Source organism: Caulobacter sp. 10L414 (genome assembly GCF_056395525.1).
Genome location: NZ_JBFTJR010000012.1, coordinates 1 through 54,722, shown reverse-complemented (window position 1 = coordinate 54,722; position 54,722 = coordinate 1). Strand labels below are relative to the sequence as shown.

The window sequence follows — 54,722 nt, the reverse complement described above, 5'->3', positions numbered from 1 at the left end:
GGCGGAAGTCGGCCTGCTGGCGGTCCATGTAGTTGCCGACCGCGCCGCCGGCCAGGGCGCCGATGCCGGCGCCGATCAGGGCGTTCTTGCGGCCCTGCTCGCCCTTGTTGGTGTTGGTCAGGTAGCCCAGCAGGGCGCCGCCGGCCGCGCCGGCCAGGGCGCCGGTGCCGGTGTTGTTGCGCACGGGCATGCCCGTGTAGGGGTCGGTGGTGGTGCAGGCCGTCATCGCGCCAGCGCCGATCAGGAGCGCGCCGAGAGCGGCGGCGCGGAACGCGGTCTTCTTGGTCATCATCACCGGGGTCCTGTCGTTGTTCGTGCCGAGAGTAGGCTAAGCCGGGCAAACGCGCCCGTTTATAGTCAAGTTCCGACAAACCAGATGAGCGGGGAATGAACGGCCTTCGTTCCGCCGCCTGTTGGGTGTAGTAAGGCCCGTCTTACTAATCCGCGAAGGCCAACCGTGTCCGCATCCGCCATCGAGCCCATCTCCTTCACCCTCTACAGCAAGGACTTCGCGCGCTTCGCCCAGGAGCTGGGCGCGTCGTTCGAACGCTATGGCTTCGCTGTGCTGTCGGAGTACGACCTGCCGCAGGACCGCATCGACGCGGCGATCTCTGACACCAAGGCCTTCTTCGCCCTGCCGGTCGAGACCAAGAAGCAGTACGCCGGGGTCAAGGGCGGCGCGCGCGGCTACATCCCGTTCGGGGTCGAGACCGCCAAGGGCGCCACCCACTACGACCTGAAGGAATTCTGGCACATGGGCCGCGACCTGCCGCCCGGCCACCGCTTCCGCGCCACCATGGCCGACAACGTCTGGCCGGCCGAGATCCCGGCCTTCAAGCATGACGTCAGCTGGCTGTACAACGCGCTCGACAGCATGGGCGGCAAGGTGCTGGAGGCGATCGCCACCTACCTGAAGCTCGACCGCGAGTTCTTCAAGCCGACCGTCGAGAACGGCAACTCGGTGCTGCGCCTGCTCCACTATCCGCCGATCCCGCAGGACGCCACCGGCGTGCGCGCCGGCGCCCACGGCGACATCAACACCATTACGCTGCTGCTCGGCGCCGAGGAGGGCGGTCTCGAACTGCTCGACCGCAACGGCGAGTGGCTGCCGATCAACCCGCCGCCGGGCTGCATCGTCATCAACATCGGCGACATGCTCGAGCGCCTGACCAACCACGTCCTGCCCTCGACCATCCACCGCGTGCAGAACCCGCCGCCCGAGCGCCGCCACCTGCCGCGCTACTCGACGCCGTTCTTCCTGCACTTCGCGTCGGACTACGAGATCAAGACCCTGGACAACTGCGTCACGCCGGAAAACCCGGACCGCTATCCGGAGTCGATCACCGCCGACGAGTTCCTCCAGCAGCGCCTGCGCGAGATCAAGCTGGCCTGATCGGGCCGGCCCTGGATCCAGAATGACGAAGGCCCCGTCCTCGCGGACGGGGCCTTTTTCATGCGCCGCGCCTCGCGGCTGGCTGCTTGGCGGCCCGCTACTTGGCGATCCGCAGGGCCGAGATCTCCTGGGCGATCGACTTGAACGCGGTCTTCAGTTCGCCGCCGGTGGCCGGGAAATAGGCCTGGGTGGTCTTGGTGGCGCAGGCCGTCAGCATCGACTTGGCCGTGGAGTCGACGTCAAAGCCGACCGTGAAGATGATCACGTTCTTGGCCTTGATCTTGGTGCACAGCTCCTTGGCCTGGGCGGTGGCGTCGCCGTTGGTGGCGTTGCAGTTGATGTGGTCGGAGGCCGAGCCGGAGCCTGAGCCGGCGTTGGCGGCGATCACGCCCTTGCAGTAGGGGGTGTTGAAGGCGCCGTCGGTCATCATCACGACGATCTTCATGGTCTCGGCCGTGCCGTAGGCGGCCGGCTTCTGGCTGGTGTTCGGCCACAGATAGCTGAAGTTGGGCGACACCATGTACCAGCCCCAGGCCAGACCGATCTGGCCCGCCGTCGAGCCGCCGTCCTCCAGCGCCGAGATCTGGTTCTTCAGCACCGTGCGGTCGGCGCTCAGGGGCGTGATCTTGGGCTCGGGGCAGGGGTTGGACGAGGCCGGATAGTTGCGGCCGACCAGGGCGGTGGTCGGGGCGTCGTCGGTATAGGCGTAGGTTCCGGTGCGCTCGGTGGCGCAGGTGCTCAGCGCCAGGGTCTTGGCGCTGCCGCTGGCGTTGGTGAAGTTGAGGTTGGCGCAGCTGATGTCGCTGCGCGAGGTGCTCTGGCACGAGCCGTTGCCGTTCGCGCCGGCCGTGGTGGCGGCGTAGGTCGTGCTGGCCGTGGGCGACAGGTTGCTGGTCATGGCCAGGCCCGAGACCGCCGTGATGGTCGGGGTGGCGCTGTTGAGCGCGGTCAGGCCGGTGATGCCGGTCAGCTTCAGCTGGTCGCCCGACTGGAAGACGTGCGAGGCCTTGGTCGTGAAGACGAAGGTGCAGCCCGAGTTCAAGCACTTGTAGACCGAGCCGCCGGTGCCGGCGGTGACCGACGTGCCCGACTGGTTGGCGCCGGTGAACTTGGTGGTCGAGGCCACCGAAGTCACCTTCAGCACCTTGCCGTTCATGCTGCTCTGGTTGGAGCCGAACACCATGGCGTAGTCGTTGACGGCCAGGCCGTGGGCGGCCGAGGTGGTGACCGTCGGCGAGGTGGTGTTGCCGGTGAAGCTCGACACGGTCTTGCTGACGCCGGTGTTCCACGCCGCGGTGGCCAGCGGCGAGTTCGGGATCGCGCCGCGAACGGCGTCGGCGTAGGTGTCGACATTGACGCCCATCGAGTAGGGCACGATGGCGACCTTGGAGTAGTAGGGCGTCTGGACGTCCTGCACGACGATGTCCACCAGATCGGTCGCGGCGGTCTTCAGGTCGGTGATGCGGGTGCCGGCCATCGAGCCGGTGATGTCGAGCACCAGGGCGATTTCCAGGTTGTTGGCGGCGCGCACCACCACCGACTGGGCGCCGACGGTCAGCTTGTTCCTGCCGATCAGCCCCAGGATGATCGGGTCGATGGTGACGCTGGCGGTGCCGGTGACCTGCTTGCCGTTGGTCGAGCCGACGAAGTTGGAGCTGGTCGCGGTCTTGCCGAGCTCGGCGACCAGCGCCGCCTGGCCCAGTGCGGTCAGGGTCGCGGTGTCGGTGGCGGTCGAGCGGGCCGCGATCAGGGTGGCCGCGTCCAGGGAGTCCTGCAGGCGCCGGCGCTCGACGCTCATGCGGCTGAGATCGAAGACGCCGAACACCAGCAGGCACAGGGGGATCAGGCTGAGCGCCACCCAGACGGCGAGGGCGCCGCGGCGGTCGGATCGAAAGCCGCGCAGGCGCGCTGTGGCGCGGGCGAACGCCTCGCCCATGCGGGCGATGGTGCGGCTGCGGACGATCATTGGCGACGACCCCTGGTTCTTTCGCCGGTCAGCATGGCAGGCGACGGTGAACAGGCGGCAAACGGCGCGAAAATTCGCGTTTCTGGGCGCCGGCGCCGGATGGCGGCCGCGGAGGGCTCAGGCGGCGCTGGCCGAACGCCGACCCGCCAAAGGCCGGTTGGCGCCTCGCCTGGAGCGGTCTAGGCAAGGCGCCGACAGGCTGAAGGCGAGGCGGGCATGGACGGTTTCAATCGGCGTACGGTGCTGGGCGGCGCGACCGCGGGCCTGGCGCTCTCGTTGGCCCCGACGGCCTTCGCCGCGACCGGGCGGGCCAAGGTGCTGATGCTGTCGGACCTGCATTCGGCCTATGGCATCACCCCGGCCCTGCTTGCGGCCATGCGCCGCATCGTCCGCCGGGACGCCTCGCCCAGCCTGATCCTGCTGAACGGCGACCTGTTCGAGGCGGGCAACGTGGTGGCCAAGCGCACCGACGGCGCGCTGGACTGGGCCTTCCTGGAAGCCGTCGCCAAGCTGGCGCCGACGGTGATCAACATCGGCAACCATGACGCCGACCTGGTGGAGGACATCGCCGCCGCCGCCGATCGCGCCCGGGCGCTGGGCATCACCGTGATCAGCAACATCGTCGACAAGCGCACCGGCCGGCCGGTGGCCTCCTCGCGGGCCACGCTTGACCTGGGCTTCCCGGTCCACCTGATCGGCTGGGCGACGAACTCGATCGACACCTATCCCAAGGCGATCCGTCCGGACCTCGCCATCCCGGCCCCGACGCCTTGGGCCCAGGCCAACCTGCCGGCCGCGCCGCCGCAGGATGGCATGCTGGTGGTGATGAGCCACGCGGGCCTGCCCGCCGACCGGCCGCTGCTGGCGGGCCTGCCCGAGCGCACCCTGTTCCTGGGCGGCCACAACCACGTGACGGTCGAGCACCGCCAGGGGACCAGCCGCTACGTCCACACCGGCGCCTGGGGCCAGCCGCTGACGGTCGCCACGATCGACCGCGCCCGCAAGGCCGACCCGATCCGCATCTCGCGCGTGGTGGTGGATCCGCGTGGTCCGGCCGATCCGGCCCTGGCGCGCAAGGTCGGCGACACCCTCGCCGCGACCCTGACGCCCGAGGAGCGGGCGGTGGTCGCCAAGGTCCCCAAGGCCTTGTCGCTGGGCGACACCGGCCGTCATGTCGCCGGACTGATGGCCAAGGCGGCCGGCGCCGACATCGGCTTCATGGGCCACACCACCCTGGGCATGGGCCTGCCGGCCGGCGACCTTTCCCGCTACGCCTACGACGCGGTGGTGCGCTTCGACGGCAGGATCGTGAAGGCGCAGGTGGACGCCGCCACTCTTGCCGACATCCTGACCCGCACCGACCAGGACCGAGGCTTCCCGTTCGACAAGCTCACGGGCGACTTCGCCTACGCCAGCGGTCCCACGCGACCCGACAAGACCCACCTGACCCTCGTCACCACCGACTGGTGCGCGGGCCGCCAGCACGAGTATTTCGGCCGCGAGGATCTGGTGTTCAGCGAGACCGGCCTGAAGGTGAAGCCGTCGATCCTGGCCGGATTGGCGGCGCGCTGAGCGCGTCTGGACGGAAGTGGTGTCGCTGATACTGTCTCGCCATGGACGCGCAGATCACCGAGAGCCAACTCCTCGCCCGGTATGGGCGGGGAGAGAGAGTGTTCTCGAACCTCGACATCGTCGCCGACGGGTCCGACGCCCTCGAAGGCGCCGTCTTGGACGGTGTCGAGATGCGGGGCTGTTGCCTCGCCGTTTCGCTGCGCGGGACGTCGCTCCGCAGTTCCTGGATGCGCTGCAATCTCAAGACCTGCGACTTCACCGGCGCAGACCTGACGGGGGCCGATTTCCGCGATGCGGCCCTATGCGCAACCACCTTTCAGGGGGCGAAGATGGAAGGCGCACGGTTCGCCGGCGCCTTCTTCCACAGCTACAGTCTCGCTGACGGCGAGACGCCCGACTGGTAGGCGCTACTCCACCGTCACCGATTTCGCCAGGTTGCGCGGCTGGTCGACGTCCGCGCCCTTGATCACCGCCACGTGGTAGGCCAGCAGCTGGATCGGGGCCGACATCACCAGGGTCGAGACCAGCGGATCGCTGGCCGGGGCGGTGACCACCACCTTGGCGCCTTCGGGGGCGTGCTTCACGCCTTCGGTGTCGGTGATGAAGATCACCTGGCCGCCGCGCGCCATGACCTCGCTCATGTTCGAGGCCGACTTTTCGAACCAGCTGTCGTGGGGCGCCAGGATGACGATCGGGGTCTTGTCGTCGACCAGGGCGATCGGGCCGTGCTTCAGCTCGCCGGCGGCGTAGCCCTCGGCGTGGATGTAGCTGATCTCCTTGAGCTTCAGCGCGCCTTCCAGGGCCAGGGCCGACATGGGGCCGCGGCCCAGATAGAGCACGTCGCGGGCCTTGGCCACGTCGGCGGCGATCTCCTTGATCGCGCCTTCCAGGCCGATGGCCTCGGCGATCAGGCGCGGGGCCTCCAGCAACACCTTCACCAGGCGTTGCTCCTCGGCCGCGTCGATGGTCCCGCGGGCCTTGGCGGCGGCCACGGCGATGGCGGTCAGCACGCTGACCTGGGCGGTGAAGGCCTTGGTCGAGGCCACGCCGATCTCGGGCCCGCAGTGGATCGGCCAGACCACGTCGACCTCGCGGGCCATGGTCGACTCGGTGGCGTTGACCACGACGGCGCTCTTCATGCCCTTGGCCTTGCAGTAGCGCAGGGCGGCCAGCGTGTCGGCGGTCTCGCCCGACTGCGACATGGCCACGACCAGGGCGCCCGGCCGCAGGGCCGGCTGGCGATAGCGGAACTCCGAGGCGATCTCGACGTCGACCGGCAGGTCGGCCAGCTGCTCGATCAGGTACTTGCCGATGACACCGGCGATGTAGGAGGTGCCGCAGGCGACGATCTGGATGCGCTCAAGCTTGGCCCAATCGACGTCGCCGGGGATGGCGGTGCGGCTGGTCAGGGCGTCCACATAGGCCGCGATGGTGCGCTGGCACCCCTCGGGCTGGTCGTGGATCTCCTTTTCCATGAAATGGCGGTACTCGCCCTTCTCCATCATCACGGCGCTGGTCGGGACCACGCGCACGGGGCGGGTCACCGTCGCGCCCGAGGCGTCGAAGATCTTCGCGCCGTCGTGGTCGAGGGCAACGTAGTCGCCCTCGTCGAGATAGATCACCCGGTTGGTGAAGGGGCCGACCGCCAGGGCGTCCGAGCCCAGGAACATCTCGCCCTGGCCCTCGCCGACCACCAGCGGGCTGCCGCGGCGGGCGCCCAGCACAAGGTTCTCGAAGCCGTCGATCAGCACGGCCAGCGCATAGGCGCCGGTCAGCCGGTCGAGCGTGGCCTTGAAGGCGTCGATGGGGGCCAGGCCCGTGGCGAGCTCGGCGTCGATCAGGTGGGCGATGACCTCGGTGTCGGTGTCGCTCTCGAAGGTGCGGCCGGCGGCCGACAGCTCGGCCTTCAGTTCGGCGAAGTTCTCGATGATGCCGTTGTGCACCAGGGTCACCCGGCCGGCGCTGTGCGGGTGGGCGTTGGCGACATTGGGCGCGCCGTGCGTGGCCCAGCGGGTGTGGCCGATGCCGGTGGTTGCGGTCAGCGGATCGGCGGCCAGAACCTCTTCCAGCGCCTTGATCTTGCCCTTGGCCCGGCGGCGCTGGACGCCGCCGCCGACCACGCCCGCCACGCCGGCGGAGTCGTAGCCGCGATACTCGAGCCGCTTGAGGCTCTCGACCAGACGCTCGGCGACGGGGGCCTTACCGACGATGCCGATGATGCCGCACATGGGACATGATCCTTTGTAGAACGCGCCTGGAGGACTATTGCTACCAGCACGGGATATTTCGAGCGCGGCCTTTAGCACTCGTGCAGGGGCCGGCGACGTAAATCTGCATTTCGGATCGTTTCGCGGTCCGTACGAGACTTCGAAGACGCTCTATATGGGCGTTGCTCCGATTCACACAGCGACCCGACAGCGACGAAGACCATCACCATGAGCAAGCGCGCCTATTTCGGCACCGACGGCATCCGCGGCCAGGCCAATAAGCACCCGATGACCGCCGAAGTCGCCCTGCGCGTCGGCCTGGCGGCCGGCAAGCTGTTCCGCTCGCAGGACGACCGCCGCCACCTGGTGGTGATCGGCAAGGACACCCGCCTGTCGGGCTACATGATCGAGCCGGCCCTGGTGGCGGGCCTGACCAGCGTCGGCATGGACGTACGGCTGTTCGGCCCGCTGCCGACCCCGGCCGTGGCGATGATGACCCGCTCGATGCGCGCCGACCTCGGCATCATGATCAGCGCCAGCCACAACAACTTCGCCGACAACGGCATCAAGCTGTTCGGCCCCGACGGCTACAAGCTGTCGGACGAGCAGGAGCTGAAGATCGAGGCCCTGATGGACGAGGGCCTGYAGGAAGGCCTGGCGGCCCCGCGCGACCTGGGCCGCGTCAAGCGCATCGACGACGCCCAGGCCCGCTATGTCGAGATCGTCAAGGCGACCTTCCCGCGCCATCTCAGCCTTTCGGGCCTGCGCATCGTCATCGATTGCGCCAATGGCGCGGCCTACAAGGTGGCGCCCACCGCGCTCTACGAACTGGGCGCCGAGGTCATCAGCCTGGGCGTCACGCCCGACGGCACCAACATCAACGAGGAGTGCGGCTCGACCCATCCCGACGCGATGGCCAAGCTGGTGCGCGAGTATCGCGCCGACATCGGCATTGCCCTGGACGGCGACGCCGACCGCCTGGTGATCTGCGACGAGAAGGGCCTCGTGGTCGACGGCGACCAGATCATGGCCATCATCGCGGCCGCCTTCGCCAAGGCCGGCGCGCTGAAGGGCGGCGGCGTCGTGGCCACGGTGATGTCGAACCTTGGCCTCGAGCGCCAGCTGGGCGGGCTGGGCCTGACCCTGGAGCGCACCTCGGTCGGTGACCGCTACGTGATGCAGCGCATGCGCGAGGGCGGCTTCAACGTCGGCGGCGAGCAGTCGGGCCACCTGATCCTGTCGGACTTCTCGACCACCGGCGACGGCTTGATCGCCGCGCTGCAGGTGCTGGCGGTGATGGTCGAGAGCGGCAAGCCGATGAGCGCCCTGGCCCGCCAGTTCGAGCCGGTGCCGCAGCTTCTGGAAAACGTCCGCTTCGCCGGCGGCAAGCCGCTGGAGGCCAAGGCCGTCAAGGAAGCCATCGCCGACGGCGAGGCGCAGCTGAACGGGGCCGGCCGCATCGTCGTCCGCGCCTCGGGCACCGAGCCGCTGATCCGGATCATGGCCGAGGGCGACGATCCGGCCCTGGTGCGCAAGGTGGTCGGCGATATCGCCGCGGCGGTGAAGGCCGTCTGAGGGCGGAAGGTCGAATTTTCCGTGCAGCCACACTAATTTGGGCGAAAAAGCGGCCGAAACCCGTCTAAAAGGCGACGGCTCAGGTTGTGTTTCGTCAGTTTCGTGACATCGTCGTTCCCGTGGTTAACGGCGCGAGCCCCCACAGCGCCGAGCCACGGAGGAAGCCCAAGGTGTTCCACACGCATGGTTCGCGGCCCCCTGCCGCGCCCGGCCTTCTGCACAACCGCGAGTTCCGCCGGGCGGTGCTGTTCGGCGGCGCGTTCAGCGGCCTGTTCTGGCTGGCCACGGCCTATGTGGCCGGCCGGTTGCTGCTCAATCTCTGAGACGGCCAGAGGGCGCCCGCCGGTTCAGGCCGAGGCGCGCTCCACGACATCATAGGCTTCGAGCACGTCGACCGGCGGATCCTCGCCGGGCGGGCGGCGCAAGGCCTCCAGCAATAGATCCAGCGCGCGCCCGGTCATGCGGTCGATCGGCTGGCGCACCGTGGTCAGCGGCGGCCAGACCCTTGTCGCCAGCAGGGTGTCGTCGAAGCCGGCCACGGCCAGGTCGCGGGGCAGGACCAGGCCCTGGCGGTGAGCCACCCACAACGCGCCGGCGGCCATGTCGTCATTGGCCGCGACGATGGCGTCGGGCGGCGTCGGCAGCGCCAGCAGCCGCTCGCTCGCCGCCAGGCCGGACTCGAAGGTGAAGCGGCCCTCGACCACCAGTTCGTCCGGCAGGGAAAGTCCGTACGCCGCCAGCGCCTGGCGGCAGCCCTCCAGGCGCTCGACGCTGTCGGAATGGTCCTGCGGTCCGGCGATGACGGCGATGCGCCGCCGGCCCTTGGCGGCCAGCCGCTCGGTGATCGCGCACGAGGCGGCCCGGTTGTCGATGCGCACGGTGATCATGTCGGGCAAGGGCGCGGCGGTGGCGATCGAGGCGGTCGCCAGGCCCAGGGCCGCGAAGCCGGCCGAACCGCTCAGCACCGTGTCGAACGGCGGCAGCAGCAGGAGGGCGTCGGCGCCCGACCGCTGCAGCGAGCGCGCCGTCTCCAGGGCTTCGTGGGGCGAGGCGGCCTTGCGGGTGATCAGCTGCAGGCCGCGCTCGGCGCTGGCCACGGCGGCGGCGGCCAGCACGGCGTGGATGAACATGCTGTCGACCCCGGCATAGAGCAGGCCCACCCTCGCCGGCGCCGCGCCGACCAGCCGCCGCGCGGCCGAGCTGGGCACGTAGCCCAGGGCGGCGATGGCGGCCATCACCCGATCCCGGGTTTCGGTCGAGAACTTGCCCGTGCCGTTGAAGACGTTCGACACGGTCATGGCCGAGACGCCGGCCCTTTCCGCCACGTCCCTGATCGTCACCCTGGCCCGCTCGCGGGGGCGCCTCGCGCGCTGCATGGTCGTCGGATCCCGGAGGGTTGAAGGGCCCGTGAAGGGCGCTCCGAAAGAGGGTTGTGGTTTAACGATAAACCTCGCAACCCTTCGGCGCGACTCTCAAATCCAGTGAAGCTTGGCCCATGACCTCTTCCGCCGCCGCGACCTCGACGGACGCCACCGCGCCCGCCAAAGGCCACTACGTCATCCTCGACGGCCTGCGGGGCGTTGCGGCCCTGATGGTGGTCGTCTTCCACCTGTTCGAGGCCTATTCCGGCGGCAGTCCGCACAAGCAGATCATCAACCACGGCTACCTGGCGGTGGACTTCTTCTTCCTGCTGTCGGGCTTCGTGGTCGCCTACGCCTATGACGACCGCTGGGGCGGCATGACCCAGTGGCAGTTCTACAAGCGGCGCCTCGTGCGCCTGCAGCCGATGATCATCGTCGGCGGCCTGATCGGCGCGGCCCTGCTGGGCCTGCAGCACTGGTCGCTGTTCCCCAAGCTCGAGGCCGTCACGGTCTGGCAGGTGATCGGGGTGATGCTGCTGGGCGCCCTGATGATCCCGATGACCCCGTCGGCCGAGATCCGCGGCTGGGGCGAGATCTATCCGCTGAACGGCCCGCAATGGTCGCTGTTCTACGAGTACGTCGCCAACATCCTCTACGCTGTGGGCCTGCGGAAGCTGCCTATCCGCTGGCTGGGCGCGCTGGTGGCGGTTTCGGCCCTGGCCCTGGTCGGCCTCCTGGTGCTGGGTCCGCGCGGCGATGTGATCGGCGGCTGGGCGCTGAACGCCAGCGGCGTCCACATCGGCCTGACCCGCGTGATGTTCCCGTTCTTCGCCGGCGTGCTGCTGATGCGCCTGGGCAAGCGGATCAAGGTCCGCCACGGCTTTGCGGTGTGCAGCGTGCTGCTGATCGCGGCCCTGTCGCTGCCGCGCTTCGGCGGCCCTGAGCGGCTGTGGGTCAACGGCCTGTACGAGGCCGCCTGCGTGATCCTGCTGTTCCCGCTGATCGTGGCGATCGGCGCCGGCGAAAAGGACGTCGACGGCCCCAGCCTGCGGATCGCCCGCTTCTTCGGCGACCTGTCCTACCCGCTCTACATCACCCACTATCCGCTGATCTACATCTACACCGGCTGGGTCGTGGACAAGAAGATCCCCGCCGCCCAGGGCGCGCTGGTCGGGGCGGGGGTGTTCGTGGCGGCGGTGGCGATCGCCTGGGCCTGCCTCAAGCTCTATGACGAGCCGGCGCGCCGCTGGCTGGCCGGCAAGCTGCTGCGGCGGGCCTGACCCGGGGGCGGCCTGGTCTAGAGGCTGGCGTAGGCCGCCTTGATCAGGCCGACCGCGCGCGGGTCGCCGATCAGTTCGTTGCCCTGGCGGTTCATCACGTACGAGCCCGAGACGCCGGTCTTCGGATCGGCGAAGGCGCACGATCCGCCCCAGCCCGAGTGACCGAAGGCGTCGGCCGTGGGGCCGTAGAAGAAGTTGGGCGTGTTGCGCATGAAGCCCGCGCCCCAGCTGATCTTGTAGGGCAGGACGAGATCCTGGCCGGCGATGCGCTCGGCCCGGGCCAGCTCCATGGTCTGGGGCGAGAGGATCTTCACGCCGTCCAGCGTGCCGCCGCTGGCCAGGGCGCCCATCAGGCGGGCCAGCGAATGGGCGGTGGCGTGGCCGTTGGCCGAGGGGATCTCGGCCCGCCGCCATTCACCGGTGCCGCGGCCGCCGGGCGCGGCCCACTTGGTCATGAAGGCAGCCTTCACCGCGTCGTTGATCTCGCCGAACTTCGGGAAGGCGGTCGGGCGCATCAGGTCGGCGCAGCGCGCATGCTCGCTGTCGGGCAGGCCGATCCAGATGTCCAGGCCCAGCGGCTGGGCCAGGTCCTCGCGCAGGGCCGTCCCCATGCTGCGGCCGTCGACGCGGCGGAAGATCTCGCCGGCCGTGAAGCCGAAGGTCACCGGGTGGTAGCCGCTGGCCGAACCGATCGGCCACAGCGGGGCCATGGCGGCGAGTTTCGCGGTCGTCGCCTCCCAGTCGAACCAGATGGCCGGGTCGACCTCGTCGAGGAAGCCCGACAGGCCGTCCTGGTGCGACATCACCTGGCCGACGGTGACGTCCTGCTTGCCGGCCTGCGCGAACTCCGGCCAGACCGAAGCCACGGTCTGGTCGTAGGTCAGCTTGCCCTGGTCGACGAGGCGCGCGACCAGCAGGGCGGCGATCGCCTTGGTGGTCGAGAACAGCGGGGTCAGGGTGTCGGGGCCGAAGGCGACCTGATGCTTGCGGTCCGCATGGCCGGCCATCAGGTCGACGACCACCTCGCCGTCCACGGCCAGGGTGAAGCGCGCGCCAAGCTCGCCGCCGCCCGGCGAAGCCGGATCGAAATTGGCCTCGAAGGCTTCGTAGACCTGGGCGAACGGGGCGGGGCAGACGCCGGTGATGTCGAGGCTCATGAAGTTTCGTCTAGCCCGCCGGGCCGGGGTTTGTCATCCGAAGGACCGTGCAACGCGTAACCGGAGCCCGCCGATGAAGCCCGAAGTCCTGCAGCTCAAGGCCCTGTCGCCCCAGCTCGAAGCCGGCCTGGAGGCGGTCTACGCCGTCCATCGCCCCTATCGCGCCGCCGATCCGGACGCGCTGATCGCGCAGGTCGCGGGCCAGGTGCGCGCGGTGGTCACCGGCGGCGACCTAGGCGTGCCCGCCGCGCTGTGGGATCGCCTGCCGGCCCTGGAGATCGTCGCCGTGCACGGCGTCGGCCTCGACAAGGTCGACCTCGACCTCGCCGCCGCGCGCGGGATCGCCGTGACCACGACGCCGGGCGTGCTCACCGAAGACGTCGCCGAACTAGCCATCGGGCTGTGGCTGTCGCTGTCGCGCCGGATGGTCACGGCCGACCGTTACGTGCGCGAAGGCCGCTGGCCCAGGGCTGAGCGCCTGCCCCTGGCGCGGCGGGCGAGCGGACGCAAGGTGGGGATCCTGGGCCTGGGCCAGATCGGCCGGGCGATCGCGCAGATGGCCGCCCCCTTCGCGGCAAGCATCGCCTATCACAGCCGCCGGTCGGTGGAGGGCGTTGCTTACGCCTACCACGCCAGCCCGCTGGAGCTGGCCCAGGCGGTCGACGTGCTGTTCCTGGTCACGCCCGGCGGCGCGGGGACCCCGCCCCTGGTCGACGCGGCGGTTCTGGCGGCGCTGGGGCCAGACGGCCTGTTGATCAATGTCGCGCGCGGCTCGGTGGTCGACGAGGCGGCCCTGGTCGCGGCGCTGACCGACGGGACGATCGCCGGCGCGGGTCTCGACGTGTTCGAGGACGAGCCGAACGTGCCGGAGGCGCTGTGGTCGATGGAGAATGTGGTGCTGCAACCACACCGGGGCAGCGCCACGGAAGAGGCCCGCCAAGGGATGGCGGCTCTGGTGCTGGAGAACCTGGCGCGGCATTTCGGAACGTGAGTAGGCCTTCCCAAGAACTCCCGTCATTCCCGCCACGAGGGCGGGAATGACGGGAATACGGGAGGGGCGCGGAGGCCCTTAAGCCAGCCGCTCGATCCGCACGGTCGGCGAGGTCTGCTTGATGCGGGCGGCCATGGCCACGATCGGCAGTTCCGGCGCGTTCCAGATGTTGGCGGCGGTGACGGTCTCGGCGACGCCGCCGACGGCGCGGGCCAGGCCGTAGGACAGGGTCTGGCCTTCCAGGATCGAGGCGGCGAACAGGGCGGTCAGAAGGTCGCCGGTGCCGCTGGGCGAGCGCTCGGCCTTGGCGTGGGCGGCCAGCCAGGCTTCCTTGCGGTCGGCATAGACGACGCCGATCTCGGCGCCGCGCTGCACCGACGAGACGATCACCGGCTTGTTCAGCAGGCGGGCGGCGCGCACCGCGCCGGCCGGATCGCGCACCTCGGCGCCGGTCAGGCGCTGCAGCTCCCAGGCGTTGGGGGCGACGATGTCCGCGCGGGGGATCAGGTCGGCGGCGATGGCGTCGGCGACCTCGGCCGGCACGTAGAGACCCTTGCCGGCGTCGCCCATGGTCGGGTCGACGATGATGGTCGGCTTGCGGCCCGAGGCGCCGTCGCGCGGGGCGGCCCGCAYGGCGTCGATGGCGCGGGCGGCTGCGCGCACCTGGGCGGCGGTGGCGAAATAGCCGGTGACGACCAGGTCGGCCAGGCCGAACAGGCCGTTGGCCTCCAGGCCGTCGAGCATGCCCTCGACCACCTCGATCGGCACCGGCGCGCCGCCGGGCACGCCCCAGCCGGGATGGCGGCCGAACAGCACCGTCGGCACGACCATGGTGTCGATGCGGAACTGGGTCAGGGCCGCGGCCTGGGCGGTGGCGCCCACCTGGCTGCCGGCGACGTGGCTGGAAATGAGAAGCGCGAGCGGCATGGCCAAAGCAGTTAGCCGAGCCTGCAGAACTTGAACAGGGCGTCACGAAGGCAAAAAGACGACCGCCTGTCCGATGGTCGATCCGCAACAAAAAAGCCCGCTCCGAAGAGCGGGCTTTCCTTGGATCTGCCGGTTGGCGGACCGCTTAGTAGCGGTAGTGGTCCGGCTTGAACGGACCGGCTTCCGGCACGCCGATGTAGTCGGCCTGTTCCTTGTTCAGCTTCGACAGCTTCGCGCCGAGCTTTTCGAGGTGCAGGAAGGCGACCTTCTCGTCGAGATGCTTGGGCAGGGTGTAGACGTCGTTCTTGTAGGCGGCCTTGTTGGTCCACAGTTCGATCTGGGCCAGGGTCTGGTTGGTGAACGAGGCCGACATCACGAACGAGGGGTGGCCGGTGGCGTTGCCCAGGTTCACCAGGCGCCCTTCCGACAGCAGGATGATCTTCTTGCCGTCCGGGAATTCCACGTGGTGGACCTGCGGCTTGATCTCGTCCCACTTGAAGTTGCGCAGGCCGGCGACCTGGATCTCGCTGTCGAAGTGGCCGATGTTGCAGACGATGGCGTTGTTCTTCATCCGGCGCATGTGGTCGACGGTGATGACGTCCTTGTTGCCGGTCGCCGTGACGTAGATGTCGGCCTTGTCGGCGACGTCGTCGAGGGTCTGGACCTCGTAGCCTTCCATCGCCGCCTGCAGGGCGCAGATCGGGTCGATTTCGGTGACGATCACGCGGGCGCCGCCCTGGCGCAGGCTGGCGGCCGAGCCCTTGCCCACGTCGCCGTAGCCGCAGACCACGGCGACCTTGCCCGACAGCATCACGTCGGTGCCGCGACGGATGGCGTCGACCAGGCTTTCACGGCAGCCGTACAGGTTGTCGAACTTGCTCTTGGTGACGCTGTCGTTGACGTTGATGGCCGGGAACGGCAGGTCGCCCTTGGCGGCCATCTGGTACAGGCGGTGCACGCCCGTGGTGGTCTCTTCCGACACGCCGCCGATGGCGTCGCGGATGGCGGTGTAGAAGCCCGGCTTTTCGGCCAGGTAGCGCTTCATGACGGTGAAGAGGGCTTCTTCTTCCTCGTTCTGCGGGTTGTTGAGGATCGTCGGATCCTTCTCGGCCTTCGGGCCGAGCACGCACAGCAGGGTGGCGTCGCCGCCGTCGTCGAGGATCAGGTTCGGGTAGCCGCCGTCGTGCCACTCGAAGATCTTGTGGGCGTATTCCCAGTACTCGACCAGGTTCTCGCCCTTGAAGGCGAAGACCGGGATGCCGGCGGCGGCGATGGCGGCCGCGGCGTGGTCCTGGGTCGAGAAGATGTTGCACGAGGCCCAGCGGACTTCGGCGCCCAGGGCCGTCAGGGTCTCGATCAGCACGCCGGTCTGGATCGTCATGTGCAGGCTGCCGGCGATGCGGGCGCCCTTCAGGACCTGCGCGGGGCCGTACTCGGCGCGCGTGGCCATCAGGCCCGGCATTTCGGTYTCGGCGATGGCGAGTTCCTTGCGGCCGAAGTCGGCGAGCGAGATGTCCTTGACGATGTAGTCGGCCACGGGCGGCTCCTGATCGGGGGAAATGTCTTGGCCGCGTTATAGCGCGGGCGGTGGAGAGTGGCAAACTGACATAAAGATTTCCTTATGTCCGTGCGCCGCCGAAACAGGCAGAAGGCAATACGCCTGACGGGAGAACTGGCGTGACCCTTGCGGACCAAGGCGGCTCTAGTGCCAAAGTGGGATGTGGGGGAATATCAACATGCGTTCGCCGAGCCGGCCTTTTTTCAAGGCCTATGAAGTCGTGGCCATCGTGGCCTTCGTGATCGTCGCCGCCGTCGTGGGCAGCCTGAAACTCGTCTACTAAGCCGGCCCGTCGGACCGTCCAGGGAACGGAACGCCGTTCGCCGCGCGTTGTAGGCGGATGCCGGAAGGTTCCGTTTCGACATCGCCGCCGCCGACCAGCCCCGGGCGCAAACCCGGAGGCCGCTGGCGCGCCTTGCCCCGATCCGCCCGCTGGGGGATCGGCGGCGCCCTGCTGATCCTGGCGGCGATCGTCGCCTTCTTCGTCTGGTTCGACTGGAACATGCTGCGCGGCCCCGTCGGCCGCTTCGCCTCGGCCCAGCTGAAGCGCGAGGTGCGGATCGACGGCGACCTGCGGGTCCATCCCTGGTCGTTCTCGCCCAAGGCCGAGGCCTACGGCCTGTTCCTGGGTCAGCCCGACTGGGCGCCCAAGACCGGTCCGCAGGCCGGCCACATGGCCCGCGTCGATCGCGTGGCGGTGCAGATCAAGCTGCTGCCGCTGCTGAAGGGCGACGTCATCCTGCCGCTGGTGGCGGTCGACCGTCCCGACGTGCGCCTGCTGCGCGAGGCCTCGGGCCGCGCCAACTGGACCTTCGGCGACCCGAACAAGAAGCGGACCAAGCCGCTGAAGCTGCCGGCCATCCAGCACTTCGTGATCAACGAGGGCGCCCTGCGGGTCGAGGATCGCCAGCGCGACGTGCTGTTCACCGGCACGGTCAGCTCCAACGAGCACGCCAGCGGCGACGGCAAGGGCCGTTTCGTGCTGGAGGGCAAGGGGACCTACAACCGCCAGCCGTTCCTGGCGCGGGTGACCGGCGGCCCGCTGCTGAACATCTCGCCCAATCGTCCCTATCCGTTCGATGCGCAGGTCAGCGCAGGGACCACGCGGGTCTCGGCCGAGGGCTCGATCACCAAGCCCTTCGACCTGGGCCGGTTCGAGAGCGACCTGACCATCGCGGGGACCGACCTGAACCGCCTCTACGGCCTGACGGGCCTGACCCTGCCCAACACCCCGCCCTACCGGATCAGCGGCCACCTGGCGCGCAAGGGCGGCCGGTTCGACTTCGAGAAGTTCTCGGGCCGCATCGGCGACAGCGACGTCAACGGCGACCTGTTCGTGCTGGTCGATCGCGAGCGGCCCTATCTGGAGGCCGACCTGCGCTCCAAGCGCCTGGATTTCGACGACCTGGGCAGCCTGGTCGGCGCCGCGCCCGCCACGGGTCGCGGCGAGACCGCCTCGGCCGGTCAGAAGGTCGAGGCCGGCCAGCGCGAGGCCACCGGCCGCATCCTGCCCGACGCCACCCTGCAGACCGACCGCGTGCGGGCCATGGACGCCAAGGTCACCTACCGCGCCCTGGCGGTGAACGCCCCTAACCTGCCCCTGCAGAAGGTTCGCCTGGACCTGACGCTGGACAAGGGCGTGCTGAACATGGACCCGATCGCCTTCACCTTCTCGCGCGGCGACCTGGCCGGCAAGGTGCGGCTGGACGCGCGGCCGAACGTGCCGGTCACCGACCTCGACCTGCGCCTGACCAACGCCAAGCTGGAGGACTTCATCCCGCTGAAGACGGCCGGCAAGCCGGCCATCGAGGGCGGCATCGTGGCCCGGGCCAAGCTGCGCGGGGTCGGCAATTCGGTGCACCGGGCGGCGGCCTCGTCGAACGGCACGGTGACCCTGGTCGCGCCCAAGGGCCAGGTGCGCCAGGCCTTCGCCGAGCTTCTGGGCGTTAACGCCTCCAAGGGCCTGTTGATGCTGCTGTCGAAGGATCCCAAGGAGACCAGCCTGCGCTGCGCCGTCGCCAGCTTCGACGTGAAGGACGGCGTCATGCGGGCCGACAAGATCATCGCCGACACCGGCGTCGTCGTCGCCAAGGGCGAGGGCACGATCAACCTGAAGACCGAGCGGCTGGACCTGCGCATCGAGGGCGACAGCAAGAAGCCGCGCCTGGTGCGGCTGTTCATCCCGATCGAGATCAAGGGTCCGCTGGGCCGGCCCGACATCGACCTGCAGCCCGGCGGCGCCATCGCCCAGGGCGGCGTGGCCGCGGCGCTGGGCTCGCTGCTCAGCCCGCTGGCGGCGATCCTGCCGTTCGTCACGCCGGGCCTGGAGAAGGACGCCGACTGCGCCAGCCTGGTGGCCGAGGCGCGGGGCGAGGGGGTGGCGGTGCGCACCACCCAGACCACCCAGGCGGCGCCGAAGAAGGGCAGGTAGCCCCGGCGCGCTTTTGAGTGGCGCTGTCGGCGTCCTCGCTCCAGAGTTTAAGGGCTGGACGAGGAGGGCGCGGATGAGGCTTTGCGCGAAGGTCGCGACGATCGCGGGCCTGCTGGTCGTGGGCTGGGCCCCGGCGGCGGGCGCGCAGGCCCAGCCCGCGACGCCCCGGATCGAAACCTACAAGACGCTCGGCGACGTCTCGCTGAAGGCCCACGTGTTCGCGCCGGCCGGCGATGCGGCCGCGCCGCGCCCGACGGCGCTGATCTTCCACGGCGGCGGCTGGGTGGCGGGGGAGCCGGCCTGGACCTACGGCGCGGCCAGGGTGCTGAACGGCCAGGGCCTGGTGGCCATCCCCATCGAGTACCGCCTGTCGCGCCAGGGCGTCACGCCCGCCGATGCGCTGGCCGACGCCTGCGATGCGTTCGCCTGGGCGCGGGCCAACGCCGCGCGGCTGGGGATCGATCCGGCGCGGGTGGCCGGCTACGGCGTCAGCGCGGGCGGCCAGCTGGTGGCGACGGCCGGCCTGGGCGGTTGTCCGGGCGGGACCAAGGGCCCTGACCTGATGCTGCTGTGGTCGCCGGCGCTCGACCTGGCCAGGGACGGCTGGTTCCGCAAGCTGATGGGCGGGGCCGATCCGTCCTCGATCTCGCCCCTGTCGCTGGCCGCGCGGGGCGGGCCGCCGGCCGCGATCGTGCAGGGCGCGGCCGACACCCTGACCCCGCTTCGTGGGGCGGAGGCCTTCTGCGCGAGCCTGAAGGCCGCCGGCGGCGCGTGCGAACTGCACGTCTATCCGGGACTGGGCCACCTGCTGACGCGAAACCTGAAGAACCAGGAGAGCGATTTCGACATCGATCCCGAGGCCGACCGCGACGGCGACGCGCGGCTCAACGCCTTCCTGGCGGCGCGGGGCTACGAGCGGCCGTAGGGCTCACCAGAACGGCTTGAGATCGTTCAGTTCGGCCAGGGCCGCCTTGGCCTCGCGCATCAGCCGGCCGGTGGCGTCCGGCGAGGCCGACAGGGCCCCCGCGGCGTAGGCGGCCTTGGGGTCGCCGTCGGCCAGGGCCGCCTGGCGCGCCAGGGCGGCGCCCAGCGCGTGGTCGTTAAGGCCGCCCAGGGCGTCCTGCAGCTCGCGGGTCGCCGCCGACCAGCGCTCCAGCCGCTTGGGGTGGTCGGGGAACAGCGGCGCCAGGGCGTCGATGGCGTAGCGCAGGCCCTTGCCCTGGATCCGCAGGCGGTGGCGGGCCTCGGCGTCCAGCGCCTCCAGGTCCGCGCCGCGGGTCAGCACCGCCTTGGAGAGTTTTTTCAGCCGCGCGGCGGCGAACGCCTTGGCGGGCGCGTCGCGGTCCTCGACCCGTTCAGGATCGGCCAGCCAGTCGCCGGCTTCCAGCCAGGCGGCGATGTCGAGCGCCAGCGGGCCGAAGCGGCTGGGCGCGGCCGCCTTCAGGGCGTCGGCATAGGCGCGCTGCTGGGCCTCGACCAGCGCCTTGCCCAGGGCGGCCAGGCCTTCGACCGGCTGCGGATCGGCCTCGGCGGCCGGGCGCCAGGTCTCGGCGACATAGACGTCGAGATCACGAGCCGGTCCCAGGGCGTCGGCGAGGGCCTTGAGCGGATCGGCCGCCGGCGTGGCCGCCAGCTTGCCGGTGACGGGGCGGAACAGTTTCAGCAGGGCGCGCAGGCGGCGGGCGGCCACGCGCAGATTGTGCAGCGCGTCAGGGCCGGGCAGGTCGGCCAGGGCCTCGGCGGCGACGCACAGGCGGCCCAGCGCGGTGTTGCCCAGGGCCTGGAAGGCCTCGGCGGCGGTCATGCCCTTTGTCAGGACGGCCGCCTCGCGGCGGGCGCCGGGCGCTTCGCCCAGAGCCAGGGCGTAGCCGCGCTCGGCCTTGCTGACCAGCGACAGGCGCAGCGGCGCGTGGGTCATCAGATCGCGCGCCAGGTCGAACAGGGCGGCCGGCTCGCCGGTCTTCAGTTCCAGTTCCAGTTCGCTGACGGCGGCGCGGTCGGTTCCGGCCTGCAGTTCGCCGCGGTCCAGCGCCGCCTCGATCACCGCCCCGGCGTGCTCGACCAGCCGCAGGGTGCGCTCGACCTTGGCGGCGAAGACCGGGGCCAGCACGTCGCCGTTGACGATGCGGCCGGCCGGGGTCTGGTCCAGCAGGTCGCGGTCTGGGCCGGGGCCGCTGACCGGGGCCTCCCACTCGCCGCGCGAGAAGACGCCGCCGGCCGAGGCCGATTTCAGGGTCTGCTTGCGGCCGCCGTCGCCGTCGCGCACCCGCAGGCCGAAGCCCGCCCGGCGCAGGGCGTGATCGGCCGTGTCGTAATAGGTGGCGTCGAGCCGGCGCACCGCGCCGTCGGCCCCCAGGCGGGCCAGGATCGCGTCGGAAGCCTCCGGGGCGATCAGGAACTTCAGTTCGATTTCGCGATCCATGATCCGACTATAACCACCTTGCAGGCGTTTGGCTTCCGCAACGCAACATCGTGCGGATGCGCGGGCCGTCTTGCCATTCGGATCGCCCAAGTTCAAACCTGCGCGCCATGACGCCGATCAACATCTCCGCACAGCCCCGCCACGACTGGACCCTCCAGGAGGTCGAGGCGCTGTTCGCCCTGCCGTTCATGGAGCTGGTGTTCGAGGCCGCGCGCGTGCACCGCGCCTGGTTCGACCCCTCCGAGATGCAGCTGTCGCAACTGCTGTCGGTCAAGACCGGCGGCTGCGCCGAGAACTGCGGCTACTGCAGCCAGAGCGCCCACTTCAAGACCGGCCTGAAGGCCGAGAAGCTGATGGAGCCGGCGGTGGTGATCGCCAAGGCCAAGGCCGCCCGGGCCGGCGGCGCCCAGCGCTTCTGCATGGGCGCGGCCTGGCGCGAGCTGAAGGACCGCGACCTGCCCAAGCTGGCCGAGATGATCGGCGGGGTCAAAGCGCTGGGCATGGAGACCTGCGCGACGCTGGGCATGCTGACCGCCGAGCAGGCCAAGCAGCTGAAGGACGCGGGCCTGGACTACTACAACCACAACCTCGACACCGGCCCGGACTACTACAAGGACGTGGTGACGACCCGCACCTACCAGGAGCGCCTCGACACCCTGGCCTATGTGCGCGACGCGGGCATGAGCACCTGCTGCGGCGGCATCGTCGGCATGGGCGAGACCCGCCGCGACCGCGCCGGCCTGCTGCACCAGCTGGCCACCCTGCCGTCGCATCCCGACAGCCTGCCGATCAATGGCCTGGTGCCGATCAGCGGCACGCCGCTGGGCGACCAGATCCTGGCGGAAGGCGAAAAGGCGATCGACTCCATCGAGTTCGTCCGCACCATCGCCGTGGCCCGCCTCGTCTGCCCCAAGGCCATGGTCCGCCTGTCGGCCGGCCGCGAGGGCATGAACCGCGAACTGCAGGCCCTGTGCTTCATGGCCGGCGCCAACTCGATCTTCGTCGGCGGCAAGCTTCTGACCACGCCGCTGCCCGACATGGACGACGACAGCCGCCTGTTCCACGACCTCGACCTCAAGCCGATGGTCATGGTGAAGGCGGAAGTCGCTCCGGAGGCCGTTCCGGCCGAGTAAGGCCCGCCGTTTCTGGACGAAATTTAATGAAGGCGGGCCGCGTGGCTCGCTTGTCCCAGATGCCCCGCAACCTATGGTGCGGGGCATCTTCGCTTTGCGCGAAACCTTTTCGGGGCCCTTCATGAAGCTGTTCGCCTCCGCCGCCGTCGCGGCGTTGCTCCTCGCCAACCCGGTGCTCGCGCAAGCCGCGCCCAAGCCGTCCGCCAAGGTCACCGGCCAGCTGGCCCAGCTGCCCAGCGTCGACATCCCCTACACCAAGTTCACCCTGGCCAACGGCCTGACCGTGATCGTCCACGAGGACCACAAGGCCCCGATCGTGGCGGTCAACATCTGGTACCACGTGGGGTCGAAGAACGAGCCCAAGGGCCGCACCGGCTTTGCGCACCTGTTCGAACACCTGATGTTCAACGGCTCGGAGAACTTCAACGACGACTGGTTCAAGGCGCTGGAGAAGCTGGGCGCCACCGACATGAACGGCACCACCAACGAGGACCGCACCAACTACTTCCAGAACGTGCCGACCGCGGCCCTGGACCAGGTGCTGTGGCTCGAGAGCGACCGCATGGGCCACCTCGTCGGCGCCATCGACAAGGCCAAGCTCGACGAGCAGCGCGGCGTCGTCCAGAACGAGAAGCGCCAGGGCCAGAACCAGCCGTACGGCCAGGTCTGGGACGTGATCACCGCCAGCACCTACGACGCCGACCACCCCTATGGCCACACGGTCATCGGCGAGATGGAAGACCTGGACGCCGCCTCGCTGGACGACGTGAAGAGCTGGTTCAAGCAGTACTACGGCCCGGCCAACGCCGTGCTGGTGCTGGCCGGCGACATCACGCCGGCCGAAGCCAAGGCCAAGGCCGAGAAGTACTTCGGCGACATTCCGTCGGGCCCGCCGGTCATGCGCCAGAAGGCCTGGGTGGCCAAGCGCACCGGCAGCCAGCGCGCCGAGATGCAGGACCGCGTGCCGCAGTCGCGCATCTACAAGGTCTGGAACATCCCGCAGTACGGCACCGCCGAGTCCGACTACCTGGCCCTGCTGGGCGACGTGCTGGTCTCCGACAAGACCTCGCGCCTCTACCAGCGCCTGGTCTACACCGACCAGATCGCCACCAATGTCGGCGCCGGGGTGTCCGACAGCGAGATCGGCAGCCAGTTCATCGTCACCCTGACCGTCAAGCCGGGCGGCGACCCGGCCGCAGTGGAGAAGGCCTTCGACGAGGAGTTCCAGCGCCTGCTGCGTGACGGCCCGACGCCCGAGGAAGTGGCCAAGGTCCGCACCCTGACGCTGTCGAACTTCGTGCGCGGGGTCGAGCGCATCGGCGGCTTCGGCGGCAAGTCCGACATCCTGGCCGAAAGCCAAGTCTATCTGGGCTCGCCCGAAGCCTACAAGACGAGCCTGGAGCGCATCCGCGGCGCCACCGCCGCCCAGCTGCAGGCGGCCGGCAAGGCCTGGCTGACCGACGGCGACTTCACCCTGACCGTGTCGCCGTTCCCCAACTACACGACCACGGCCGGCGCCGACCGCAAGGCGATGCCGGAAGTCGGTCCGACCAAGGCCCCGGCCTTCGTCAAGCTGGAGCGCGCCACTCTGTCGAACGGCATCAAGGTGGTCCTGGCCGAACGTCACGAGACGCCGCAGGTCCGCATCGACCTGCTGTTCGACGCCGGCGTGGCCGCCAACGCCGGCGACAAGCCGGGCCTGGCCGGCATCACCACCAGCATGCTGACCGAAGGCACCAAGAACCGCGACGGCCTGACCATCAGCCGCGAACTGGCCCAGCTGGGCGCGGGCATCAATTCGGGCAGCACCCTGGACCTGACCTCGGTGTCGCTGAACACCCTGACCACGACGCTGGATCCGGCCCTGGCCATCTATGCCGACGTGCTCAAGAACCCGGCCTTCAAGCCCGAGGACCTGGATCGCCTGAAGAAGCAGGCGATCGCCAGCGTCCAGCAGGCCAAGCAGAACCCGCAGGCCATGTCGAGCCGCATCCTGCCGGTGCTGACCTACGGTCCGGGCTCGCCCTACGGCCAGCTGACGACCGAGGCCACGCTGGCCTCGATCCAGCGCGACGACCTGGTGCGCTTCCAGTCCACCTGGCTGCAGCCGCAGGGCGCCACCCTGGTCGTGGTGGGCGACACCACCCTGGCCGAGCTGGTGCCGAAGCTGGAAGCCCAGCTGGGCGGCTGGAAGGGCGCGCAGGGCAAGACCAAGCCGTCGGTCCAGGCGCCGGCCAGCAAGGCCGCCGTCTACCTGATCGACAAGCCCGGCGCCCAGCAGTCGGTGATCGCCGCCGGCAACCTGCTGGGTCCGCGCGATCCGAACGACCAGGCCGCGCTCGACGCGTTCAACACCCTGTTCGGCGGCGACTTCGTCTCGCGCCTGAACATGAACCTGCGCGAGGACAAGCACTGGTCGTACGGCGCCTTCTCGGGCGTGCGCGACGCCCGCGGCTCGCGCCTGTTCCTGATCCGCGCGCCGGTCCAGACCGACAAGACCGCCGAGTCGTTCACCGAGGCCCGCAAGGAACTGACCGACATCATCGGTCCGCGTCCGGTGACCGCGGCCGAACTGGCCAAGGCCCAGAACAGCCTGACCCTGTCGATGCCGGGCAACTGGGAGACGGGCAGCGCGGTGGCCGGCTCGATCACCGAGCTGCTCAACTACGACCTGCCGGACACCTATTTCGACGAGTACCCCGCCGACGTGCGGTCGGTGACGGTCGAAAGCGCCACGGCGGCGGCCAAGAAGGCGATCAAGCCGGACGAACTGGTCTGGGTGATCGTCGGCGACCGCGCCGTGATCGAGCCCAAGCTCAAGGCCCTGAAGCTCGACATCAAGGTGATCGACGCCGACGGCAAGCCGGTCCAGTAGCACCGGCCGGACGGCAAGCGCGAAGGGCGGTCCTCACGGGCCGCCCTTTTCGTTTGTAGGCCCTTTTCATTTGTCGGGAGGGGCGGGCGCCGCGATAAGCCGCCAGACAGTCCGACCAGGAGACGCGCCGTGCAGCAGCCGACCGAGATCATCGTCCTCAGCGACGGCCCGGCCAACCTCATTGAAGGCGCCTGGCCCGACCGCACGATCGACGTGGTCACGCGGGCCGAACTCCACGCCTTCCGCGTCGCGGCCCCCAAGGGCCGGGTGCTGGTCTGCGCCGGCGGCGGCTATCTGCGGCTGATGCACGACCGCGAGGGCGTCGAGGCGGCGCTGTGGCTGAACGATCAGGGCTACGACGCCTATGTCCTGGCCCACCGCCTGCCGGGCGCGGCGAGCCCCGACGGGGTCTGGCCCTTCGACATCGCCCTGACCGACGGGCTCTTGGCCCTGGAGAAGATCCCCACCGACCTGCCGCGCTTCGTGCTGGGCCTGTCGTCGGGCGGCCACCTGGCCGGGACCCTGGCCTGCCAGAAGGCTGCGGACCTTGCCGGCGTGCTGATCACCTACGCCCCGATCAACGCCAACCACCGCGACTACAAGGCCCCGGCCGGCAAGCCCGACTATCCGCCGGTTGAAAAGCAGGCCTTCTACGACGCCTGGCCGATCGGCGTCGCGGCGCAGCCGCACGGCGTTCCGGCCTGCCCGGTGTTCCTGGCCTACGCCCTGCTCGACGAGGTGGTGCCGGTCGAGCATGCGCTGAACTTCATCAAGACCGCCCGCGACCTGAAGCTGGATCTCGACGCCCACGTCTTCGGCCAGGCCCCGCACGGTTTCGCCCTGCGCGAACTGGCGGGCACGCAAGGGAGCTGGCCGGAACTGGCGGCGCGTTGGATGGCGGCTAAGGCGGGGTAGGGGCCCTCCCCCCATCTCCTGTCATGCCCGCCCCTCGGGCGGGTATTGACCAAAACAGATGCCCACTCACGACGCCGGTTTGAAAGTCCGGAACAGGCGCGCCTCACGAGCCGTGGCGGCCAGTCGAAAGGGGATCTAGACGACCGTCCGCTTCCGACCCATTCGCCCTATCAGAATGCCTCCGACGAAGGCGCAAAGCGCTATCAGCCCGGCAAGCACCAGCGGCCGTCGATCTTGAGTTGGCGTCTCCATCGCCAGCGTGGTGAGTTCGCCGGGATGGAATTCCTTCAATACGCGGGCTCTCAAAGCATCATCTTTAATATCATTCGGACCGAGCATTCCGCGAACCACAAGCCGATCATTCTCGCGGCTGGCGTAGAATAGTCCGACTTTGTCATATTCTGGAAAAGCCGCACGATCGCAGTTCACTTCGGTATAATTCAGATCATAGGCGACAACGCCTGTCCCGACGTCGCCCTTGAACGACCTCCGAGGTAGAGATCTCACTTCAAGGCCACCGTCGTCCTCGACAAGGCCAACGACCCGCCCAACAAAGATCGCATCCGCTTCAGCCCAGTAGCGATCTTGATTAGCCCGCTGCAAGCGTTCGAAGGCATGCGCTCGGGTTTCTCCGGGATTGCGTGGAACCTGATAATCGCACGCTTCCGCCGGGCTGGCCGCCAGCCAGCACAACGCCGCAAACCCAAGGAGTGAAGTAGCGCGAAGCATTGGCCCATCCTTGGACACCCACGAGGCCGTGGTCAACGTTCCCCTATGGTCGACATCGAATCCCCCTTCCGCGCGATCTGTCGATAGCGGTGGAGGTCCCCGCCACGAGGGCGGGAATGACGGGCGGATAGGGAAGCGGCTCGAGCCGCGCCCTACCGCTCCTCGTCGAAGCGGTTGCCGACCAGTTCGACCAGGGCGTCGACAGCGGCTTCGGCCTCGGGGCCTTCGGCGGCGATGTCGATGGTCGAGCCGATGCCGGCGGCCAGCATCATCAGGCCCATGATCGAGCGGGCGTCGACGCTGGAGCCCTCGCGGGCGACGGTGACCTCGGCGTCGAAGCCCGAGGCCAGCTTGACGAACTTGGCCGAGGCCCGGGCGTGCAGCCCGCGCTCGTTGATGATCTCGACCGTGGCTGCCGCCGTCCTGCTCATTTTTCTCCCGCCAGCACGTAGGAGGCCACGGAGATATATTTGCGTCCAGCCTCCTGGGCGTGGGCGACGCAGGCGTCCAGGTCGTCGCGGGTGCGCACGCTGGCCAGCTTGATCAGCATCGGCAGGTTCAGGCCGGCGATGACCTCGGCCTTGGTCTGCTCCATCACCGAGATGGCCAGGTTGCTGGGCGTGCCGCCGAACATGTCGGTCAGCAGTATGACCCCGGCGCCGTCATCGACGGCGGCGCAGGCCTTCAGGATGTCCGACCGGCGACGCTCCATGTCGTCTTCCGGCCCGATGCAGATGGCCTTCACCGCGGTCTGCGGCCCCACCACATGCTCCATGGCGGAAACGAATTCCTCCGCCAAACGCCCGTGCGTGACGATCACGAGCCCGATCATGCCTGGTCTCTCAAACGGGATCCCCTTCGCCCGATACGGCAGGGAGACGCCGCGCGGGTCGCCTTGATACGCTTGTTAGGGGGCGACTCCAAGATGCTCCAGCATCCTGGCGATCTTCGCGGGCGCGGCGGGCTCAAGCGGCCACAGCTCGAAAGCCGGCAAATCCAACCCCAGAAGGCGTTCGGTGCGGGTCGGGGGCAGGCGTTCGACCCGGGCCGGGTCGTCGACGCAGCGCACCAGAAGGCAGATTTCGGCCTGCCGAATGGCCGGTTCGGGCACGATCCCGAAGCCGCGAACCTCCATCAGCCCCTTCAGCGGGTCGGGCGCGCGGCCGTAGAGCCGCCCCTCGGAGACGAAGGTCACCACCCGGTCGTCGGCCACCAGCCGGAAGCCCGCCTCCACCGCGCGCAGGGCCAGGTCGCTCTTGCCGGCGCCCGACGCCCCCTCGATCAGGACGCCGCGCCACAGGCCGCCGACCCGCCGGGCCACGAGGCCGGCATGGCGGATCATTCGCGCCCGCCATGGTGATGATGATGGCCGTCGCGGCCGTGATGGCCGTGGGCGTGACCGTCGCGATGCTCGGGCAGCTCGACCACGAAGCGCGCGCCGATCACCTTGCCGTCGTCGTCCTGACGGTTCTCGGCGTGGATCCTGCCGCCGTGCGCCTCGACGATCTGGCGGGCGATCGACAGGCCCAGGCCCGAATTGCCGCCGAACGCCCGGCCCTTGGGGCGCGAGGTGTAGAAGCGCTCGAAGATGGTCTCCAGGTTGTCGGGCGGGATGCCGGGGCCGTCGTCCTCGATCGTGGCGACCAGGCGGCCGTTCTGGCGGACGAGGGCGACCCGCACCTCGCCGTCGCCGGCGCTGAACGAGCGGGCGTTGTCGATCAGGTTGCGGAACACCTGGCTGACGGGGATCTCGCGAGCCATCACCCGCGAGGCGCCGCTGGGCGCGCCGGTCAGGCGCACGCGGACGCTGAACGGCGGCTCCTCGCCGCGCACCTGGGCCTCGTAGATGCTGACGGCCTCGCTCAGCAGGCGGGCCAGGTCGATCGGCTTGGGCAGTTCGCGCGACAGCTCCGCGTCGAGACGCGAGGCGTTCGAGATGTCGGTGACCAGCCGGTCCAGGCGGCCGACGTCCTGCTGCAGGATGCCCAGCAGGCGCTGGCGGGCCTTGGGCTCGGTGACCAGATCCAGGGTCTCGATGGCCGAGCGGATCGAGGTCAGCGGGTTCTTGATCTCGTGCGCCACGTCGGCGGCGAAGCGCTCGATGGCCCCCATCCGCTCGGACAGGGCCTCGGTCATCTCCTCCAGCGATCGCGACAGGTCGCCGATCTCGTCGTTGCGGCGCGAGATGTCGGGCAGGCTGATGGCCCGTGCGCCTTCCAGGCGCACGTGGTCGGCGGCCCTCGCCATGCGCAGCACGGGCTGGGCCACCAGCCGGTGCAGCAGCAGGCTGGAGATCAGCACCGCGCCGACGGCCACCAGCACGAAGGGCAGCAGGGCCTTGCGCTCGGCGCCGATGATCTCGTCGACGTCGCCGGCCTCGACGGTCAGCACGCCCAGCACGGCGCGCACGTGCTGGATCGGGATCGACACCGACACCACCCGCTCGCCGTTCTCGGCCAGGCGCACCTGCTTGACGGTCTCGCCCATGCGGGCGCGCTCGATTTCCTGCTCGAATTCGGCCTTGGCGCGCTCCAGGGCGCGCGGCTTGGCGTCCTTGTCCTGCAGCGAGAGGCGGAAGCCGTTGTCGCCCGACTTGCGGGCCGGCGGCAGCACCTTCCACTCCACCCGGTCCTCGACCAGGTAGGAGTCGGCCAGCAGGCGGCCCTCGCCGTCATAGAGGCGGGCGCGCTGGGAATGGCCGCTGAAGAACGACTGCAGGATGTCGTTGGCCGCGGCCACGTCGAGCGTCGGCTCGGGCTCGCCTTGCGTGGCGGCCCGCTCGATGATGTTGGCGATCAGCTCGCCCTGGGTGCTGAGGCTGTCGATGCGGGCGTTGATCAGGCCGCTGCGCAGTTCGTTGAGCACCAGGGCCCCGACCACCAGGATGGCCAGGGCCAGCAGGTTCAGCCCGACGATCAGCCGGCCCAGCCGCGAGGCCCGCGGCCAGGACAGCCGCCGGCGATCGCGCGGCGCGTCCTCGGCGCCGGGGTCGAGGCCCGCCTCAGGCTTCGCGGTAGCGGTAGCCGACGCCATACAGGGTTTCGATGGAATCGAACTCGGGGTCCACCTGGCGGAACTTCTTGCGCATCCGCTTGATGTGGCTGTCGATCGTACGGTCGTCGACATAGACCTGATCGTCGTAGGCGGCGTCCATCAGGTTGTCGCGGCTCTTCACGAAGCCGGGACGCTGGGCCAGCGACTGCAGCAGCAGGAACTCGGTGACCGTCAGGCGCACCGGCTTGCCGTCCCACAGGCTGTCGTGGCGGGCCGGGTCGAGCGTCAGCTTGCCGCGCTTCATGACCTTGGAGCCCGCGGCGCCGGCCGGGCCGGGCGCGGCCGGGTCTTCTTCCTCGGGACGGGCGCGACGCAGCACGGCCTTCACGCGCTCGAGCAGCAGGCGCTGGCTGAACGGCTTGTGCATATAGTCGTCGGCGCCGAGGTTGAAGCCGAGGATCTCGTCGATCTCGTCGTCCTTCGAGGTCAGCATGATGACCGGCGTCTCGGACGACTGGCGCAGGCGGCGCAGCACTTCCATGCCGTCCATGCGGGGCATCTTGACGTCGAGGATCACGAGGTCCGGCGGATTGCTTTCCACCGCCTCGAGACCCGAGACGCCGTCGTAATAGGCCTTCACCGTATGGCCGTGGCTCTCCAGGGCCAGGGAGACCGAAGCGACGATGTTCTCGTCGTCGTCGATGAGCGTGATCTCGGCCAAGCCGTCTATTCCTCCGAATACCTTCCCGGTGATCCTATCGACCACCGCGCCCCGCTACAACGCACGGAGCGGCCAAGCTTTCCATCGCGCCTTGTCGACCGCCATTGCGGCCGGGGCGTGGCGGGGTTGGACACACTTGCGGCGGCGGCGCCGAACGATGGTCTTCGCCCTTCAACCTCGCCTTAAGGTCTCGCAAGTCATAGTCACGATCCAGGAGCCCCATAAAGCCCATGAGCGATCAGGTCCATTACGAGCTATTCGTGCGCCGCAAGGTCGGCGCGCAATGGACTCTGGACATGGCCACCGAGATTCGCAGCCACGCCCTGGCCCAGGCCGAGGAAGTGCTGAACTCGGGGCGCGCCGTCGCCGTGCGGGTCTCGAAAGAGACGCTGGATCCCGAAACCCGGGAATACCGCTCCATCTCGATCTTCACCAAGGGCATGGTCGACGGCGGCAAGCCGAAGAAGCCGGTCGAGGAGATGGAGCCGCTGTGCGTGCAGCCGGCCGACCTCTACACCGCCCACGCCCGCGACCGCATCGGCCGCCTGCTGGAAAGCTGGCTGCAGCGCCACAAGGCCACGCCCTTCGAGCTGCTGCACCGTCCCGACCTGGTCGAAAAGCTGGAAGCCTCCGGCACCGACCTGCAGCACGCCCTGCAGAAGATCGCCATTCCCGAGGCCGAGGCCCGGGGCATGTCGGTCCACGAGCTGATCCGCAACTTCCAGGGCCTGGTCGAGCGCTCGGTCGCCAACCTGATGAAGGCCTTCAAGAAGGGCCAGCTGCCGGACCTCGACAAGGAAGGCTTTGCGAAAGCCGCCGAGCGCCTGGCCGCCGATCCCGATCGCGCCTTCCTGCTGGGGGCCGGCGTCGCCGCCTCGATCGCTCCGGCCAAGGACTGGAGCGAGAAGATCGCCCGCCTGCTCGACCTGGCCGACGCCGCGCCGGCCGAGCCCAAGGCCCGCGCCGCCGCCCTGGCCGCCATCGAGACGCCGCTGGCCGAGATCATCGGCTCCAAGGCCGGCATGGCCGACCTTCTCAACACCGCCGACGACCTGGGCTCGACCCTGGCGGCCATGACCCGCCTGGCCGGTGGCGCGCAGGTCGAGATGCTGATCAAGGTCGAGGCCAGCGTTCGGGCCTGCATGCCGGAGCTGTCGGGCACCGCCAAGCGCCTGGGCCAATGGCTGTGCGGCGACAATTTCCCCACGGTGCGCGCCTCGATCGCCCGCCGGGTGCTCAAGGAGCTGAACGGCGTGCGCCGTCTCAAGCCGACCGACGCCGAGAGCGAGATCGAGCACCTGCGCGCCCTGGCCATGAGCCTGACGGCCGCGGCGGGCCGCATCCTGCCGGCCGAGGACATCACCGCGGCCTTCACCACCCGTTCCAAGACCCTGCTCAACGGCGACTTCATCGAGGCCCTGTTGGGTCGCGACCGCTCGGCCCGCGAAGAGGTGGTCATGCTGATCCGCCTGGCCGAGAACGTCATGGGCGCGGTCAACAAGCGCCATGCCGCCCGCTGGCTGTCGGCCAACATCCAGGCCATGCGCTTCGAGAAGGAGATGCGCCAGGGTCCCGACAGCCCGTCGGTGAAGCTGGCCGCCCTGGCGGCGCTGCAGAAGTCGCTGACCCGTTCGGGCCTGGTGGTCGAGGACTACGGGCCGCTGTGCGCCAAGCTCGGCGACGTCGGCGGCATGGTCGAGGCCGACGCCCGCCTGCTGTCGCTGCTGGCCCGCGCGCCCGCGCCCCTGCCTCAGCGCCTGGCCCTGCTGGCCCGCCTGGCCATGGGCGAGGCCGGTCCCACCGGCCCGGTAGCCGACCGCGCTCGCCTCGAGGCCCTGAAGCTGGCCCGCGCGCCCGAAGCCCGCGAGCAACTGGCCGCCAGCCCCGAGACGCTGGATCTGCTCAAGGGCCTGGTGCAGCAGCAACAGGCGGCCTGAGGCCTCCTCCAAGCTTGTCCGCGACCTGACGCGTCCCCAAATCCGTGCTCCTAAGAGTACGGAGCCCGACATGGCCGTCTTCAGCGTCTTCTATCCCGCCCACGACGGGGCCAAGTTCGATCACGACTACTACAAGGCGGTGCACATCCCGCTGGCGCAGAAGGCCTTCGGCCCGACCGGCCTCGTCGACACGCGGATCCTGCGCGGCGTGCCCGGCCCCGACGGCTCGCCGCCGCCGTTCGTGGCCATGGTGCACCTGACCTTCCGCGATGCCGCCGCGCTGCAGGCCTCGCTGGGCGGCCCCGAGGCCCCGGCCGTCCAGGCCGACGTCGCCAACTTCACCGACATCACGCCGGTGATCCAGATCAGCGTCGAGCCATAGGGCGCGCTCAAGCTTGACCGCTGGGCGCGGTCGGCCAATCTGTCGCCCCGCTCGCGACCCGCCTGGAACTCGTCATGGCCTTCATCAGCATCGTCTACCCGGCCCGCGACGGCGCGCGCTTCGACCACGACTACTATGCGCAAACCCATATCCGCATGGTGCGCGAGGCGCTGGCGCAGACCGGCCTGCTGGACGCCCGGGTGTTTCGCGGCGTGTCGGCCCTGGACGGCGGCCCGGCGCCGTTCGTGGCCATGGCGCACCTGACCTTCCGCGACGAGGCCGCCATGCGCGCCTGCCTGGAAAGTCCGGCCGCGCCCGGCCTGCACGCCGACGTGGCCAACTTCACCGACATCGCGCCGGTGATCGAGATCTACGCGGCGGGGTAGTTTACACGCCCAGCGCCCGCGCCAGCGCCTCGACCACCCGCTCCGGATCCCCATCATCCATTCCCGGATAGAGCGGCAGGGTCAGGCAGCGGCCATACCAGGCGTCGGCGCCGGGCAGGTCGGCCAGGCCATACCGGTTCACGTAGTAGGGCTGGCGGTGCACCGGGATGTAGTGGACCTGCGTGCCCACGCCCTGGGCCTTCAGGCTTTCGACCACGGCCGCGCGGCTGGTCATCGCCGTCTCGAAGTCGATCAGCACGGTCAGCAGGTGCAGGGCCGGGTCGGACCAGGACGGGCTGACGGCCAGCCGCACCAGCGGCGAGAGCGGCTCCAGCAGCGCCTGGTAGCGCGCGGTCAGCGCTCGGCGGCGTTCGACGAAGCGGTCCAGCTTGGCCAGCTGTGAAATCCCCAAGGCGCACAGTACGTCGGGGATGCGGTAGTTGAAGCCCAGTTCGGGCATCTCGTAGACCCAGGGCTCGGCCCCGGCCGGACGCACCATGCCGTGGCCGCGCAAGCTGCGGGCCTTGGCCGCCAGCGCGGCGTCATTGGTGGTCAGCATGCCGCCCTCGCCGGTGGCGAGCGTCTTGACCGGATGGAACGAGAAGCTGGCGAAGGCCGAGTAGGCGCAGTCGCCCACCGGATGGGCCTCGTTGCCGAAGGTCGCGATCGAGCCCAGCGCGTGCGGCGCGTCCTCGACCAGCACCGCGCCGGCCGCGCTGGCCATGGCCTTCAGCGCCGGCAGGTCGCAGACGTCGCCGCGCAGGTGCACCGGCAGCACGGCCCGCACGCGGCGCTCGCCCACGCGAGACAGGGCGTCGGCCAGGGTATCCGGGGTCATCAGGCCGCTGTCGGGGTCGACGTCGGCGAACACCACCTCGGCCCCGGCGTAGCGGGCGCAGTTGGCGGTGGCCAGGAAGGTCACCGAGGGGGCGATGCAGACATCGCCCTCGCCGACCTCCAGCGCCATCATCGCCAGGTGCAGGGTCGCCGTGCCGTTCGAAACGGCGATGGCGTGCTGCGCCCCGACCTTCTGCTTGAAGGCCGTCTCGAAGGCTTCGACCGTCGGGCCGGTGGTCAGAAAGTCGGCGCGCAGGGCCTCTGCGACAGCCGCGATGTCGTCGTCCTCGATCGTCTGCCGACCGTAGGGGAGGAAGCCGCTCATCGCGCGGCCTTCTCCTCCAGCATGGCCAGCAGGCCCTCGGGGCTCAGCCAATCGTGGTTGTTGTCGCTGCTGTAGGAGAAGTCCTCGGCCACCGGCTTGGCGCCGTCGGCCTCGGAATAGGGCTCGCGGCCGAACTCGGCGAAGTTGGGCTCGATGGCGAAGCGGTCGTCGAACTCCACCGTCGAGCGGGCGTCGTCGGCGCTGATCATGATCTCGTGCAGCTTCTCGCCGGGGCGGATGCCGATCACCTTGACGCCCGCGCTCGGCGACATGGCCTTCACCAGGTCGGGCATGGCCATCGACGGGATCTTCGGCACGAAGATCTCGCCGCCGCGCATCAGGTTCAGCGACGACAGCACGAAGTCGACCCCCTCGTTCAGCGTGATCCAGAAGCGGGTCATGCGCGGGTCGGTGATGGGCAGCTCGGTCGCACCTTGGTCCAGCAGGCGGCGGTACAGCGGCACGACGCTGCCGCGCGAGCCCACGACGTTGCCGTAGCGCACGACGCAGAACCGCGTGCCGATGTCGCCCGACAGGTTGTTGGCCGCCACGAAGGTCTTGTCCGAGGCCAGCTTGGTCGCGCCATAGAGGTTGGTCGGGTTGCAGGCCTTGTCGGTCGACAGGGCCACGACCTGCTTCACGTGGTTGTTGAGGCTGGCCCAGACCACGTTCTCGGCGCCCAGCACGTTGGTGTGGATGCACTCCGAGGGATTGTACTCGGCGGCGGGCACCTGTTTCAGGGCGGCGGCGTGGATGACGATGTCGACGCCGCGCAGGGCCAGGGTCAGGCGCTCGCGGTCGCGCACGTCGCCGAGGAAGAAGCGCAGCTTGGCGAAGTCGGCCTCGTCGAACTGCTCGCGCAGCTCCAGCTGCATGTCGCTCTGCTTCAGCTCGTCGCGCGAATAGATGATGACCTTGCGCGGGCTCGACCGCTTCAGCACCGTCTCGATGAACCGGCGTCCGAACGAGCCGGTGCCGCCGGTGACCAGGATCACCTTGCCGTCAAGGTCGAGGGATTGCGGTGAAAAGCGTCCCAAGATCAGCCTCCTCGCACCCGCCGCGCGCGCATCTGACGCACGGGGAATCTAGGTTAACGCGTTTGTGCGGCGCCAGACGTAAAGAGGACGTCAACCACGACGGGTTATGCGGAAGGCCATGCGCCGCACCCTCGCCCTCCTCGCCGCCGTCCTGACGCTCGCCGGTCTTGGCGCTTCGCCCGCCCTGGCCAGCGGCGGCGAAGCCAAAAAGGAAGCGCCGCCGACCTATTTCGCCCTGCCGACCATCACCGCCACGGCCATCCGCCGCGACGGCCGCAAGGGCGTGATGACGCTGGAGACCGGCATCGAGGCCAAGGACCCCAAGGTCATGGAGCACGCCCAGGCCTCGACCCCGCGCCTGCGCGCGGCCTTCGCCCAGGTGCTGATGACCTACGCCTCGGGCCTGCGCCGCGGCGCCGTGCCCGACCTCGACTATGTCGGCGCCGAGATGCAGAAGGCCGCCGATCGCGTACTGGGCCGCAAGGGCGCCAAGGTGCTGCTCGGCTCGGCGATGGTGAACTAGGCGCCCTTGGCCTTGCGCCGCGCGCGGAAGAAGCCGCGCAGCAGGTCGGCGCTTTCCTGCGCCATCACCCCGCCCGTCGTCTCCGGCCGCCAGTGGCAGGTGGGCTGGGCGAAGAACTTCGGGCCGTGGATCACCGCTCCGCCCTTGGGATCGTCCGCGCCCCAGACCACCCGGCCGATGCGGGCGTGGCTGATCGCGCCGGCGCACATGGCGCAGGGCTCCAGCGTCACCACCAGGGTCAGGTCCGTCAGCCGGTAGTTTTCCAGCCTGGCCGCCGCCAGCCGCATGGCCGCGATCTCGGCGTGGGCCGTGGGGTCGTGCGCCGCGATCGGACCATTGCCGGCCCTGGCGATCACCTCGCCTGTCCTCGGATCCAGGATCACCGCCCCCACCGGCGTCTCGCCGCGCTCGGCCGCCGCACGAGCCTCCTCCAGGGCCAGGGCCATGGCGTCTTCGTCGATCATGGCTGGCCTCCGTCTTCCAGCGCGCGCACGTGGGCGCCCAGACCGGCCGTCCGGGCCTTGGCGACCAGGCGGGCGTCGGCGGTGACCATTACCGTTCCCCGCTGCTCCGCAAGCGCCAGGTAGGTCGCATCATAGGCGCTCACGCCATGTCGCGCGGCCAGGGCGAAGGCGCGTTCGGCCAAGCCGGCCATGGGGCGAAACTCAGCGATGATCTCGTCCAGGGCCGAGGCCGCGCGACCGGCGCGGGCCTCGTCCAAGCCGTCGTTCCTGACCCGTCGCGCGGCGATGCTGGCCATCTCTATCCGCAGCAGGTCGGGTGCGATCAGGCGGGTTTCGGACAGAGCCAGCGCCCGCGCCGCCTCGGATCCGGCCTCGATGAAGAACAGCTTCGCCGCCACGGAGGCGTCGAGCACGATTTCAGCGGCCATCGCGACCCTCGCGCACGAGCGCAGCGGCGTCCGTCGCGCCCGCCGGCAGGGGCTGGGCCAGGTCGGCCAGCAGCGTGCGCCGACGCTCGACGGCCAGGGCGTTCAGCAGCGCCGCGGCGGCCGTCTGGGGGGGCGCGCCCGTGCGCAGGGCTTCGCGGTCGATCATCTGGAGGCTGGCGGGGGTCAGCAGATCCAGCGGTACGGGCAAGACCTCGTCGCGATGGCGAAACGGCGTCGCCCCTTCGGCCACGCCCCGCTCGGCCTCGCGCACGAACCTGACCCTGCGGCCGGCCAGATCGAGGGCCGAGGTCTTCCAGCCCGCGTCCAGCCAGGCTGCGGCGTGCGTGTGGCCGATGCGGGTGTTGGACCACCAGGCCTGATGCTCTCGGGCCGAACGCGGAAGCGCAAAGCCCAGAACGACTTCGATCTCGTCGAAGGCCATGAGCACCTCGTCGCCGTCGTAGACGTTTTCCAGGTGGCGCCTGAGCGGCTCGTACTTCACCAGGCTCTCCGCCAAATAAGGTATATAACCATATATAACTTTCTGGATGCGAGTGTCCACCTTGATCGCCCCGTCGTTCGGCGCCATGAGCTTTCTTCAACGCCCATCGTGAGATGCGCCCCTCCCATCGAAGGAACCAAGGCATGACCGACAAGTATCAGCCCGCCCTGCACGACGCCGTCGAGCATGATCCGGACGCCGAGGGCGGCGAGCGCGTCGCCAAGGCCCTGGCCCGCGCGGGCGTGGCTTCGCGCCGCGAGGTCGAGCGGCTGATCGAGGCCGGCAAGGTCGTGCTGAACGGCCAGGTGCTGACCACCCCGGCCGTGCGGGTGTTTCCGGGCGACCTGCTGGTCGTCGACGGCAAGCTGGTCGAGGACCGCCAGCAGACCCGCCTGTTCCGCTATCACAAGCCTACCGGCCTGGTGACCACCCACAACGATCCCAAGGAGCGCCCGACCGTGTTCGGCGCGCTGCCGCACGGCCTGCCGCGGGTGATCTCGGTCGGCCGCCTCGACCTCAACTCCGAGGGCCTGCTGCTGCTGACCAACGACGGCGAGCTGTCGCGCGCGCTGGAGATGCCGCAGAACGCCTGGACCCGCCGCTATCGCGCCCGCGCCTTCGGCCACGCCACCCAGGAGACGCTGGACAAGCTGAAGGACGGAACGACCATCGAGGGCGTCCGCTACGGCCCGATCGAGGCCCGCCTCGACAAGGCCCAGGAAAAGGCCGGCGGCGGCCGCAACGTCTGGATCACGGTCACGCTGACCGAAGGCAAGAACCGCGAGGTCCGCAAGGTGCTGGAGTCGGTGGGCCTGAAGGTCAACCGCCTGATCCGCCTGTCCTACGGGCCGTTCGCGCTGGGCACGCTGCAGGCGGGCCAGGTCGAGGAGGTCGGCCCCCGGGTGATCCGCGAGCTGCTGGCCGGGGTCATCTCCGAAGAGAACATGCCCACGGGCGACAAGCCGCAGTTCGTCGGCGTCGCCGATCCGCTGTACGCGCCGGGCGTGGCCAAGGACGGCGAGCGCCTGCGCGGCGGCGAGATCCAGCGTCGCGCGCCCACCGGCCGGTCGCCGCAGATCGTCACGCCCAAGGTCGAGGAGCCCAAGAAGGTCTACAAGGCCGGCTGGGCCAAGGCGAAGATCAAGGTCGATCCCAACAAGTCCAAGCCGCGCAAGGCCAAGTCGATCGAGACCAAGTTCGTCACCGAGGCCCCCGCGCGTGGCAAGGGCCCCGGCAAGGGCCCCGGCAAGAGCGTCGGCAAGTTCGCGGGCAAGCCGGGCGCGGTCGCCAAGCCGGGCGCGGGCAAGCCCGGGGCGCGTCCCGCCGGCAAGGCCGGACCCGCGCGTCCTGCCAGGCCCGAGGGCTTCAAGGGTCCGCGCGGCCCCAAACGCTAGCGCGGAGGCGGCCTGGTGCGTGAGTTCTTCTCCCTGATGGCCGGCTACAACGCCTGGGCCAACGACCGCCTGCTGGGCGCCTGCGAGGCCCTGCCGGCGGGAGGCTTCACCGCCGATCGCGGCGGCTTCTTCGGCTCGATCGCCGGGACGCTGAACCACCTGCTGGTCACCGACCGCATCTGGACGGCCCGCCTGGCCGGAACGCCGCTGCCGCCCTACGGCCTGGACACGATGCTGTTCGCCGACCTGGCCGGGCTTCGCGCGGCGAGGGCGGTCGAGGACGCGGCGCTGGTCGCCTATGTCGCCGGCCTCACCGACGAGGCCTGCGCCGGGCAGTTCCGCTGGGTGCGCAAGGCCGACGGCGTCGAGGTGGTCGGGCCGCTGTGGAAGACGCTCGCCCATCTGTTCAATCACCAGACCCACCATCGCGGCCAGGCCCACGACCTGATCGGCCAGGCGGGCGTGGCGCCGCCGTCGCTGGACCTGCCGGTCTATCAGCGCGAGGCGGGCGTCTGATCCTGGAGCTGCGTCTCCTTACGGCCGAGTTTCGCCACATTCGCCCCTAGGGTGCCCTGGTGCAGCTTTCAGGGGAGTCGGGCATGAGGGGATCTGGACTAGCGGCGGCCTTGCTGGCGGCCTGCGTGCTTCCGGCCTGCGCCGAGCGGGCCGACGCCCAGTCGGCGTCGTCTTCGACGCCCGCCGTCGCCGCGCCCCAGGCCGAGGGCGGACCCTACGTGCTGAAGGGCACGCAGGTCTGGACCGTGCCCGATCCGGTCTCGGGCCGCGACTACGAGGTCTTCGTCAGCCTGCCGGCCAGCTACGAGGCCAATCCCCAGCGCCGCTATCCGGTCGTCTTCGTCACCGACGCCGACTACGCCTTCCCGATCATTCGCCAGGTCGCCCGCCGGGTGAACCTGGAGGGGCCGGTGATCGAGGAGTTCATCCTCGTGGGCCTGTCCTATTCGCGCGGCGACAGCGGCGTCGTCAGCCGCAACCGCGACTACACGCCCACCCCCAACGGTCCCCGCGGCGCCGGCGCGGCGCTGCACGGCCAGGGCGGCGCCTACCAGGCCTATCTGAAAAGCCAGGCCATCCCCTTCGTCGACCGTCGCTTCCGCACCGATCCCGCCCGCCGGGTGCTGCTGGGACACTCGTACGGCGGCCTGCTGGGCGCGCAGATCCTGTTCACCGACCCGACGCTGTTTCACGCCTACGTCCTGGGCAGCCCGTCCTTCTGGTTCGACAAGCGCCACATCATGACGATGGAGGCCGACTACGCCCGCGCCCACAAGGACCTGCCGGCCGACGTCTTCATGTACATCGGCGCCTATGAGACCCCCGGGCCCGGTCCGCGCAACACCACCGGGCCCGACATGGTCGCCGACATGCGGGCCATGGAACGGACGCTGAAGTCGCACGGCTATCCCGGCCTTCGCGTGCGCTCGACCGTGCTGGAGGGCGAGGATCACCTGACCGTCGCCCCGGTCGGCTTCACCCGCGCCCTGATGGCCGTGCTGCCGGCGAAGGGCTGATCAATTCACGCCTGTAGCTCCACCCCCGGGATGTGCTAGATCGCGACCATGAAACGCGCCGTCGAACACCGCATCGGGGTCCAGGCCCCCGCCGAGATCGTCTGGGAAGTCGTGTCCGAGTTCGAGCGCTGGCACGAGTGGAACCCGCTCTACGTCAAGGCCGCCGGCCAGCTGAAGATCGGCACGGCCCTGACCCTGGAAGAGGCCATCGGCGATCGCCCGGTCAAGGTGATCCAGCCGATCGTCCAGGACTGGGTGCCCTTCGAGCAGCTTCACTGGCGCTCCCAGCGCCTGGGCGGCTTCGTCACGGCCATCCGCTACCTTGAGGTCGAGAACATGGGCGAGACCAACGCCACCTTCTCGAACGGCGAACTGTTCATGGGCCTTTTGGTCAAGTGGATCTCCAAGGACGAGCGCCGGGCCCTGAAGGCGGCCTTCACGGCGATGGGCGAGGCGGTGCGCGACCGCGCCGAGGCCCTCTGGCAGGCGCGCGCGGCCGCCCCATCTGAAGCCGGATGATCGACGATCTCTACAGCGCCCGCATCCTGACGCTCGTGGCCAACATGCCGCGGGCCGGGCGGCTGGCCGCGCCCGACGCCAGCGCCGAAAAGACGGCCAAGCTGTGCGGCAGCCGGATCGTCGTCGACGTCGTGGTCGAGGGCGGCAAGGTCGCCGACTTCGCCCAGGAGGTTTCGGCCTGCGCCCTGGGCCAGGCCAGCGCCGCGGTGCTGGGGGGCAATGTGATCGGCGCGGATCTCGCCGAACTTGAGTTGGCCCGCGACGCCCTGGCCGCTATGCTGAAAACGAACGGCCCGCACCCTGCGGGCCGCTTTGCGGAGCTCGCCGTGCTGGAGCCGGTCAAGGACTATCCCGCCCGTCACGCCTCGACGCTTCTGGCGTTCGAAGCCGCGGTCGAGGCTGTCCGGAAGGCCACAGGGGCGACCCAAACGCGAACTAGCCGCGCCGGCGCCGCTTGATCGGAGCTTTTCGCGGGTGCGATAAGTCCCCGACTCCGTTCGCGAAAGCGCCGGCATGAGCCTTTATCACCGCGTCGTCGACTTCGGCCTGCGCGCCTACAAGTTGACGCTCTCGCCTCTCATCGGGCGCCAGTGCCGCTACCTTCCGACCTGCTCGGAGTATGCGGCGCAGGCGCTCAAGGAACATGGCCCCGGCATGGGGTCCTGGCTCGCTCTGCGACGGATTTGCCGCTGCAATCCGTTCGGAGGCTGGGGATACGACCCGCCGCCTCCGCCGCGCGAGCCGCGCAAATGGATGTGTGAAGAATGATCGATCTGGTTTTCCCCGACGGCTCCTCCCGTCAGTACCCCGATGGCTCGACGGGGCGCGACGTGGCCGCCGCCATCTCCAAGTCGCTCGAGAAGAAGGCCCTGCTGATCAAGCTGGACGGTCAGGTGCTCGACCTTGACCGCGCCCTGACGCCCGACCTGCTGACGGGCGAGCGCAAGTTCGAGATCCTGACGCGTGAGGCCCCCGAGGCCCTCGACACCATCCGCCACGACACCGCCCACGTGCTGGCCGAGGCCGTGCAGGAGCTGTTCCCCGGCACGCAGGTGACGATCGGCCCGAACGTCGAGGACGGCTTCTACTACGACTTCGCCCGCGACGAGCCGTTCAGCCTGGACGACCTGGCGACGATCGAAAAGCGCATGAAGGAGATCGTCGACCGCGACGAGAAGATCACGCGCGAGGTCTGGGACCGCGACGAGGCCATCAAGCACTTCGACGAGATCGGCGAGCAGTACAAGGCGCAGATCATCCGCGACCTGCCGGGCACGGACACGATCACGGTCTATCGCCAGGGGAACTGGAAGGACCTCTGCCGCGGCCCGCACCTGCCGTCGACCAAGCATGTCGGCAAGGCCTTCAAGCTGACCAAGCTGGCCGGCGCCTACTGGCGCGGCGACCAGAACAACGCCCAGCTGCAGCGCATCTACGGCACGAGCTGGGCTTCGGAAGCCGACCTTGAGGCCTACCTCAAGCGCATCGAGGAAGCCGAGAAGCGCGATCACCGCAAGCTGGGCAAGTCGCTGGGCCTCTTCCACATGCAGGAAGAGGGCCGCGGCATGGTGTTCTGGCACCCCAAGGGCTGGAAGCTGTGGCAGACGCTGGAGGCCTACATGCGCCGCAGCCTCGACCGCGCCGGCTATATCGAGGTCAAGACGCCCCAGGTCCTGGACAAGACCTTCTGGGAAAACTCGGGCCACTGGGACAAGTACCGCGCCAACATGTTCGTCTGCGAGACGGTCGAAGGCGAGATCCTGTCGCTCAAGCCGATGAACTGTCCCGGCCACGTGCAGATCTGGAACGTCGGCCAGCGTTCGTACCGTGAACTGCCGATGCGCATGGCCGAGTTCGGCGCCTGCCATCGCTACGAGCCGTCGGGCGCCCTGCACGGCCTGATGCGCGTGCGCGCCTTCACCCAGGACGACGCCCACATCTTCTGCCGCGAGGACCAGATCGTCGAGGAGACCGAGCGCTTCATCCGCCTGACGCGGATGATCCACGCCGACCTCGGCATGACGACGAAGTACATCGCCCTGGCCACGCGTCCTGAGTTGCGCGCCGGTTCGGACGAGTTCTGGGACAAGGCCGAGGGCATGCTGGCCGAGGCCGCCCGCCTGGCCGGCGTCGAGCCGGTGATCGCCGAGGGCGACGGCGCCTTCTACGCGCCCAAGCTCGATTTCATCGTCCAGGACGCCATCGGTCGCGAGTGGACCTGCGGCACGCTGCAGCTTGATTACGTTCTGCCGGAACGTTTGGGCGCCGAGTACGTTGCCGAAGACGGATCCAAGAAGCGGCCGGTGATGCTGCATCGCGCGATCCTGGGGTCGTTCGAGCGGTTCATCGGGATTCTGTTGGAAAACTACGCGGGCCATCTGCCGCTTTGGCTGGCGCCGACGCAGATCGTCGTGGCGACGATCACGTCCGACGCCGACGACTATGCGCGCACTGTCGTGGAGCGGTTGACGGCCGCTGGGCTGCGTGCGGAAGTTGATCTGCGCAATGAGAAGATCAACTATAAGATTCGCGAGCACAGCCTCGCCAAGGTTCCCGTGATCGCGGTGGTCGGGCGCAAGGAAGCCGAGACGGGGCAGGTCGCCCTGCGGCGCCTGGGCGGCGAGGGTCAGCAGATCCTGTCGCTCGACGAGGCGCTGTCGGTGCTCGGCCTGGAAGCCACGCCGCCCGACCTCGCGCGGGCCCGCGCGCCGCAGGTCGCGCCGGAGCTCGCCCAGGTTTGATATGAACAGCATTCTCCCGTCCTTCACGGTCCTCGCCGCAGGCGCGCGTCCCGCCAAGCCCTTGGTTTCGGTGGTGATGGTCGTCTATTGGACGGGAGAAGCGCTGGTCGACAGCATCCGCCACGTGCTGGCCGAGCCGATGGTCGACGAGTTCGTCATCGTCGATAACGGCTCCTCGCCCGAGGACGCCGACATGCTGCGGGCGCTCGGCCTGACCGAGCCCCGCGTGCAGCTGGTCCAGGGGCACGGCAATGTCGGCTTCGCCTGCGGCGCCAATCTGGGCGCCTCGGTCAGCCAGGGCGAATACCTGATCTTCCTCAATCCCGACGCCAACGTGCAGCCCGACTGCGTGCCGGCCATGGTCGCGGCCTTCCGGGACCAGCCGGTGCCGACCGTGATGGGCGCGCGGGTCATGAACATCGACGGCACCGAGCAGCGCGGCGGCCGTCGCGGCGAGGTGACCCCGGTCACCACGCTGCTCAGCCTTTCGCAGCTCAGCCAGAAGATGGCGCGCTTCAAGCGTTTCGAGATCCACCGCGAGCACGAGCCGCTGCCGGCCGAGCCGACGCCGATGCCGACCATCTCCGGCGCCTGCTTCGCCCTGCGGCGGGTCGATTTCGACGCCCTGGCCGGCTTCGACGAGGGCTATTTCCTGCACGTCGAGGACGTCGACCTGTGCTGGCGCGCGCGCCAGGCCGGCGGCCAGGTGCTGTTCCATCCCAACGCCCGCGTCATCCACCTGGGCCACACCAGCCTGGAGCACCCGGTCAAGGTCGAGTTCCACAAGGGCGTGGGCCTGGCGCGCTACTTCATCAAGCGGGCCGACAACATCCAGCGCTACGTGCTGGCGGTGATGCTGGCTCCGCTGATCCTGGGGCTGTCGGTCTGCCGGCCGGCCATCAATGCGCGCCTGCGCAAGTCCAAGGCCAAGGGCCACGCCTAGAGGGCGGGCTTCAGCCGCCCCGCATAGCCGAAGATCACGCCCAGCCACGGATGGGCGACCAGCACCCGGAACCGATAGGTCCCGTCGCGCTCGAAGGTTCGCGCGCGCGTGCGCGGCGCCCAGGCGGCGGGCAGGGGCAGGGCCCCCAGCCGCCAGCTCTCGAAGTTCCAGGAAAAGCCACCGGCATAAGGCGCGGCGTGGAAGCGGAAGGTCAGCGCGCCGACCGTTTCCTCGAAGGCGAACGGATCGTCCGCCGCCGGACGGATGCGGGAGGCGAATGTCCGGCCGTCGAACCGACGGGTCCAGGCCTCGCCGCCGTCCTTCCGCGGGGCGATCGACACCGTGGTGGAGTGGGTTCCGGGCTCGGGCAGGCCCTGCAGACGACGGGCCAGGGCCGCCAGGCCGCCGCCGCCACGAGCGCGGGCGCGGCCGTCCAGGGTTGTCGTTTCCTCGCCCAGATGGGCGGCGCGAACCGAGGCCGGCAGGTCCGCGAACGCCGCGCCGAGCGCGCGCGGAAATACGCCCGGCGCAGCGGGTGCGGCGGTGTCGATCCGCGTCGTGATCGGCAGGCCGGCCAGCGGGGCCAGCAAGACGGAAAGGTCGACCAGGCCGACGCAGGCGCAGGCTCGCGGCGCATCGAGGGCGCCGTCCAGCAGCGCGCCCGCCAGGGCCGCGGCCGGGGCGGCGGGCACGTTGGGTCCCGCGCCCCGTTCGGCCCACAGGCTCCAGCGGGCGGCGATGGGCGCGCCGGAGGCGTCCAGCCCCTCGGCCCGCACGGTCATGCCGCCTCGGTCCGAGCCCAGCGGCGCCAGCAGGCCGGCGCCCGCGTTCAACGGGGCGGCCAGCGGCTCCAGCGTCGAGACCAGCCGCCAGCGGCGCAGGAAGCTCAGCAGCCAGAGGCCCAGATGCAGCGGCGCCAGTTCAAGCCCGGCGCCGAACAGCGCATCGCGCGTGGGGGCGTAGCGCTGGCGCAACTGATCGAGGTCGGGCGTTTCGGCCAGGCTGGTCCAGCGCCGGCCAAGGCCGGGAAAGGCCAGCCTCCGGGGGGCGCTCCAGCCCGGTCGCTCGACCAGGCTGGAGCCCGAGAACACCGCCACCGGGCCGCCGGTCCAGCGCAGGATGGCCCGGATCACCGACAGGCCGCGCGGCGCCCGCGCGCCGGGCGAGATCGCCGCCTCGATGCGGTCGATGCGGGTCCAGCCCGCCGTCAGCCGGTCCGCCGCCGCGCAGGTCAGGGCCGGGGTCGAGCTGGCCCCGGTGATCGCCCATCGCCCTGCTTCGAGCGCGCAGGCCGCCAGGCGCTCGGKAAAGGCGGCGACGAAATCGCGGGCGTCGGCCAGGTCCACATAATGCGCGCCGGCCGCCAGCGCGGCTTTGGCGAAGGCGCCGTCCTGGCCCTGGAACGGCCCGGCGGCGTCGATCACCACCGTCGCGCCCAGGCGCTCCAGGTTCCTGGGCCGCTCGCGATCGACCAGGGCGATCTCGATCCCGGCCGCCGGGTCTTGATTGCAAAGCTCGGCCCGCAAGGCCTCCAGCGGCTCCAGGCGGCGGGCCGCCAGCACCAGGTCGATGTCGGCCCGCCTCGCCAGCATCCGGGCCAGCCGCGCGCCGAAGACGCCGCTGGCGCCCACCAGCACCACGCGCTTGCGTTCGCCGAGGGGGAGGGGGGTCATGCGGTCGGCGGCTCCAGCAGGAAGCGGGCGCGCTGCTCCGGCGTGGGGACCATGCAGCTCGACCGCTTGCCCATCAGCCGATAGCGGTTGGCGGCCAGCCAGTCGTAGCCAGCGTCCAGCCAGGTCTCCGGCAGCAGGCCGACGACGGCCGCCAGCCACGACCAGGGCGCGCCCAGCCGGCGCAGCAGGGCCAGGATCGCGGCGCTCTTCTCCAGCGCCCGCCCGTCGTCGAGATAGAGAAAGCTGGCCGGATGGTCCGGATCGATCCCGTGGGCGATCGCCAGGGCCCGGCCGTAGTCCGACTGGATCGGGGTGAAGCGCATGACGCCCTTGCGGTCGATGGCCAGCACGGCCCGCACCGAGCCTGAGCACAGGTTGCAGACCCCGTCGAACAGCCACAGCGGCTGAGGATGGCTCACGGCCGGTTCTCCAGGCATTCGCGCTTGAGGGCCTGCAGCGCGGCGGGCACGTCGCGCCGCATGGCCGCCGCCGCCATCCCCGCGGGCAGGCCGAACGGGGCGCTGACCTTGTTTTCATAGACCACCCGGGTGGCCGCCCCGTCGTCCAGCGGCGTTAGCAGCCACTGGCCCTCGCAGTCGTCGATGTCGCCGCCGATGCAGCGAAAGCCGATGCGCCGCCCGGGCTCGAGCTCCAGCCGCGACACCGACCGCAGCATCGGCGAGAACAGCCCGCGCTTGATCCAGTGCTCGCGGGTCTCGGTGCGGCCGTCGGCGGAGCGTTCGAGCACGGCGCAGCGCTTGACGCTGGGGGTCATGCGCGAGGCCAGCCGGCAGTCGAGGATGGTGCGCCAGACCCGTTCGGGCGGGGCGGGAATGTCGATGGACGCCCGCACCTCGCCGCGTCCGTCGGCCCCGGCCCGCACGTCGGCGGCGCCGTCCGCCGCGATCGCCGGGGGCGTCGCGGCCAGCCAGAGAAGGGCGAGGGCCAGGCCGTTCATGGCCCCACGCTAGAGGGTTTCCACCCTGGCGGGAAAGCCGCTTTCGCCGCCTATCGGGTCAGCGCGGCCGCGCCGCCCGCGTGCCAGGCCCAGGCGTGCTCGATGATCTCGTCCAGTCCGTAGCGCGGGGTCCAGCCCAGCAGCGCGCGGGCCTTGCCGTTGTCGGCCACCAGGCTGGGGGCGTCGCCGTCGCGGCGCGGGGCCGGCTCCAACGGGAACGGCCGGTTCGAGCGTCGCTCGATGGCCCCGACCAGTTCCTTGACCGTGGTGCCCGTGCCGGTGCCCAGGTTGAAGGCCGCGCTCTCCTTGCCGGCCAGCAGCCATTTCAGCGCCGCCACGTGGGCGTCGGCCAGGTCCAGCACGTGGATGTAGTCGCGCACGCAGGTGCCGTCGCGGGTGTCGTAGTCCTCGCCGAACAGCATGAACTTGTCGCGCTMGCCCCGCGCGGCGGCGATGGCCAGCGGGATGGCGTGGGTCTCCGGCTCGTGCTTCTCGCCGATGCGGCCTTCGGGGTCGGCGCCGGCGGCGTTGAAATAGCGCAGCGCCACCGAGCGGAAGCCCTTGTAGCGATCCATGTCGCGCAGGATTTCCTCGACCATCAGCTTGCTGCGGCCATAGGGATTGAGCGGCGCCTGCGGGTGGGTCTCGTCCATCGGCACGCGCACCGGCGCGCCGTAGGTGGCGCAGGTCGACGAGAACACCAGCTTGTCGATCCCGGCGCGGCGGGCGGCCTCGATCAGGGTGATCGTGCCGCCGACGTTGTTGCCGTAGAACGGACCGGGCTCGGCCACCGAGAAGCCGACCTCGATGAAGGCGGCGAAGTGGATCACCGCGACCGGCCTGTGCTTGGCCAGCACTTCGTCCAGGCGGGCGGCGTCGTTGATGTCGCCGACTTCCAGCGGGCCCCACTGGACGAAGCTTTCCCAGCCGTTGCTCAGGTTGTCGTAGACCACGGGCGTGAAGCCGGCCTCGGCCAGCCGCAGGCAGGTGTGCGAACCGATATAGCCCGCGCCGCCGGCCACCAGGATGGTTTCGCCCAAGATCGCGCTCCGTTCAGCGATGGGTTGAGGATCCCCCCGGCTCTTCTTGGCGGACGCCACGGCCGGGTCAAGACGCGACGAGGCCTAGCGAGGACTTATGACGCCTTTGCGGTCGCCGTCGCCCATTCAGAAGGCTTCGGCGAGGATGCTTCCGTCGGGCATGAGGGCCGCGCGCTTGAGACCGCTGGAGGCGAAAGGCATGGCGATGGCGCCGTCACGGTCCACCGACACCAGGCCGCCGTGGCCGCCCAGGTCGGCCACGCCCTGGATGGCGCCGGCCGCGGCCTCGTCCAGGCCCTGGCCGCCGAAGCGGATGCGGTGGGCGATCTGGGCGCCGACGGCGGTGCGGATGAAGTATTCGCCCTGGCCGGTGCACGACACCGCCGCCCAGCCGTCGGCCCAGGCCCCCGCGCCGATGATCGGGCTGTCGCCCACCCGGCCCGGCAGCTTGCCGAACACGCCGGCGGTCGAGGTGGCGGCGGCCAGCCGGCCGTCCTGGTCCAGCGCGACGCAGCCGACGGTGCCGGTGGGAAGGCCGCCGGGCGGGGCGTTGTCCTCGAAGGCGCCGGCGCGGGTGTAGTAGCTTTCGGGATCGGAGATCGTCTCCAGCCCCTGGGCGCGGGCGAAGGCCATGGCGCCCTCGCCGGCCAGCATCACGTGCGGGGTCTGGTCCATCACCGCCCGGGCGGCGCGGATCGGGCTGGCGAAGCCCTGCAGCGCGGCCACCGAGCCGGCGCGGCTGGTGGCGCCGTCCATCAGGCTGGCGTCCAGCTCGTACTCGCCGTCGGCGTTGGGCGAGGCGCCCTTGCCGGCGATGTACAGGCCCGAGGCCTCCAGCGCGGCCACCGTCTCGACCACCACGTCCAGCGCCGCGGCGCCCGCCGCCAGGCGCTCGCGGCCGGCCTCGATCAGGCCGCGCATGTGGGCGATCTCGACCGAGTAGTCATGGCCGCGCTTGGCGCCGGCGCCGCCGTGCAGGGCGAGGGTAAAACGTTTGTTTGACATTTGGCTTTCTCGGTCGTCGCGCCTGCGCTAGCGTCGGCCTTCTAAACAAAGAGACTGGGAGAAGCGAGATGAAGGCGGTGCTCAGCAAGGCGGTCGGCGGTCCCGAGACCCTGGTGCTGGAGGACCTGCCCGATCCGGTTCCCGCGCCCGGCCAGGTGCTGATCGACGTCAAGGCCTGCGGGGTCAACTATCCCGACCTGCTGATCATCCAGGACATGTACCAGTTCAAGCCCACGCGCCCCTTCGCCCCCGGCGGCGAGGTCTCCGGCGTGGTGGCGGCCCTGGGCGAGGGCGTCACCAGCCTTTCGGTCGGCCAGCGGGTGCTGGCGTCCACCGGCTGGGGCGGCATGGCCGACAAGCTGGCCGTCGAGGCCGCCCGCTGCACGCCGATCCCCGACGCCATGCCCTTCGACGAGGCCTCGGCCTTCATCCTGACCTACGGCACCTCCTACTACGCCCTGAAGGACCGCGGCTTCCTCAAGCCGGGCCAGACCCTGCTGGTGCTCGGCGCGGCCGGCGGCGTGGGCCTGGCGGCGGTGGAACTGGGCAAGGCCATGGGCGCGCGGGTGATCGCGGCGGCCTCCAGCCAGGAGAAGGTGGATCTGGCCCTCTCGCGCGGCGCCGACGCCGGCGTCGTCTACGCCCGCGGCCCGTTCGACAAGGACGGCCAGAAGGCCCTGGCCGACCAGCTGAAGGCCGCCTGCGGCTCCAATGGCTGGGACGTGGCCTATGACGCGGTCGGCGGCGACTATTCCGAAGCCACCATCCGCGCCGCCGGCTGGGGCGGCCGCATGCTGGTGATCGGCTTCCCGTCGGGCATCCCGAAGATCCCGCTGAACCTCACCCTGCTGAAGTCGTGCGACATCGTCGGCGTGTTCTGGGGCGCGGCCGTGGCCCGCGATCCGGCCGGCCACGCCGCCAACGTGCGCGAGCTGATGGACCTCTACGCCGCCGGCAAGATCAAGCCGTACGTCTCCGAGCGCTTTCCCCTGGAAAAGGCCAGCGACGCCATCGCCCACCTGGCCAGCCGCAAGGCCATGGGCAAGGTGGTGGTGACGGTGGGATAGGGGGCGTTCCCAAAGACCCTCTCCCAGAGGGAGAGGGAGGGGCCCAGGCGATAGCCTGGGAGGGTGAGGGGTTACGAGGTCGGACGATGTGCCGGCGCTCCGTCGAACGCCGTAACCCCTCACCCCGGCCCTCTCCCTATGGGAGAGGGAGCATGTCTGCTCTGCTTCTTGCCGAAGCCAGCTCCGTCGCTTGGGGCTGGATCACCGGCAGCAGACCCCGCTCTTGCAACAGGGGTGGAGCAGGGTGGTCGTGGTTAAGTCTTCGCAAATCACCCCTCTGCCGTCCCGTTCTGAAACAACAGTAAAATCATACGGTTAAGCGACCGGTAAGGACGTCCCTTAGCAAAGCGGTGAGATCAGCTGGGCTATTGCTGCTCTTCGAATAGTCGGAGGCGGCGTTCAGATGTTCCTTCCTGCTCGCGACGCGTTTCCCGTGGAGGCGCGCCGCCCGTACCGCATGAACCGGCGTCCCGAGGAGCGCGTGAAGGTGCTCGGGGGCGAGATGGATCTCGTGCGCCCGGAGGAGGTCTTCCACTTCGTGGCGGGCCGGATCGCGGGCGGCAAGGGCGCGATCGTCGCCAACCACAACCTGCACAGCCTATATCTGCTGCAGAAGGACCCGCAGGTCGTCGAGTTCTTCAAGGCCGCCGAGCTGATCGAGGTCGACAGCGTGCCGCTGATCTTCTGGGCGCGCATCGTCGGCCGGGCCAGCCGCCGCTTCCACCGCTGCACCTATCTCGACTGGCGCAACGACTTCTGGGCGCGCGCCACCAAGGAAAACTGGAAGGTGTTCTTCGTCGGCGGCGCCCCGGGCGTGGCCGACAAGGCGCTGGAAAACATCCGTCGCGATTGGCCGGGCGCCCAGGTCGAGAGCTGCGAGGGCTATTTCGACGTCACCGACGGTTCGCCCGAGAACGAGGCGGTGGTCGCCAAGATCAAGGCCTACAAGCCCGACATCCTGTTCGTGGGCATGGGCATGCCGCGCCAGGAGAAGTGGCTGCTGGAGAACCACAAGAAGCTCGACCCCTGCGTCGGCTTCACGGTCGGCGGCGCCTTCGACTACGAAGCCGGCGTGCAGCTGGCCGCCCCGCGCTGGATGGGGCAGGTGGGCATGGAGTGGCTGTTCCGGCTGATGGCCGATCCCGAGCGGCTGTTCACCCGCTACTGCGTCGAACCGTGGCATCTGTTCGGGCCGGCGATGGTCGACGCCCGCAACGCTCTTGCGCGGCAGCTGAAGCCGGGCAAAAAGAAGAACGCCGTTCCGCCGGAGGCCGCCTATCGGCGCGCCACCGATCTCGCGCTCAAGCCTTAACCGGACCGTGGGGGACCAATGGGTTTGAAGATCGACAAGAAGCCGCGTCGACGGGCCGCCGAGCAGCCCAACGCCTGGCAGCGCGTCTGCGCCGTCTTCGGCCTGGCCGGCCTGGTGCTGGCCTGGGCGGTGATGCTGGTCCCGTGCGCCCTCTGGCTGCTGTTCAGCCTGATCGCCCGGCGTCCCGCCCAGGGCCGCGCGCTGTTCGGCCGCGCCGCCGGCTGACTGACGCCACGTAAGGCTGGCCGCTGGCGGCCGCCCGTCCCATGATCCTCCCGCGCCAAGCGGCCCGCTTCCAGAGGCCGCGCGCCAAAAGGGAGGATGCCGCATGGGCGGACGTCTGGACGGCAAGGTCGCCGTCGTCACCGGGGCCTGCTCGGGCATAGGCCTGGGAACCGTCGAACTGTTCGCAGCCCAGGGCGCGAAGGTGATCGCCGCCGACCTGCAGGCCGAAAAGGGCGCGATCCTGGAGCAGCGCTTCCCGGACGCCGTGCGCTTCTCCCGTTGCGACGTCACCGTCGAGGACGACATCGCCGCCGCCATCGGCCTGGCGACAAAGGCCTTCGGCGGCCTCGACATCCTGTTCAACAACGCCGGCCACGGGGGCGCGCCCAACGGCGTGGCCGACATGACCGGCGCGGCCTGGGACGCCACCTTCGCGGTGCTGCTGCGCGGGCCGGTGCTGGGCATGAAGCACGCCCTGCCGGCCATGCTGGCGCGCGGCGGCGGCTCGATCATCAACACCGCCTCGATCGCCGGCCTGCAGGCGGGCTTCGGGCCGCTGGCCTATTCCTCGGCCAAGGCGGCGGTGATCCACATGACCCGCTGCGCGGCGGCCGAACTGTCGCCGCTGGGCGTGCGGGTCAACGCCATCTGTCCGGGCCTGATCGCCACCTCGATCTTCGGGGCCTCGATCGGCCTGCCGCGCGAGGTCGCCGACCAGATGGCCGCGCGCGTCGCCGAGGTCGGCCCCAAGATCCAGCCGATCGCCAAGGCCGGCCTGCCCGACGACATCGCCGCCGCCGCCCTCTATCTGGCCAGCGACGACAGCGCCTTCGTCAGCGGAACCCACATCGTCGTCGACGGCGGCATCACCATCGGCCCGCGCAGCAGCTGGGACGTGCGCACGCCCTCGCCGATCCTGGCGGCCATGGGCGTCTCGCCCGAGCAGGCGCAGGCCATGCGCGCGGCGATGATCGCCGGCCAGGCCGCGGAGTAGGAAAGGCGAGGTTAGGCCGCAACGACCATTTTCACCGAGTTTCCCCGCGAAGGCGGGGAAGGGCGGATTGGGGGCGCCCGCCCGCTGAATCTCGATGCGCCCTAGAGTCTGGACTCAATTGGCGCGCAAAGAAACGTGTCTTCCCGGCCGGAGGAGCGCGTCAGCGATCCGTAGAGCCGGGATCTCCCACGTCGGCAGGTTCTGAACTGTGGGAGATCCCGGCGCTCCGCTGCGCTACGGCCGGGATGACAACTGCTATAAGCTATTGAAACAGATAACTCATTGCCCTCGGCCAATTGAGTGCTGACTCTAGCCGTAGAAGTCGGCGTACCAGGCCGCGAAGCGCTTCAGGCCCTCGGCGACGCCGACCGTGGGCCTGTAGCCGGTCAGGGCGTGCAGCTTGGAGACGTCGGCGTAGGTGGCCGGCACGTCGCCCGGCTGCATCGGCAGGAAGACCTTCTCGGCCTGCCGGCCGATAGCGCTCTCCAGGGCGGCGATCATGTCCATCAGGCCGACGGGATTGCTGTCGCCGATGTTGTAGACCTCGTGCCCGCCGCGCGGCGGCGGGTTGTCGAGCACGCCGACGATGCCGTCGACGATGTCGTCGATATAGGTGAAGTCGCGGGCCATCCGGCCCTCGCCATAGACCTCGATCGGCTCGCCGCGCAGGATCTTCTGGGTGAAGCTGAAATAGGCCATGTCGGGCCGGCCCCAGGGACCGTAGACCGTGAAGAATCGCAGGCCCGCCTGCGGGAAGCCGTACAGGCTGGCGTAGCTCTGGCTGAGCAGCTCGCAAGAGCGCTTGGTGGCCGCGTACAGCGACACCGGGGCTTCGGCCGGATCGGTTTCCTTGAAGCCCTCGCCGGCCAGGGGCCGGTCGCCATAGACGCTGCTGGACGAGGCGTAGACCAGGGCCTCGACCCCGCCGTGGCGGCAGGCCTCCAGCACCGACAGGTGCCCGGCCAGGTTCGAGCGCTCGTAGGCGAAGGGGTTGTCGATCGAGTAGCGAACCCCGGCCTGTGCGGCCAGGTGGACGATCCGCTTCACGCCCGACGACCTGACCAGCGCCAGCAGGGCCTCGTGCTCGGCGATGTCCATGCGGATCATCGTAAAGGGGCGGCCAGCAGCAGCTTGAGGCGGTCCAGGTCCAGGGCGCGGAACTGGTCCCACTCGGTGAGGATCAGCAGCACGTCGGCGCCTTGCGCGGCCTCGTAGGGGCCGGCCACGAAGGTCACGCCCGGCAGCAAGGCTTCGGCCTCATGACGGCCCTCGGGGTCGAAGGCCTGGACCTTGGCGCCCTTGGCCTGCAGGGCCGGCAGGATGTCGAGGCTGGGGGCGTCGCGCATGTCGTCGGTGTTGGGCTTGAAGGTCACGCCCAGCACGCCGACGGTCTTGCCCGAGAGGTCCTCGGTTCCGAGCACGGCGGCGACCTTGTCGGCCATGGCCTTCTTGCGGGCGGCGTTGACCTCGACGGTGGTCTCGATCAGCCGGGTCGGCGCGCCGTAGTCGGCGGCGGTCTTGACCAGCGCGATGGTGTCCTTGGGGAAGCAGCTGCCGCCATAGCCGGGACCGGCGTTGAGGAACTTGCCCCCGATCCGCTTGTCCAGGCCGATGCCCTTGGCCACCTGCTGCACGTCGGCCCCGACCTTTTCACAGAGGTCGGCCATCTCGTTGATGAAGGTGATCTTCATCGCCAGGAAGGCGTTGGCGGCGTACTTGATCAGCTCGCTGGTCCGGCGGCCGGTGAAGACGATCGGGGTCTCGTTCAGCGAAAGCGGGCGATAGAGCTCGCGCATCACCGCCTGGGCCCGCTCGTCCTCGGCGCCGACCACCACGCGGTCGGGGCGCTTGAAGTCCTCGATGGCCGCGCCTTCGCGCAGAAACTCGGGGTTGGAGACCACGGCGAACTGGGCGGCCGGATTGACCCGCTTGATGATCGCCTCGACCTCGTCGCCGGTGCCCACCGGCACGGTCGACTTGGTGACCACCACCGTGAAGCCGTCGATCAGGCCGGCGATCTCYTCGGCCGCGGCGTAGACGTAGGACAGGTCGGCGTGGCCGTCGCCGCGGCGGGTGGGCGTGCCCACGGCGATGAACACCGCRTCGGCGTCCTTGATSGCCTGGGCGCCTTCCAGYGTGAACGACAGCCGGCCTTCGCGCACGTTGCGGGCCACCAGGTCGTCCAGGCCCGGCTCGTAGATCGGGATCTCGCCGGCCAGCAGGCGCGAGATCTTGCGCGGATCCTTGTCGATGCACGTCACCACGTGACCGAAGTCCGCAAAGCACGCCCC

Annotated in this window: 52 protein-coding genes and 3 pseudogenes (1 of these 55 running past the window's edge); 28 read left to right on the top strand and 27 right to left on the bottom strand. The window is 69.8% G+C overall.

Going from position 1 to position 54,722, the window contains the following annotated elements; all coding sequences use genetic code 11:
* Positions 1-289, bottom strand: the 5' portion of a protein-coding gene (locus AC1DCG_RS06715) for a YiaD family glycine zipper/OmpA-like lipoprotein (protein ID WP_165262427.1). Its footprint begins 401 nt before the window's first position; 289 of the gene's 690 nt are visible here — the first part of the coding sequence; it begins with the start codon at positions 287-289; the stop codon falls past the left edge of the window.
* Between the two features lie 168 nt (positions 290-457).
* On the opposite strand from AC1DCG_RS06715, the gene AC1DCG_RS06710 reads away from it, so the two are divergent.
* Positions 458-1,393 (top strand): isopenicillin N synthase family dioxygenase, encoded by a 936-nt coding sequence (locus AC1DCG_RS06710; protein WP_477029966.1) that lies wholly within the window; start codon positions 458-460, stop codon positions 1,391-1,393.
* 97 nt (positions 1,394-1,490) lie between these two features.
* On the opposite strand, the gene AC1DCG_RS06705 is transcribed toward AC1DCG_RS06710, so the two are convergent.
* Complete coding sequence (locus AC1DCG_RS06705) at positions 1,491-3,359, bottom strand: pilus assembly protein TadG-related protein (RefSeq protein ID WP_477029965.1); 1,869 nt, start codon at positions 3,357-3,359, stop codon at positions 1,491-1,493.
* Positions 3,360-3,575: 216 nt separating this feature from the next.
* Here AC1DCG_RS06705 and AC1DCG_RS06700 point away from each other — a divergent pair, with 216 nt between their 5' ends.
* Together AC1DCG_RS06700 and AC1DCG_RS06695 are read left to right on the top strand one after the other, a co-directional pair.
* Positions 3,576-4,931 carry a metallophosphoesterase gene (locus AC1DCG_RS06700; RefSeq protein ID WP_477029964.1) on the top strand — a complete coding sequence of 452 codons (1,356 nt, stop codon included), beginning with the start codon at positions 3,576-3,578 and terminating at the stop codon, positions 4,929-4,931.
* 41 nt (positions 4,932-4,972) lie between these two features.
* The gene (locus AC1DCG_RS06695) at positions 4,973-5,335 is read left to right on the top strand and encodes a pentapeptide repeat-containing protein (protein WP_477029963.1); all 363 of its coding nucleotides are present in this window, start codon (positions 4,973-4,975) and stop codon (positions 5,333-5,335) included.
* Between the two features lie 3 nt (positions 5,336-5,338).
* On the opposite strand, the gene glmS is transcribed toward AC1DCG_RS06695, so the two are convergent.
* Positions 5,339-7,159: a glutamine--fructose-6-phosphate transaminase (isomerizing) gene (gene glmS / locus AC1DCG_RS06690; protein ID WP_165262417.1), complete on the bottom strand. Its 1,821-nt coding sequence runs from the start codon at positions 7,157-7,159 to the stop codon at positions 5,339-5,341.
* A gap of 207 nt (positions 7,160-7,366) precedes the next feature.
* Between glmS and glmM the strand changes: the two genes are divergently transcribed.
* Positions 7,367-8,713: a phosphoglucosamine mutase gene (glmM, locus tag AC1DCG_RS06685; RefSeq protein ID WP_477041427.1), complete on the top strand. Its 1,347-nt coding sequence runs from the start codon at positions 7,367-7,369 to the stop codon at positions 8,711-8,713.
* Positions 8,714-8,883: 170 nt separating this feature from the next.
* A complete protein-coding gene (locus tag AC1DCG_RS06680; RefSeq protein WP_165262413.1) occupies positions 8,884-9,036 on the top strand; it encodes a hypothetical protein in 153 nt (50 codons plus the stop codon).
* A 24-nt stretch (positions 9,037-9,060) separates the two neighbouring features.
* On the opposite strand, the gene AC1DCG_RS06675 is transcribed toward AC1DCG_RS06680, so the two are convergent.
* Positions 9,061-10,089: a LacI family DNA-binding transcriptional regulator gene (locus AC1DCG_RS06675; protein ID WP_477029960.1), complete on the bottom strand. Its 1,029-nt coding sequence runs from the start codon at positions 10,087-10,089 to the stop codon at positions 9,061-9,063.
* A 119-nt stretch (positions 10,090-10,208) separates the two neighbouring features.
* Here AC1DCG_RS06675 and AC1DCG_RS06670 point away from each other — a divergent pair, with 119 nt between their 5' ends.
* A complete protein-coding gene (locus tag AC1DCG_RS06670; RefSeq protein ID WP_165262409.1) occupies positions 10,209-11,354 on the top strand; it encodes an acyltransferase family protein in 1,146 nt (381 codons plus the stop codon).
* A 17-nt stretch (positions 11,355-11,371) separates the two neighbouring features.
* On the opposite strand, the gene AC1DCG_RS06665 is transcribed toward AC1DCG_RS06670, so the two are convergent.
* Positions 11,372-12,511: a serine hydrolase domain-containing protein gene (locus AC1DCG_RS06665; RefSeq protein ID WP_477029959.1), complete on the bottom strand. Its 1,140-nt coding sequence runs from the start codon at positions 12,509-12,511 to the stop codon at positions 11,372-11,374.
* 73 nt (positions 12,512-12,584) lie between these two features.
* On the opposite strand from AC1DCG_RS06665, the gene AC1DCG_RS06660 reads away from it, so the two are divergent.
* Entirely contained in the window at positions 12,585-13,502 is a 918-nt protein-coding gene (locus AC1DCG_RS06660) for a 2-hydroxyacid dehydrogenase (RefSeq protein ID WP_477029958.1), read from the top strand.
* A 78-nt stretch (positions 13,503-13,580) separates the two neighbouring features.
* On the opposite strand, the gene AC1DCG_RS06655 is transcribed toward AC1DCG_RS06660, so the two are convergent.
* Positions 13,581-14,429, bottom strand: coding sequence for a PfkB family carbohydrate kinase (locus AC1DCG_RS06655; protein WP_477041426.1), 849 nt, complete (start codon positions 14,427-14,429; stop codon positions 13,581-13,583).
* A 145-nt stretch (positions 14,430-14,574) separates the two neighbouring features.
* Positions 14,575-15,966, bottom strand: a complete 1,392-nt coding sequence (gene ahcY, locus AC1DCG_RS06650) for an adenosylhomocysteinase (RefSeq protein ID WP_165262401.1) — start codon at positions 15,964-15,966, stop codon at positions 14,575-14,577.
* A 436-nt stretch (positions 15,967-16,402) separates the two neighbouring features.
* Here ahcY and AC1DCG_RS06645 point away from each other — a divergent pair, with 436 nt between their 5' ends.
* Together AC1DCG_RS06645 and AC1DCG_RS06640 are read left to right on the top strand one after the other, a co-directional pair.
* On the top strand, positions 16,403-18,418 hold the full coding sequence (locus AC1DCG_RS06645) for an AsmA family protein (protein ID WP_477029956.1): 2,016 nt from the start codon (positions 16,403-16,405) through the stop codon (positions 18,416-18,418).
* A 73-nt stretch (positions 18,419-18,491) separates the two neighbouring features.
* Positions 18,492-19,343, top strand: a complete 852-nt coding sequence (locus AC1DCG_RS06640; RefSeq protein ID WP_477029955.1) for an alpha/beta hydrolase — start codon at positions 18,492-18,494, stop codon at positions 19,341-19,343.
* 3 nt (positions 19,344-19,346) lie between these two features.
* Here the strand turns inward: AC1DCG_RS06640 and AC1DCG_RS06635 are convergent, their stop codons facing one another.
* The gene (locus tag AC1DCG_RS06635; RefSeq protein ID WP_477036485.1) at positions 19,347-20,840 is read right to left on the bottom strand and encodes a CYTH and CHAD domain-containing protein; all 1,494 of its coding nucleotides are present in this window, start codon (positions 20,838-20,840) and stop codon (positions 19,347-19,349) included.
* A 107-nt stretch (positions 20,841-20,947) separates the two neighbouring features.
* Between AC1DCG_RS06635 and bioB the strand changes: the two genes are divergently transcribed.
* The 3 genes from bioB to AC1DCG_RS06620 all read left to right on the top strand — a co-directional run bounded on the left by bioB (position 20,948) and on the right by AC1DCG_RS06620 (position 25,763).
* On the top strand, positions 20,948-21,973 hold the full coding sequence (gene bioB, locus AC1DCG_RS06630; RefSeq protein ID WP_165262393.1) for a biotin synthase BioB: 1,026 nt from the start codon (positions 20,948-20,950) through the stop codon (positions 21,971-21,973).
* Positions 21,974-22,094: 121 nt separating this feature from the next.
* Positions 22,095-24,848 carry a M16 family metallopeptidase gene (locus AC1DCG_RS06625; RefSeq protein ID WP_477029953.1) on the top strand — a complete coding sequence of 918 codons (2,754 nt, stop codon included), beginning with the start codon at positions 22,095-22,097 and terminating at the stop codon, positions 24,846-24,848.
* A gap of 129 nt (positions 24,849-24,977) precedes the next feature.
* Complete coding sequence (locus AC1DCG_RS06620; protein ID WP_477029952.1) at positions 24,978-25,763, top strand: alpha/beta hydrolase; 786 nt, start codon at positions 24,978-24,980, stop codon at positions 25,761-25,763.
* Between the two features lie 135 nt (positions 25,764-25,898).
* Here AC1DCG_RS06620 and AC1DCG_RS06615 read toward each other — a convergent pair whose 3' ends face one another.
* From AC1DCG_RS06615 to AC1DCG_RS06590, 6 genes are all read right to left on the bottom strand, one after another.
* Positions 25,899-26,492 carry a hypothetical protein gene (locus AC1DCG_RS06615; protein WP_477029951.1) on the bottom strand — a complete coding sequence of 198 codons (594 nt, stop codon included), beginning with the start codon at positions 26,490-26,492 and terminating at the stop codon, positions 25,899-25,901.
* A gap of 152 nt (positions 26,493-26,644) precedes the next feature.
* Positions 26,645-26,923: an HPr family phosphocarrier protein gene (locus AC1DCG_RS06610; RefSeq protein ID WP_116489063.1), complete on the bottom strand. Its 279-nt coding sequence runs from the start codon at positions 26,921-26,923 to the stop codon at positions 26,645-26,647.
* Complete coding sequence (locus tag AC1DCG_RS06605; RefSeq protein ID WP_058348726.1) at positions 26,920-27,324, bottom strand: PTS sugar transporter subunit IIA; 405 nt, start codon at positions 27,322-27,324, stop codon at positions 26,920-26,922. The genes AC1DCG_RS06610 and AC1DCG_RS06605 overlap by 4 nt, the downstream gene beginning before the upstream one ends.
* 75 nt (positions 27,325-27,399) lie before the next feature.
* Positions 27,400-27,834: an HPr kinase/phosphorylase gene (locus tag AC1DCG_RS06600; RefSeq protein ID WP_477029950.1), complete on the bottom strand. Its 435-nt coding sequence runs from the start codon at positions 27,832-27,834 to the stop codon at positions 27,400-27,402.
* Positions 27,831-29,525: an ATP-binding protein gene (locus tag AC1DCG_RS06595; RefSeq protein ID WP_477029949.1), complete on the bottom strand. Its 1,695-nt coding sequence runs from the start codon at positions 29,523-29,525 to the stop codon at positions 27,831-27,833. Before AC1DCG_RS06595 ends, AC1DCG_RS06600 begins: the two co-directional genes overlap by 4 nt.
* Positions 29,494-30,207, bottom strand: coding sequence for a response regulator transcription factor (locus AC1DCG_RS06590; protein WP_165262381.1), 714 nt, complete (start codon positions 30,205-30,207; stop codon positions 29,494-29,496). Before AC1DCG_RS06590 ends, AC1DCG_RS06595 begins: the two co-directional genes overlap by 32 nt.
* 230 nt (positions 30,208-30,437) lie before the next feature.
* On the opposite strand from AC1DCG_RS06590, the gene AC1DCG_RS06585 reads away from it, so the two are divergent.
* The 3 genes from AC1DCG_RS06585 (at position 30,438) to AC1DCG_RS06575 (ending at position 32,912) form a co-directional block, all read left to right on the top strand.
* The gene (locus tag AC1DCG_RS06585) at positions 30,438-32,144 is read left to right on the top strand and encodes a hypothetical protein (protein ID WP_477029948.1); all 1,707 of its coding nucleotides are present in this window, start codon (positions 30,438-30,440) and stop codon (positions 32,142-32,144) included.
* A gap of 70 nt (positions 32,145-32,214) precedes the next feature.
* Entirely contained in the window at positions 32,215-32,526 is a 312-nt protein-coding gene (locus AC1DCG_RS06580) for an EthD family reductase (protein ID WP_165262377.1), read from the top strand.
* 74 nt (positions 32,527-32,600) lie between these two features.
* A complete protein-coding gene (locus AC1DCG_RS06575) occupies positions 32,601-32,912 on the top strand; it encodes an EthD family reductase (RefSeq protein ID WP_477029947.1) in 312 nt (103 codons plus the stop codon).
* Position 32,913: 1 nt separating this feature from the next.
* On the opposite strand, the gene pseC is transcribed toward AC1DCG_RS06575, so the two are convergent.
* Both pseC and pseB read right to left on the bottom strand, forming a co-directional pair.
* Positions 32,914-34,074: a UDP-4-amino-4,6-dideoxy-N-acetyl-beta-L-altrosamine transaminase gene (gene pseC, locus AC1DCG_RS06570; protein WP_477041425.1), complete on the bottom strand. Its 1,161-nt coding sequence runs from the start codon at positions 34,072-34,074 to the stop codon at positions 32,914-32,916.
* Entirely contained in the window at positions 34,071-35,111 is a 1,041-nt protein-coding gene (gene pseB / locus AC1DCG_RS06565) for a UDP-N-acetylglucosamine 4,6-dehydratase (inverting) (protein ID WP_477029945.1), read from the bottom strand. The genes pseC and pseB overlap by 4 nt, the downstream gene beginning before the upstream one ends.
* Positions 35,112-35,229: 118 nt before the next feature.
* Between pseB and AC1DCG_RS06560 the strand changes: the two genes are divergently transcribed.
* Positions 35,230-35,634, top strand: coding sequence for a hypothetical protein (locus AC1DCG_RS06560; RefSeq protein WP_240903609.1), 405 nt, complete (start codon positions 35,230-35,232; stop codon positions 35,632-35,634).
* Here the strand turns inward: AC1DCG_RS06560 and AC1DCG_RS06555 are convergent.
* The 3 genes from AC1DCG_RS06555 to AC1DCG_RS06545 are packed head-to-tail and all read right to left on the bottom strand — an operon-like array spanning position 35,631 to position 37,028.
* Complete coding sequence (locus AC1DCG_RS06555; RefSeq protein WP_477029944.1) at positions 35,631-36,098, bottom strand: nucleoside deaminase; 468 nt, start codon at positions 36,096-36,098, stop codon at positions 35,631-35,633. The genes AC1DCG_RS06560 and AC1DCG_RS06555 overlap by 4 nt on opposite strands.
* Positions 36,095-36,526, bottom strand: a complete 432-nt coding sequence (locus AC1DCG_RS06550; protein WP_477029943.1) for a type II toxin-antitoxin system VapC family toxin — start codon at positions 36,524-36,526, stop codon at positions 36,095-36,097. The genes AC1DCG_RS06555 and AC1DCG_RS06550 overlap by 4 nt, the downstream gene beginning before the upstream one ends.
* Positions 36,516-37,028: a DUF7662 domain-containing protein gene (locus AC1DCG_RS06545; protein WP_477029942.1), complete on the bottom strand. Its 513-nt coding sequence runs from the start codon at positions 37,026-37,028 to the stop codon at positions 36,516-36,518. Before AC1DCG_RS06545 ends, AC1DCG_RS06550 begins: the two co-directional genes overlap by 11 nt.
* Positions 37,029-37,171: 143 nt before the next feature.
* On the opposite strand from AC1DCG_RS06545, the gene AC1DCG_RS06540 reads away from it, so the two are divergent.
* The 8 genes from AC1DCG_RS06540 (at position 37,172) to AC1DCG_RS06505 (ending at position 44,157) form a co-directional block, all read left to right on the top strand.
* Entirely contained in the window at positions 37,172-38,422 is a 1,251-nt protein-coding gene (locus tag AC1DCG_RS06540; RefSeq protein ID WP_477029941.1) for a pseudouridine synthase, read from the top strand.
* A 15-nt stretch (positions 38,423-38,437) separates the two neighbouring features.
* Positions 38,438-38,938, top strand: coding sequence for a DinB family protein (locus tag AC1DCG_RS06535; protein WP_477029940.1), 501 nt, complete (start codon positions 38,438-38,440; stop codon positions 38,936-38,938).
* Between the two features lie 83 nt (positions 38,939-39,021).
* Complete coding sequence (locus AC1DCG_RS06530) at positions 39,022-39,954, top strand: alpha/beta hydrolase (RefSeq protein WP_477036483.1); 933 nt, start codon at positions 39,022-39,024, stop codon at positions 39,952-39,954.
* 48 nt (positions 39,955-40,002) lie between these two features.
* Positions 40,003-40,473: an SRPBCC domain-containing protein gene (locus AC1DCG_RS06525; RefSeq protein ID WP_165262361.1), complete on the top strand. Its 471-nt coding sequence runs from the start codon at positions 40,003-40,005 to the stop codon at positions 40,471-40,473.
* Positions 40,470-40,931, top strand: a complete 462-nt coding sequence (locus tag AC1DCG_RS06520; protein ID WP_165262359.1) for an iron-sulfur cluster assembly scaffold protein — start codon at positions 40,470-40,472, stop codon at positions 40,929-40,931. The genes AC1DCG_RS06525 and AC1DCG_RS06520 overlap by 4 nt, the downstream gene beginning before the upstream one ends.
* A 55-nt stretch (positions 40,932-40,986) precedes the next feature.
* Positions 40,987-41,241 carry a membrane protein insertion efficiency factor YidD gene (gene yidD, locus AC1DCG_RS06515; protein ID WP_165262357.1) on the top strand — a complete coding sequence of 85 codons (255 nt, stop codon included), beginning with the start codon at positions 40,987-40,989 and terminating at the stop codon, positions 41,239-41,241.
* Positions 41,238-43,214 (top strand): threonine--tRNA ligase, encoded by a 1,977-nt coding sequence (gene thrS, locus AC1DCG_RS06510; protein WP_165262355.1) that lies wholly within the window; start codon positions 41,238-41,240, stop codon positions 43,212-43,214. The genes yidD and thrS overlap by 4 nt, the downstream gene beginning before the upstream one ends.
* A 1-nt stretch (position 43,215) precedes the next feature.
* Positions 43,216-44,157: a glycosyltransferase family 2 protein gene (locus tag AC1DCG_RS06505; protein WP_477029938.1), complete on the top strand. Its 942-nt coding sequence runs from the start codon at positions 43,216-43,218 to the stop codon at positions 44,155-44,157.
* On the opposite strand, the gene AC1DCG_RS06500 is transcribed toward AC1DCG_RS06505, so the two are convergent.
* The 5 genes from AC1DCG_RS06500 to AC1DCG_RS06480 form a co-directional block, all read right to left on the bottom strand.
* Positions 44,154-45,830 (bottom strand): DUF4166 domain-containing protein, encoded by a 1,677-nt coding sequence (locus AC1DCG_RS06500; protein WP_477041424.1) that lies wholly within the window; start codon positions 45,828-45,830, stop codon positions 44,154-44,156. The two genes, AC1DCG_RS06505 and AC1DCG_RS06500, sit on opposite strands and share 4 nt — an antisense overlap.
* Positions 45,827-46,249 carry a thiol-disulfide oxidoreductase DCC family protein gene (locus AC1DCG_RS06495; protein WP_477029936.1) on the bottom strand — a complete coding sequence of 141 codons (423 nt, stop codon included), beginning with the start codon at positions 46,247-46,249 and terminating at the stop codon, positions 45,827-45,829. The genes AC1DCG_RS06500 and AC1DCG_RS06495 overlap by 4 nt, the downstream gene beginning before the upstream one ends.
* Positions 46,246-46,788 (bottom strand): SRPBCC family protein, encoded by a 543-nt coding sequence (locus AC1DCG_RS06490; RefSeq protein ID WP_165262347.1) that lies wholly within the window; start codon positions 46,786-46,788, stop codon positions 46,246-46,248. Before AC1DCG_RS06490 ends, AC1DCG_RS06495 begins: the two co-directional genes overlap by 4 nt.
* Before the next feature lie 50 nt (positions 46,789-46,838).
* Complete coding sequence (gene galE, locus AC1DCG_RS06485) at positions 46,839-47,828, bottom strand: UDP-glucose 4-epimerase GalE (protein ID WP_477041423.1); 990 nt, start codon at positions 47,826-47,828, stop codon at positions 46,839-46,841.
* A gap of 126 nt (positions 47,829-47,954) precedes the next feature.
* Positions 47,955-48,833, bottom strand: a complete 879-nt coding sequence (locus AC1DCG_RS06480) for an isoaspartyl peptidase/L-asparaginase family protein (RefSeq protein ID WP_477029934.1) — start codon at positions 48,831-48,833, stop codon at positions 47,955-47,957.
* A 68-nt stretch (positions 48,834-48,901) separates the two neighbouring features.
* Between AC1DCG_RS06480 and AC1DCG_RS06475 the strand changes: the two genes are divergently transcribed.
* Positions 48,902-49,900: an NADPH:quinone oxidoreductase family protein gene (locus tag AC1DCG_RS06475; RefSeq protein WP_477029933.1), complete on the top strand. Its 999-nt coding sequence runs from the start codon at positions 48,902-48,904 to the stop codon at positions 49,898-49,900.
* A gap of 10 nt (positions 49,901-49,910) precedes the next feature.
* Here AC1DCG_RS06475 and AC1DCG_RS06470 read toward each other — a convergent pair.
* A pseudogene (locus AC1DCG_RS06470) lies at positions 49,911-50,023 on the bottom strand (hypothetical protein); the annotation flags it as partial.
* Positions 50,024-50,303: 280 nt separating this feature from the next.
* On the opposite strand from AC1DCG_RS06470, the gene AC1DCG_RS06465 reads away from it, so the two are divergent.
* The 3 genes from AC1DCG_RS06465 to AC1DCG_RS06455 all read left to right on the top strand — a co-directional run bounded on the left by AC1DCG_RS06465 (position 50,304) and on the right by AC1DCG_RS06455 (position 52,431).
* A complete protein-coding gene (locus AC1DCG_RS06465; protein WP_477036482.1) occupies positions 50,304-51,212 on the top strand; it encodes a WecB/TagA/CpsF family glycosyltransferase in 909 nt (302 codons plus the stop codon).
* A gap of 18 nt (positions 51,213-51,230) precedes the next feature.
* Positions 51,231-51,437, top strand: a complete 207-nt coding sequence (locus tag AC1DCG_RS06460) for a hypothetical protein (protein ID WP_477029931.1) — start codon at positions 51,231-51,233, stop codon at positions 51,435-51,437.
* A 103-nt stretch (positions 51,438-51,540) separates the two neighbouring features.
* Entirely contained in the window at positions 51,541-52,431 is an 891-nt protein-coding gene (locus tag AC1DCG_RS06455; RefSeq protein WP_165262335.1) for an SDR family NAD(P)-dependent oxidoreductase, read from the top strand.
* 309 nt (positions 52,432-52,740) lie between these two features.
* On the opposite strand, the pseudogene AC1DCG_RS06450 reads toward AC1DCG_RS06455, so the two are convergent.
* Positions 52,741-53,544: pseudogene (locus tag AC1DCG_RS06450) on the bottom strand (NAD-dependent epimerase/dehydratase family protein); the annotation flags it as partial.
* A pseudogene (locus tag AC1DCG_RS06445) lies at positions 53,541-54,722 on the bottom strand (UDP-glucose dehydrogenase family protein); the annotation flags it as partial. The pseudogenes AC1DCG_RS06450 and AC1DCG_RS06445, both read right to left, overlap by 4 nt.

What these genes read in the sequence shown, in the direction of transcription:
- AC1DCG_RS06705 (WP_477029965.1), bottom strand. Translation starts at nt 3,359, where the DNA reads ATGATCGTCCGCAGCCGCACCATCGCCCGCATGGGCGAGGCGTTCGCC.
- AC1DCG_RS06700 (WP_477029964.1), top strand. Translation starts at nt 3,576, where the DNA reads ATGGACGGTTTCAATCGGCGTACGGTGCTGGGCGGCGCGACCGCGGGC.
- AC1DCG_RS06695 (WP_477029963.1), top strand. Translation starts at nt 4,973, where the DNA reads ATGGACGCGCAGATCACCGAGAGCCAACTCCTCGCCCGGTATGGGCGG.
- glmS (WP_165262417.1), bottom strand. Translation starts at nt 7,159, where the DNA reads ATGTGCGGCATCATCGGCATCGTCGGTAAGGCCCCCGTCGCCGAGCGT.
- AC1DCG_RS06675 (WP_477029960.1), bottom strand. Translation starts at nt 10,089, where the DNA reads ATGCAGCGCGCGAGGCGCCCCCGCGAGCGGGCCAGGGTGACGATCAGG.
- AC1DCG_RS06670 (WP_165262409.1), top strand. Translation starts at nt 10,209, where the DNA reads ATGACCTCTTCCGCCGCCGCGACCTCGACGGACGCCACCGCGCCCGCC.
- AC1DCG_RS06665 (WP_477029959.1), bottom strand. Translation starts at nt 12,511, where the DNA reads ATGAGCCTCGACATCACCGGCGTCTGCCCCGCCCCGTTCGCCCAGGTC.
- AC1DCG_RS06660 (WP_477029958.1), top strand. Translation starts at nt 12,585, where the DNA reads ATGAAGCCCGAAGTCCTGCAGCTCAAGGCCCTGTCGCCCCAGCTCGAA.
- AC1DCG_RS06640 (WP_477029955.1), top strand. Translation starts at nt 18,492, where the DNA reads ATGAGGCTTTGCGCGAAGGTCGCGACGATCGCGGGCCTGCTGGTCGTG.
- AC1DCG_RS06635 (WP_477036485.1), bottom strand. Translation starts at nt 20,840, where the DNA reads ATGGATCGCGAAATCGAACTGAAGTTCCTGATCGCCCCGGAGGCTTCC.
- bioB (WP_165262393.1), top strand. Translation starts at nt 20,948, where the DNA reads ATGACGCCGATCAACATCTCCGCACAGCCCCGCCACGACTGGACCCTC.
- AC1DCG_RS06625 (WP_477029953.1), top strand. Translation starts at nt 22,095, where the DNA reads ATGAAGCTGTTCGCCTCCGCCGCCGTCGCGGCGTTGCTCCTCGCCAAC.
- AC1DCG_RS06615 (WP_477029951.1), bottom strand. Translation starts at nt 26,492, where the DNA reads ATGCTTCGCGCTACTTCACTCCTTGGGTTTGCGGCGTTGTGCTGGCTG.
- AC1DCG_RS06610 (WP_116489063.1), bottom strand. Translation starts at nt 26,923, where the DNA reads ATGAGCAGGACGGCGGCAGCCACGGTCGAGATCATCAACGAGCGCGGG.
- AC1DCG_RS06605 (WP_058348726.1), bottom strand. Translation starts at nt 27,324, where the DNA reads ATGATCGGGCTCGTGATCGTCACGCACGGGCGTTTGGCGGAGGAATTC.
- AC1DCG_RS06600 (WP_477029950.1), bottom strand. Translation starts at nt 27,834, where the DNA reads ATGATCCGCCATGCCGGCCTCGTGGCCCGGCGGGTCGGCGGCCTGTGG.
- AC1DCG_RS06595 (WP_477029949.1), bottom strand. Translation starts at nt 29,525, where the DNA reads ATGGCGTCGGCTACCGCTACCGCGAAGCCTGAGGCGGGCCTCGACCCC.
- AC1DCG_RS06585 (WP_477029948.1), top strand. Translation starts at nt 30,438, where the DNA reads ATGAGCGATCAGGTCCATTACGAGCTATTCGTGCGCCGCAAGGTCGGC.
- AC1DCG_RS06580 (WP_165262377.1), top strand. Translation starts at nt 32,215, where the DNA reads ATGGCCGTCTTCAGCGTCTTCTATCCCGCCCACGACGGGGCCAAGTTC.
- AC1DCG_RS06575 (WP_477029947.1), top strand. Translation starts at nt 32,601, where the DNA reads ATGGCCTTCATCAGCATCGTCTACCCGGCCCGCGACGGCGCGCGCTTC.
- pseC (WP_477041425.1), bottom strand. Translation starts at nt 34,074, where the DNA reads ATGAGCGGCTTCCTCCCCTACGGTCGGCAGACGATCGAGGACGACGAC.
- AC1DCG_RS06560 (WP_240903609.1), top strand. Translation starts at nt 35,230, where the DNA reads ATGCGCCGCACCCTCGCCCTCCTCGCCGCCGTCCTGACGCTCGCCGGT.
- AC1DCG_RS06555 (WP_477029944.1), bottom strand. Translation starts at nt 36,098, where the DNA reads ATGATCGACGAAGACGCCATGGCCCTGGCCCTGGAGGAGGCTCGTGCG.
- AC1DCG_RS06550 (WP_477029943.1), bottom strand. Translation starts at nt 36,526, where the DNA reads ATGGCCGCTGAAATCGTGCTCGACGCCTCCGTGGCGGCGAAGCTGTTC.
- AC1DCG_RS06540 (WP_477029941.1), top strand. Translation starts at nt 37,172, where the DNA reads ATGACCGACAAGTATCAGCCCGCCCTGCACGACGCCGTCGAGCATGAT.
- AC1DCG_RS06530 (WP_477036483.1), top strand. Translation starts at nt 39,022, where the DNA reads ATGAGGGGATCTGGACTAGCGGCGGCCTTGCTGGCGGCCTGCGTGCTT.
- AC1DCG_RS06525 (WP_165262361.1), top strand. Translation starts at nt 40,003, where the DNA reads ATGAAACGCGCCGTCGAACACCGCATCGGGGTCCAGGCCCCCGCCGAG.
- AC1DCG_RS06520 (WP_165262359.1), top strand. Translation starts at nt 40,470, where the DNA reads ATGATCGACGATCTCTACAGCGCCCGCATCCTGACGCTCGTGGCCAAC.
- yidD (WP_165262357.1), top strand. Translation starts at nt 40,987, where the DNA reads ATGAGCCTTTATCACCGCGTCGTCGACTTCGGCCTGCGCGCCTACAAG.
- thrS (WP_165262355.1), top strand. Translation starts at nt 41,238, where the DNA reads ATGATCGATCTGGTTTTCCCCGACGGCTCCTCCCGTCAGTACCCCGAT.
- AC1DCG_RS06505 (WP_477029938.1), top strand. Translation starts at nt 43,216, where the DNA reads ATGAACAGCATTCTCCCGTCCTTCACGGTCCTCGCCGCAGGCGCGCGT.
- AC1DCG_RS06490 (WP_165262347.1), bottom strand. Translation starts at nt 46,788, where the DNA reads ATGAACGGCCTGGCCCTCGCCCTTCTCTGGCTGGCCGCGACGCCCCCG.
- AC1DCG_RS06480 (WP_477029934.1), bottom strand. Translation starts at nt 48,833, where the DNA reads ATGTCAAACAAACGTTTTACCCTCGCCCTGCACGGCGGCGCCGGCGCC.
- AC1DCG_RS06475 (WP_477029933.1), top strand. Translation starts at nt 48,902, where the DNA reads ATGAAGGCGGTGCTCAGCAAGGCGGTCGGCGGTCCCGAGACCCTGGTG.
- AC1DCG_RS06465 (WP_477036482.1), top strand. Translation starts at nt 50,304, where the DNA reads ATGTTCCTTCCTGCTCGCGACGCGTTTCCCGTGGAGGCGCGCCGCCCG.
- AC1DCG_RS06460 (WP_477029931.1), top strand. Translation starts at nt 51,231, where the DNA reads ATGGGTTTGAAGATCGACAAGAAGCCGCGTCGACGGGCCGCCGAGCAG.
- AC1DCG_RS06455 (WP_165262335.1), top strand. Translation starts at nt 51,541, where the DNA reads ATGGGCGGACGTCTGGACGGCAAGGTCGCCGTCGTCACCGGGGCCTGC.